The 56,368-nt window shown below is 61.5% G+C and carries 50 protein-coding genes and 1 tRNA gene (2 of these 51 cut by a window edge); 25 read left to right on the plus strand and 26 right to left on the minus strand.

The window, feature by feature from the left end; all coding sequences use genetic code 11:
- The 12 genes from SSARUM2_RS01835 to yedF all read left to right on the plus strand — a co-directional run.
- Positions 1–28, plus strand: a tRNA-Met gene (locus SSARUM2_RS01835); it begins 49 nt to the left of the window's first position.
- Between the two features lie 217 nt (positions 29–245).
- On the plus strand, positions 246–698 hold the full coding sequence (gene rimP, locus SSARUM2_RS01840; RefSeq protein WP_028127574.1) for a ribosome maturation factor RimP: 453 nt from the start codon (positions 246–248) through the stop codon (positions 696–698).
- Between the two features lie 21 nt (positions 699–719).
- A complete protein-coding gene (gene nusA, locus SSARUM2_RS01845; protein ID WP_019453340.1) occupies positions 720–2,228 on the plus strand; it encodes a transcription termination factor NusA in 1,509 nt (502 codons plus the stop codon).
- A gap of 23 nt (positions 2,229–2,251) precedes the next feature.
- On the plus strand, positions 2,252–4,939 hold the full coding sequence (infB, locus tag SSARUM2_RS01850; protein ID WP_033636822.1) for a translation initiation factor IF-2: 2,688 nt from the start codon (positions 2,252–2,254) through the stop codon (positions 4,937–4,939).
- Between the two features lie 69 nt (positions 4,940–5,008).
- The gene (gene rbfA / locus SSARUM2_RS01855) at positions 5,009–5,419 is read left to right on the plus strand and encodes a 30S ribosome-binding factor RbfA (protein ID WP_004933508.1); all 411 of its coding nucleotides are present in this window, start codon (positions 5,009–5,011) and stop codon (positions 5,417–5,419) included.
- Positions 5,419–6,363, plus strand: coding sequence for a tRNA pseudouridine(55) synthase TruB (truB, locus tag SSARUM2_RS01860; protein ID WP_041037608.1), 945 nt, complete (start codon positions 5,419–5,421; stop codon positions 6,361–6,363). The genes rbfA and truB overlap by 1 nt, the downstream gene beginning before the upstream one ends.
- 124 nt (positions 6,364–6,487) lie before the next feature.
- Positions 6,488–6,757, plus strand: coding sequence for a 30S ribosomal protein S15 (gene rpsO / locus SSARUM2_RS01865; protein WP_004933502.1), 270 nt, complete (start codon positions 6,488–6,490; stop codon positions 6,755–6,757).
- Between the two features lie 256 nt (positions 6,758–7,013).
- Positions 7,014–9,131 (plus strand): polyribonucleotide nucleotidyltransferase, encoded by a 2,118-nt coding sequence (pnp, locus tag SSARUM2_RS01870; RefSeq protein WP_033636825.1) that lies wholly within the window; start codon positions 7,014–7,016, stop codon positions 9,129–9,131.
- A gap of 128 nt (positions 9,132–9,259) precedes the next feature.
- Positions 9,260–10,144, plus strand: a complete 885-nt coding sequence (gene nlpI, locus SSARUM2_RS01875; RefSeq protein WP_033636826.1) for a lipoprotein NlpI — start codon at positions 9,260–9,262, stop codon at positions 10,142–10,144.
- A gap of 186 nt (positions 10,145–10,330) precedes the next feature.
- Complete coding sequence (locus SSARUM2_RS01880) at positions 10,331–12,253, plus strand: DEAD/DEAH family ATP-dependent RNA helicase (RefSeq protein WP_033652762.1); 1,923 nt, start codon at positions 10,331–10,333, stop codon at positions 12,251–12,253.
- Between the two features lie 146 nt (positions 12,254–12,399).
- Positions 12,400–13,614 carry a selenium metabolism membrane protein YedE/FdhT gene (gene yedE / locus SSARUM2_RS01885; protein ID WP_016929320.1) on the plus strand — a complete coding sequence of 405 codons (1,215 nt, stop codon included), beginning with the start codon at positions 12,400–12,402 and terminating at the stop codon, positions 13,612–13,614.
- Positions 13,611–13,850: a sulfurtransferase-like selenium metabolism protein YedF gene (gene yedF, locus SSARUM2_RS01890; RefSeq protein WP_004933486.1), complete on the plus strand. Its 240-nt coding sequence runs from the start codon at positions 13,611–13,613 to the stop codon at positions 13,848–13,850. The genes yedE and yedF overlap by 4 nt, the downstream gene beginning before the upstream one ends.
- Before the next feature lie 38 nt (positions 13,851–13,888).
- Here the strand turns inward: yedF and SSARUM2_RS01895 are convergent, their stop codons facing one another.
- Positions 13,889–14,902, minus strand: coding sequence for a luciferase-like monooxygenase (locus tag SSARUM2_RS01895; protein WP_185744073.1), 1,014 nt, complete (start codon positions 14,900–14,902; stop codon positions 13,889–13,891).
- 230 nt (positions 14,903–15,132) lie between these two features.
- On the opposite strand from SSARUM2_RS01895, the gene SSARUM2_RS01900 reads away from it, so the two are divergent.
- Genes SSARUM2_RS01900 through SSARUM2_RS01910 form a run of 3 tightly spaced genes read left to right on the plus strand, consistent with a single transcriptional unit; the run spans position 15,133 to position 18,376 of the window.
- Positions 15,133–16,104: an efflux RND transporter periplasmic adaptor subunit gene (locus tag SSARUM2_RS01900; RefSeq protein ID WP_060452835.1), complete on the plus strand. Its 972-nt coding sequence runs from the start codon at positions 15,133–15,135 to the stop codon at positions 16,102–16,104.
- On the plus strand, positions 16,086–17,240 hold the full coding sequence (locus tag SSARUM2_RS01905; protein ID WP_033636832.1) for an ABC transporter permease: 1,155 nt from the start codon (positions 16,086–16,088) through the stop codon (positions 17,238–17,240). The genes SSARUM2_RS01900 and SSARUM2_RS01905 overlap by 19 nt, the downstream gene beginning before the upstream one ends.
- Positions 17,237–18,376: an ABC transporter permease gene (locus SSARUM2_RS01910; RefSeq protein WP_033648660.1), complete on the plus strand. Its 1,140-nt coding sequence runs from the start codon at positions 17,237–17,239 to the stop codon at positions 18,374–18,376. Before SSARUM2_RS01905 ends, SSARUM2_RS01910 begins: the two co-directional genes overlap by 4 nt.
- A gap of 691 nt (positions 18,377–19,067) precedes the next feature.
- Here the strand turns inward: SSARUM2_RS01910 and SSARUM2_RS01915 are convergent.
- A complete protein-coding gene (locus SSARUM2_RS01915; RefSeq protein WP_060430738.1) occupies positions 19,068–19,946 on the minus strand; it encodes a U32 family peptidase in 879 nt (292 codons plus the stop codon).
- An 11-nt stretch (positions 19,947–19,957) separates the two neighbouring features.
- Complete coding sequence (locus tag SSARUM2_RS01920) at positions 19,958–20,953, minus strand: peptidase U32 family protein (RefSeq protein WP_015376422.1); 996 nt, start codon at positions 20,951–20,953, stop codon at positions 19,958–19,960.
- Positions 20,954–21,205: 252 nt separating this feature from the next.
- Between SSARUM2_RS01920 and SSARUM2_RS01925 the strand changes: the two genes are divergently transcribed.
- A complete protein-coding gene (locus tag SSARUM2_RS01925) occupies positions 21,206–21,733 on the plus strand; it encodes an SCP2 domain-containing protein (RefSeq protein WP_185744074.1) in 528 nt (175 codons plus the stop codon).
- Positions 21,727–22,230, plus strand: a complete 504-nt coding sequence (locus SSARUM2_RS01930; RefSeq protein ID WP_060452834.1) for an N-acetyltransferase — start codon at positions 21,727–21,729, stop codon at positions 22,228–22,230. The genes SSARUM2_RS01925 and SSARUM2_RS01930 overlap by 7 nt, the downstream gene beginning before the upstream one ends.
- Here SSARUM2_RS01930 and SSARUM2_RS01935 read toward each other — a convergent pair.
- From SSARUM2_RS01935 to speFL, 4 genes are all read right to left on the minus strand, one after another.
- Complete coding sequence (locus tag SSARUM2_RS01935; RefSeq protein WP_147419254.1) at positions 22,217–22,522, minus strand: GIY-YIG nuclease family protein; 306 nt, start codon at positions 22,520–22,522, stop codon at positions 22,217–22,219. The genes SSARUM2_RS01930 and SSARUM2_RS01935 overlap by 14 nt on opposite strands.
- Positions 22,523–22,608: 86 nt before the next feature.
- The gene (gene potE, locus SSARUM2_RS01940; protein ID WP_025305085.1) at positions 22,609–23,925 is read right to left on the minus strand and encodes a putrescine-ornithine antiporter; all 1,317 of its coding nucleotides are present in this window, start codon (positions 23,923–23,925) and stop codon (positions 22,609–22,611) included.
- 62 nt (positions 23,926–23,987) lie between these two features.
- Positions 23,988–26,150: an ornithine decarboxylase SpeF gene (gene speF, locus SSARUM2_RS01945; RefSeq protein ID WP_120150907.1), complete on the minus strand. Its 2,163-nt coding sequence runs from the start codon at positions 26,148–26,150 to the stop codon at positions 23,988–23,990.
- Positions 26,151–26,424: 274 nt separating this feature from the next.
- Complete coding sequence (speFL, locus tag SSARUM2_RS01950; protein WP_004933443.1) at positions 26,425–26,529, minus strand: leader peptide SpeFL; 105 nt, start codon at positions 26,527–26,529, stop codon at positions 26,425–26,427.
- Between the two features lie 434 nt (positions 26,530–26,963).
- Here speFL and SSARUM2_RS01955 point away from each other — a divergent pair, with 434 nt between their 5' ends.
- Together SSARUM2_RS01955 and SSARUM2_RS01960 are read left to right on the plus strand one after the other, a co-directional pair.
- Complete coding sequence (locus SSARUM2_RS01955; protein ID WP_048321242.1) at positions 26,964–27,404, plus strand: YhbP family protein; 441 nt, start codon at positions 26,964–26,966, stop codon at positions 27,402–27,404.
- Positions 27,405–27,434: 30 nt separating this feature from the next.
- The gene (locus SSARUM2_RS01960; RefSeq protein ID WP_060439166.1) at positions 27,435–28,067 is read left to right on the plus strand and encodes an NAD(P)H-binding protein; all 633 of its coding nucleotides are present in this window, start codon (positions 27,435–27,437) and stop codon (positions 28,065–28,067) included.
- Here the strand turns inward: SSARUM2_RS01960 and phnP are convergent.
- The 11 genes from phnP to phnF are packed head-to-tail and all read right to left on the minus strand — an operon-like array spanning position 28,024 to position 36,327.
- On the minus strand, positions 28,024–28,806 hold the full coding sequence (gene phnP / locus SSARUM2_RS01965) for a phosphonate metabolism protein PhnP (RefSeq protein ID WP_282488602.1): 783 nt from the start codon (positions 28,804–28,806) through the stop codon (positions 28,024–28,026). The two genes, SSARUM2_RS01960 and phnP, sit on opposite strands and share 44 nt — an antisense overlap.
- A 12-nt stretch (positions 28,807–28,818) precedes the next feature.
- A complete protein-coding gene (locus SSARUM2_RS01970) occupies positions 28,819–29,421 on the minus strand; it encodes a DapH/DapD/GlmU-related protein (RefSeq protein ID WP_060431055.1) in 603 nt (200 codons plus the stop codon).
- Positions 29,418–29,987 carry a ribose 1,5-bisphosphokinase gene (gene phnN / locus SSARUM2_RS01975; RefSeq protein ID WP_060452831.1) on the minus strand — a complete coding sequence of 190 codons (570 nt, stop codon included), beginning with the start codon at positions 29,985–29,987 and terminating at the stop codon, positions 29,418–29,420. Before phnN ends, SSARUM2_RS01970 begins: the two co-directional genes overlap by 4 nt.
- The gene (gene phnM, locus SSARUM2_RS01980; RefSeq protein ID WP_060452830.1) at positions 29,987–31,123 is read right to left on the minus strand and encodes an alpha-D-ribose 1-methylphosphonate 5-triphosphate diphosphatase; all 1,137 of its coding nucleotides are present in this window, start codon (positions 31,121–31,123) and stop codon (positions 29,987–29,989) included. The genes phnN and phnM overlap by 1 nt, the downstream gene beginning before the upstream one ends.
- On the minus strand, positions 31,123–31,827 hold the full coding sequence (gene phnL / locus SSARUM2_RS01985) for a phosphonate C-P lyase system protein PhnL (RefSeq protein ID WP_049232449.1): 705 nt from the start codon (positions 31,825–31,827) through the stop codon (positions 31,123–31,125). The genes phnM and phnL overlap by 1 nt, the downstream gene beginning before the upstream one ends.
- Positions 31,828–31,843: 16 nt before the next feature.
- Positions 31,844–32,632: a phosphonate C-P lyase system protein PhnK gene (gene phnK, locus SSARUM2_RS01990; RefSeq protein ID WP_038879071.1), complete on the minus strand. Its 789-nt coding sequence runs from the start codon at positions 32,630–32,632 to the stop codon at positions 31,844–31,846.
- The gene (locus SSARUM2_RS01995; protein WP_060452829.1) at positions 32,632–33,492 is read right to left on the minus strand and encodes an alpha-D-ribose 1-methylphosphonate 5-phosphate C-P-lyase PhnJ; all 861 of its coding nucleotides are present in this window, start codon (positions 33,490–33,492) and stop codon (positions 32,632–32,634) included. The genes phnK and SSARUM2_RS01995 overlap by 1 nt, the downstream gene beginning before the upstream one ends.
- On the minus strand, positions 33,485–34,570 hold the full coding sequence (locus SSARUM2_RS02000; RefSeq protein WP_033648646.1) for a carbon-phosphorus lyase complex subunit PhnI: 1,086 nt from the start codon (positions 34,568–34,570) through the stop codon (positions 33,485–33,487). The genes SSARUM2_RS01995 and SSARUM2_RS02000 overlap by 8 nt, the downstream gene beginning before the upstream one ends.
- A complete protein-coding gene (phnH, locus tag SSARUM2_RS02005) occupies positions 34,570–35,151 on the minus strand; it encodes a phosphonate C-P lyase system protein PhnH (protein WP_060452828.1) in 582 nt (193 codons plus the stop codon). Before phnH ends, SSARUM2_RS02000 begins: the two co-directional genes overlap by 1 nt.
- Before the next feature lie 3 nt (positions 35,152–35,154).
- Entirely contained in the window at positions 35,155–35,598 is a 444-nt protein-coding gene (gene phnG / locus SSARUM2_RS02010; protein ID WP_019453314.1) for a phosphonate C-P lyase system protein PhnG, read from the minus strand.
- Positions 35,599–36,327, minus strand: a complete 729-nt coding sequence (phnF, locus tag SSARUM2_RS02015) for a phosphonate metabolism transcriptional regulator PhnF (protein ID WP_015376439.1) — start codon at positions 36,325–36,327, stop codon at positions 35,599–35,601.
- 227 nt (positions 36,328–36,554) lie between these two features.
- Here phnF and SSARUM2_RS02020 point away from each other — a divergent pair, with 227 nt between their 5' ends.
- The 3 genes from SSARUM2_RS02020 to SSARUM2_RS02030 all read left to right on the plus strand — a co-directional run bounded on the left by SSARUM2_RS02020 (position 36,555) and on the right by SSARUM2_RS02030 (position 38,287).
- Positions 36,555–37,610 (plus strand): permease, encoded by a 1,056-nt coding sequence (locus tag SSARUM2_RS02020; RefSeq protein ID WP_060452827.1) that lies wholly within the window; start codon positions 36,555–36,557, stop codon positions 37,608–37,610.
- Positions 37,611–37,715: 105 nt separating this feature from the next.
- A complete protein-coding gene (locus SSARUM2_RS02025; RefSeq protein WP_039567725.1) occupies positions 37,716–38,003 on the plus strand; it encodes a type II toxin-antitoxin system RelB/DinJ family antitoxin in 288 nt (95 codons plus the stop codon).
- A gap of 8 nt (positions 38,004–38,011) precedes the next feature.
- Positions 38,012–38,287 carry a type II toxin-antitoxin system mRNA interferase toxin, RelE/StbE family gene (locus tag SSARUM2_RS02030; protein ID WP_038879053.1) on the plus strand — a complete coding sequence of 92 codons (276 nt, stop codon included), beginning with the start codon at positions 38,012–38,014 and terminating at the stop codon, positions 38,285–38,287.
- A gap of 5 nt (positions 38,288–38,292) precedes the next feature.
- On the opposite strand, the gene nrdG is transcribed toward SSARUM2_RS02030, so the two are convergent.
- The 3 genes from nrdG to SSARUM2_RS02045 form a co-directional block, all read right to left on the minus strand.
- Entirely contained in the window at positions 38,293–38,757 is a 465-nt protein-coding gene (gene nrdG, locus SSARUM2_RS02035; RefSeq protein WP_039567952.1) for an anaerobic ribonucleoside-triphosphate reductase-activating protein, read from the minus strand.
- A gap of 168 nt (positions 38,758–38,925) precedes the next feature.
- Complete coding sequence (gene nrdD, locus SSARUM2_RS02040; RefSeq protein ID WP_039567719.1) at positions 38,926–41,064, minus strand: anaerobic ribonucleoside-triphosphate reductase; 2,139 nt, start codon at positions 41,062–41,064, stop codon at positions 38,926–38,928.
- 244 nt (positions 41,065–41,308) lie between these two features.
- Positions 41,309–42,223, minus strand: coding sequence for a LysR family transcriptional regulator (locus tag SSARUM2_RS02045; protein ID WP_033648638.1), 915 nt, complete (start codon positions 42,221–42,223; stop codon positions 41,309–41,311).
- A 106-nt stretch (positions 42,224–42,329) separates the two neighbouring features.
- Between SSARUM2_RS02045 and SSARUM2_RS02050 the strand changes: the two genes are divergently transcribed.
- The gene (locus SSARUM2_RS02050) at positions 42,330–42,854 is read left to right on the plus strand and encodes an NAD(P)H-dependent oxidoreductase (RefSeq protein WP_060452847.1); all 525 of its coding nucleotides are present in this window, start codon (positions 42,330–42,332) and stop codon (positions 42,852–42,854) included.
- 29 nt (positions 42,855–42,883) lie between these two features.
- Here the strand turns inward: SSARUM2_RS02050 and treC are convergent, their stop codons facing one another.
- From treC to treR, 3 genes are all read right to left on the minus strand, one after another.
- Positions 42,884–44,548 (minus strand): alpha,alpha-phosphotrehalase, encoded by a 1,665-nt coding sequence (treC, locus tag SSARUM2_RS02055; protein ID WP_125460811.1) that lies wholly within the window; start codon positions 44,546–44,548, stop codon positions 42,884–42,886.
- A gap of 269 nt (positions 44,549–44,817) precedes the next feature.
- Positions 44,818–46,233, minus strand: a complete 1,416-nt coding sequence (treB, locus tag SSARUM2_RS02060; protein WP_060452825.1) for a PTS trehalose transporter subunit IIBC — start codon at positions 46,231–46,233, stop codon at positions 44,818–44,820.
- A 129-nt stretch (positions 46,234–46,362) separates the two neighbouring features.
- Positions 46,363–47,310 (minus strand): trehalose operon repressor TreR, encoded by a 948-nt coding sequence (gene treR, locus SSARUM2_RS02065; RefSeq protein ID WP_033652784.1) that lies wholly within the window; start codon positions 47,308–47,310, stop codon positions 46,363–46,365.
- Between the two features lie 423 nt (positions 47,311–47,733).
- On the opposite strand from treR, the gene mgtA reads away from it, so the two are divergent.
- Both mgtA and SSARUM2_RS02075 read left to right on the plus strand, forming a co-directional pair.
- Positions 47,734–50,442 (plus strand): magnesium-translocating P-type ATPase, encoded by a 2,709-nt coding sequence (mgtA, locus tag SSARUM2_RS02070; protein WP_060452824.1) that lies wholly within the window; start codon positions 47,734–47,736, stop codon positions 50,440–50,442.
- Between the two features lie 211 nt (positions 50,443–50,653).
- Complete coding sequence (locus SSARUM2_RS02075; RefSeq protein WP_060452846.1) at positions 50,654–53,044, plus strand: family 20 glycosylhydrolase; 2,391 nt, start codon at positions 50,654–50,656, stop codon at positions 53,042–53,044.
- A gap of 36 nt (positions 53,045–53,080) precedes the next feature.
- Here SSARUM2_RS02075 and SSARUM2_RS02080 read toward each other — a convergent pair whose 3' ends face one another.
- The gene (locus tag SSARUM2_RS02080; protein WP_060452823.1) at positions 53,081–56,068 is read right to left on the minus strand and encodes a non-ribosomal peptide synthetase; all 2,988 of its coding nucleotides are present in this window, start codon (positions 56,066–56,068) and stop codon (positions 53,081–53,083) included.
- A 204-nt stretch (positions 56,069–56,272) separates the two neighbouring features.
- Positions 56,273–56,368, minus strand: partial view of a 2-iminobutanoate/2-iminopropanoate deaminase gene (ridA, locus tag SSARUM2_RS02085; protein WP_033636862.1) — the final stretch only. It continues 291 nt past the right edge of the window; only the last 96 of its 387 coding nucleotides appear in the window; its start codon lies off the right edge, out of view — the gene reads right to left on this strand; it ends in the stop codon at positions 56,273–56,275.

Consider the following 56,368-nt stretch of genomic DNA (forward strand, 5'->3'; position numbering starts at 1 on the left):
GTCGGTTCAAATCCGGCCCCCGCAACCACTTTCCTTTAAGTGTTTATTTTCAAATACACTTTTCGATTGAAATCCGCTTTTCTCGATCAACATTTGAAAATGACACTTGCTCGAAAGTTGTACCGAGGCCGCCTAGCGGCAAACAGGGTCCAGTTGCATAAAGCCCCGATTTTTCGGGGTTTTTTGTTATTTGGCAACAGAATCACTGGGCTATTTAGCCCTTTTTTTATGTCTTGGGGGTGGGCTTGTCCACATTAGAGCAACAGTTAACAGAGATGCTTTCGGCACCCGTAGAAGCGTTGGGCTTTGAGCTTGTAGGCATCGAATTCATTCGTGCGCGCCAATCGACGCTCCGCATCTATATTGATAGTGATAACGGCATCAATGTTGATGATTGCGCTGATGTCAGCCACCAGGTCAGCGCTGTATTGGACGTCGAAGATCCAATCACGGTCGCTTACAACTTGGAAGTCTCCTCTCCTGGCCTTGATCGCCCGATGTTCACCGCAGAGCACTATACGCGTTTCCTCGGTGAAGAAGTCAGCCTGGTCCTGCGCATGGCGGTACAGAACCGTCGCAAGTGGCAGGGTATTATCAAGTCTGTCGAAGGCGAGATGATCACGGTTACTGTGGAAGGGAAAGATGAAGTGTTCGCGCTGAGCAACATCCAGAAAGCGAACCTGGTACCCCACTTTTAAAGTTTGGAAGAGGCAACTAGGATGAACAAAGAGATTCTGGCTGTTGTTGAAGCAGTTTCCAATGAAAAATCCCTTCCGCGCGAGAAGATTTTCGAAGCGCTGGAAACTGCATTAGCCACCGCAACCAAGAAAAAATACGAGCAGGAAATCGACGTGCGCGTCAGCATTGACCGCAGAACCGGCGATTTCGATACCTTCCGCCGTTGGGTCGCCGTAGACGAAGTGACGCAGCCAACGCGTGAAATCACGCTGGAAGCCGCTCAGTTTGAGGATCCGAGCATCGAGCTCGGCGGCTACGTCGAAGATCAGATCGAATCCGTGACCTTCGACCGCATCACCACCCAAACCGCCAAGCAGGTTATCGTGCAGAAAGTGCGCGAAGCCGAGCGTGCGATGGTGGTTGACGCTTTCCGTGAACACGAAGGTGAGATCGTCACCGGCGTGGTGAAGAAAGTGAACCGTGACAGCATCGCACTGGATCTGGGCAACAACGCCGAAGCGGTGATTGGCCGTGAAGACATGCTGCCGCGCGAAAACTTCCGTCCGGGCGACCGCATTCGCGGCGTACTGTACGCCGTGCGTCCTGAAGCTCGCGGCGCGCAGCTGTTCGTCAGCCGTTCCAGCTCGGAAATGCTGAAAGAACTGTTCCGCATCGAAGTGCCGGAAATCGGCGAAGAAGTGATTGAAATTAAAGCGGCAGCCCGCGATCCAGGCTCCCGCGCGAAAATTGCAGTGAAAACCAACGACAAGCGCATCGACCCGGTCGGCGCCTGCGTAGGCATGCGCGGTGCGCGCGTTCAGGCCGTGTCGAGCGAGCTCGGCGGCGAACGCATCGACATCATCCTGTGGGATGATAACCCAGCGCAATTCGTCATCAACGCCATGGCGCCGGCCGACGTCGCGTCGATCGTGGTAGACGAAGATAACTGCACCATGGATATCGCCGTTGAAGCCAGCAACCTGGCGCAGGCGATCGGCCGTAACGGCCAAAACGTGCGTTTGGCTTCCCAGCTGCTGAAACAACACCGCGGCGACGATCGTTGGGAACTGAACGTGATGACGGCGGACGACCTGCAGGCCAAGCACCAGGCCGAGGCTCATGCCGCTATTGATACCTTCACCAAGTATCTTGATATCGACGAAGATTTCGCCACCGTACTGGTTGAAGAAGGCTTCTCCACGCTGGAAGAACTGGCCTACGTGCCGATCAAAGAGCTGTTGGAAATCGACGGTCTGGATGAAGATACGGTTGAAGCATTGCGCGAACGCGCCAAAGCTGCATTGACCACGCTGGCCTTGGCTCAAGAAGAAAGCCTGGGCGACAACAAACCGGCCGACGATTTGCTCAACCTGCCGGGTCTTGAGCGCAGCATGGCCTTTAAACTGGCCGCGCGTGGGGTTTGTACGCTGGAAGATCTTGCCGAGCAGGGTGTTGACGATCTGGCTGATATTGAAGGGCTTAGCGATGAGCAAGCCGGTGAGCTGATCATGGCTGCACGCAATATCTGTTGGTTTGGCGACAACGCGTAATAACTGTAGCAGGAAGGAACAGCATGACGACAGATGTAACCGTAAAATCGCTGGCAGCAGAGATTCAGACTCCGGTTGATCGCCTGGTACAGCAGTTTGCTGATGCAGGGATCAACAAGTCCGAGTCGGACTCTGTTACCCAGCAAGAAAAAGAAACATTGCTGGCGCACCTGAACCGTGAACACGGCAGCGCGCCAGGTAAACTCACTTTGCAGCGCAAAACGCGCAGCACCTTGAATATCCCGAGCACCGGCGGTAAAAGTAAATCGGTGCAAATTGAGGTCCGCAAGAAACGCACTTATGTAAATCGCGATACGCAGGAAGCCCAGTTGGCTGAAGCGGCAGAGCAGGCACAGCGTGAAGCGGAAGAGCAGGCACGGCGCGAAGCGGAAGAGCTCGCAAAACGCGAAGCGGAAGCGAAGCGCGCAGCCGAAGAGCAAGCCAAACGTGAGGCCGCGGAGATTGCTAAGCGTAATTCAGCGGAAAAAGAAAAAGTGACCAATCAACATACCGACGAAATGACCAAGCCAGCTCAGGCGGAAAAAGCACGCCGTGAAGCCGAAGCCGCTGAACTGAAACGCAAAGCGGAAGAGGAAGTGCGCCGCAAGGTTGAAGAGGAAGCCAAGCGCGTGGCGGAAGAAGCCCGTCGCATGGCCGAAGAGAACGGCGAGAAGTGGGCCCAGGCAGACGCGGCAAGCGCCGCGGTTGAAAGCGCCGACTATCACGTGACCACCTCTCAGCACGCCCGCGCCGCGGAAGACGAAAACGACGCCAAAGTTGAAGGCGATCGTCGCAGCCGCACCCGCGGCGGCAAAGCCACCAAGCAGAAGAAAGGCAACAAGCTGTCCGAATCCAAAGCGGATCGCGAAGAAGCGCGTGCCGTTACCCGTGGCGGCAAAGGCAAACGCAAGCCTAGCGCTCTGCAGCAGGGCTTCAACAAGCCGGCGCAGGTGGTTAACCGTGACGTGGTGATCGGCGAAACCATCACCGTGGCCGAGCTGGCCAACAAGATGGCGGTAAAAGGTTCTCAGGTCATCAAAGTGATGATGAAGCTGGGCGCCATGGCCACCATCAACCAGGTTATCGACCAGGAAACCGCACAGCTGGTTGCCGAAGAGATGGGCCACAAAGTTATCCTGCGTCGTGAAAACGAGCTGGAAGAAGCGCTGATGAGCGACCGTGATACGGGCGCTGCGGCCGAGCCGCGCGCGCCGGTCGTGACCATCATGGGCCACGTTGACCACGGTAAAACCTCTCTGCTGGACTACATCCGCTCCACCAAAGTGGCGGCGGGCGAAGCCGGCGGCATTACCCAGCACATCGGTGCCTACCACGTAGAAACCGAGAACGGCATGATCACCTTCCTGGATACCCCGGGCCACGCCGCGTTTACCTCGATGCGTGCTCGCGGTGCTCAGGCGACTGACATCGTGGTGCTGGTAGTGGCGGCCGACGACGGCGTGATGCCACAGACCATCGAAGCTATCCAGCACGCGAAAGCGGCGCAGGTGCCGTTGGTGGTTGCGGTGAACAAAATCGACAAGCCGGAAGCCGATCCGGACCGCGTTAAGCAGGAGCTGTCTCAGTACGGCGTTATGCCGGAAGAGTGGGGCGGCGAAGCGCAGTTCGTCCATGTGTCCGCGAAAGCCGGTACCGGTATCGACGAACTGCTGCAGGCTATCCTGCTGCAGGCCGAAGTTCTGGAACTGAAAGCGGTTCGCAGCGGCATGGCGAGCGGCGTGGTGATCGAGTCCTTCCTGGATAAAGGCCGTGGCCCTGTGGCTACCGTGCTGGTTCAGGAAGGTACGCTGAACAAGGGCGATATCGTCCTGTGCGGCTTCGAATACGGCCGTGTGCGTGCGATGCGTGACGAGCTGGGCCGTGACGTGACCTCCGCCGGTCCGTCTATCCCTGTGGAAATCCTGGGTCTGTCCAGCGTGCCTGCAGCGGGTGACGAAGCGACCGTGGTGCGTGACGAGAAGAAAGCGCGTGAAGTGGCGCTGTACCGTCAGGGCAAGTTCCGAGAAGTCAAACTGGCGCGTCAGCAGAAGTCCAAGCTGGAAAACATGTTCGCCAACATGACCGACGGCGAAGTGTCCGAGCTGAACATCGTACTGAAGTCCGACGTACAGGGTTCTTGCGAAGCGATCAGCGACTCGCTGCTGAAACTCTCCACCGACGAAGTGAAGGTGAAGATTGTCGGCTCCGGCGTAGGTGGTATCACCGAAACCGACGCGACGCTGGCTGCGGCTTCCAACGCCATCATCCTGGGCTTCAACGTGCGTGCCGACGCTTCTGCGCGCCGCGTGATCGAAGCGGAAAGCCTGGATCTGCGTTACTACTCCGTGATCTATAACCTGATCGACGAAGTGAAGCAGGCGATGAGCGGTATGCTGGCGCCGGAATACAAGCAGCAGATCATCGGCCTGGCCGAAGTGCGTGACGTGTTCAAATCGCCTAAGTTCGGCGCTATCGCCGGCTGTATGGTTACCGAAGGGACCATCAAGCGTCACAACCCAATCCGCGTACTGCGCGACAACGTGGTTATCTATGAAGGCGAGCTGGAATCCCTGCGCCGCTTCAAGGATGACGTTAACGAAGTCCGTAACGGCATGGAATGTGGTATCGGCGTTAAGAACTATAACGACGTGCGCGTCGGCGACATGATCGAAGTGTTCGAAATCATTGAGATCCAACGCTCCATCGCTTAACGATTGCACATCTGCTTATATCTGTTTACGGGGGGCCTTGTGCCCCCCGATTTGTCTGGAGAATCCAAAATGGCAAAAGAATTCAGCCGCGGCCAACGCGTGGCGCAAGAGATGCAGAAAGAGATTGCGATCATTCTGCAGCGTGAAGTGAAAGATCCGCGCGTCGGCATGGCGACCGTTTCCGGCGTAGAAGTGTCCCGTGACCTGGCGTATGCCAAGGTTTACGTCACCTTTCTGAACGTACTGACCGAGAACCACGATCCGGATCTGGTCACCAATGGCATTAAAGCGTTGCAGGACGCTTCCGGTTACATCCGCACCCTGCTGGGCAAAGCGATGCGCCTGCGCGTGGTGCCGGAGCTGACCTTCGCTTACGACAACTCCCTGGTGGAAGGCATGCGCATGTCCAACCTGGTGACCAACGTGGTGAAGAACGACGCCGAGCGCCGTTCCGCCTCAGGCGATGACAAGGAGGATTAATGAGTCGCCCTCGTCGCCGCGGCCGTGATATCCACGGCGTGCTGTTGCTGGACAAGCCGCAGGGTTTGTCGTCCAACGATGCGCTGCAAAAAGTAAAACGCCTGTACAACGCCAACCGGGCGGGCCATACCGGCGCGCTCGATCCGCTGGCGACCGGCATGCTGCCTATCTGCCTGGGCGAAGCGACCAAGTTTTCGCAATATCTGCTCGATTCCGACAAGCGCTATCGGGTGATCGCCAAGCTGGGACAGCGTACCGATACCTCCGACGCCGACGGCCAGATCGTGCAGGAGCGCCCGGTGAACTTCACCCAGGCGCAGCTCGACGCGGCGCTGGACACCTTCCGCGGCGATATCCAGCAGGTGCCGTCGATGTATTCGGCGCTGAAATACCAGGGCAAGAAACTCTACGAGTATGCGCGCCAGGGCATTGAAGTGCCGCGCGAAGCGCGCAGCATCACGGTGTACGAGCTGCAGTTTATCCGCTGGGAAGGGGATGAGCTGGAGCTGGAGATTCACTGCTCGAAAGGCACCTACATCCGCACCATCACCGACGATCTCGGCGAGCTGCTGGGCTGCGGCGCGCACGTGATCTATCTGCGCCGCCTGCAGGTGGCGACTTACCCGATCGCGCGCATGGTGACGCTGGAACAGCTGAACGCCCTACTGGAGCAAGCGCAGGAACAAGCGATCGCGCCCGGCGAGCTGCTCGATCCGCTGCTGATGCCGATGGACAGCCCGGTTGAGAACTATCCGGAAGTGAATTTGCTGCCGGTGGTGGCGGGCTACGTCAAGCAGGGGCAACCGGTGCAAGTGGCCGGTGCGCCGGCTTCCGGCCTGGTGCGCATCACCGAGGGTGACGAGCGAAAATTCATCGGCGTTGGCGACATCGCCGAGGACGGTCGCGTGGCGCCGCGCCGCCTGGTGGTCGAGCATTTCGACTGACGGCGGGGCTCTGCGTCGCCTTGCGATCGCACTGCGCTAAGAGTAGAATGGCGCAGCTTATGCATTGGGTTGCTGAATTAGAGATCGGCGCCTGTTTTTATTATCTATAATCTGGAGTATTACAATGTCTCTAAGTGTTGAAGCTAAAGCTCAAATCGTAGCTGATTTCGGTCGTGGTACTAACGACAGCGGTTCTACCGAAGTTCAGGTTGCCCTGCTGACTGCGCAGATCAACCATCTGCAAGGCCACTTCTCCGAGCACAAAAAAGATCACCACAGCCGTCGTGGTCTGCTGCGTATGGTTTCTCAGCGTCGTAAGCTGCTGGACTACCTGAAGCGTAAAGATGTAGCACGTTACACCAGCCTGATCGAGCGTCTGGGTCTGCGTCGCTAATCTAGCAAGTTTCAGTGGAAAGGGGCCTATTTTGGCCCCTTTCTTCTAGGAAGCATAAGCAAATCAGGTTAATGTATTACTGATGTTTCCAAACAGGTTCTTCCGTTACAGAGGTTCGCGCGGCTAATGAGAGGCTTTATCTCCCGCCTGAGATAAGGATTGTCATTAGTCGCGAGGATGTAGTGAGAAGGCAAATCGAGTCACAGGCGTGTCGAGTCGTCAATGCGATTGCGCGCCGCTAATCAAGGATATAATTTTGCTGACACCGATCATTCGCAAATTCCAGTATGGCCAGCATACCGTCACCATCGAAACCGGTATGATGGCGCGTCAGGCCACCGCCGCCGTTATGGTGAGCATGGATGACACCGCCGTATTCGTTACCGTCGTTGGCCAGAAAAAAGCCAAGCCGGGCCAGAGCTTCTTCCCGCTGACCGTTAACTACCAAGAGCGTACCTACGCCGCCGGCCGCATCCCGGGCAGTTTCTTCCGTCGCGAAGGCCGTCCGAGCGAAGGCGAAACCCTGACTTCCCGTCTGATCGACCGTCCGATCCGTCCACTGTTCCCGGACAACTTCCTGAACGAAGTTCAGGTGATCGCGACCGTGGTTTCCGTTAACCCGCAGGTGAACCCGGACATCGTTGCGATGATCGGTGCTTCCGCCGCCCTGAGCCTGTCCGGTATTCCGTTCAACGGCCCAATCGGCGCCGCGCGCGTGGGTTACATCAACGATCAGTACGTACTGAACCCGACGACCGATGAGCTGAAAGAAAGCCGTCTGGATCTGGTGGTTGCCGGTACCGCCGGCGCGGTGCTGATGGTGGAATCCGAAGCGGACGTGCTGAGCGAAGATCAGATGCTGGGCGCCGTGGTGTTCGGCCACGACCAGCAGCAAGTGGTTATCGAAAACATTAACGCGCTGGTTGCCGAAGCCGGCAAACCGAAGTGGGATTGGCAGGCGCCTGCGGTCAACGAAGCGCTGCAAGCGCGCGTGGCTGAATTGGCCGAAGCTCGTCTGGGCGACGCTTACCACATCACCGAAAAACAAGAGCGTTACGCTCAGGTTGACGCGATCAAAGACAGCGTTGTTGAAACCCTGCTGGCGCAGGACGAAACGCTGGACGCCGGCGAAATCCAGGACATCCTGGGTAACCTGGAGAAAAACGTGGTGCGCAGCCGCGTACTGCGTGGCGAGCCGCGTATCGACGGCCGTGAAAAAGACATGATCCGTGGCCTGGACGTGCGCACCGGCGTACTGCCGCGCACCCACGGTTCCGCGCTGTTCACCCGTGGCGAAACTCAGGCGCTGGTTACCGCGACCCTGGGCACCGCGCGCGATGCGCAGAACCTGGACGAGCTGATGGGCGAGAAGACCGACAGCTTCCTGTTCCACTACAACTTCCCTCCGTACTCCGTGGGCGAAACCGGCATGGTCGGTTCTCCTAAGCGTCGTGAAATCGGTCACGGTCGCCTGGCGAAACGCGGCGTATTGGCTATGATGCCTAAACCGGAAGATTTCCCGTACACCGTTCGCGTGGTGTCTGAAATCACCGAATCCAACGGTTCTTCTTCCATGGCTTCCGTGTGCGGCGCGTCTCTGGCGCTGATGGACGCCGGTGTGCCAATCAAGGCTGCCGTTGCGGGTATCGCGATGGGCCTGGTGAAAGAAGCCGATAACTTTGTGGTTCTGTCCGACATTCTGGGTGACGAAGATCACCTGGGCGACATGGACTTCAAAGTGGCCGGTAGCCGCGACGGTATCACCGCGCTGCAGATGGACATCAAAATCGAAGGCATCACCCGCGAAATCATGCAGGTGGCTCTGAACCAGGCCAAGGGCGCGCGTCTGCACATCCTGGGCGTGATGGAACAGGCTATCAGCACCCCGCGCGGCGATATCTCCGAATTCGCACCGCGTATTCATACTATCCGCATCAACCCGGATAAGATTAAAGACGTGATCGGTAAGGGCGGTTCCGTTATCCGCGCGCTGACCGAAGAGACTGGCACTACCATCGAAATCGAAGATGATGGTACAGTTAAAATCGCTGCGACCGACGGGGAGAAGGCGAAATTCGCTATCCGTCGTATCGAAGAGATCACGGCAGAGATCGAAGTGGGCCGTATCTACCAGGGTAAAGTGACCCGTATCGTTGATTTCGGCGCATTCGTCGCTATCGGCGGTGGTAAAGAAGGTCTGGTACACATTTCTCAGATCGCCGACAAGCGCGTCGAGAAAGTGACCGACTATCTGCAGATGGGTCAGGAAGTGCCGGTTAAGGTACTGGAAGTTGACCGTCAGGGCCGCGTGCGTCTGAGCATCAAAGAAGCGATGGCGCCGGAAGCGGGTTCACCTGCGCCTGAAGCAGAATAACTGTATAGATAGTTTTACAGCTCCCCGCCACGGGGTTGGGAGCTGTTCGTATCGCGCGGGTAGGATGCCCGCGTTTTAGCAAACGGAGGACAGGACGTTCATCCAATGTTTGTCTTCGGGAGTGGGAAATGAAGCCTTTCTTGCGCTGGTGTTACGTTGCGACAGCACTCATGCTGGCAGGATGCAGCAACCATGATTGGCGTAAAGACGAAGTTTTGGCAATCCCGTTGCAGCCAACGTTGCAGCAGGAAGTGATCCTGGCGCGCATGGAACAAATTCTTGCCAGCCGGGCACTGACGGATGACGAACGCGCACAGCTTTTATATGAGCGCGGTGTGCTGTATGATAGCCTCGGGTTACGTGCATTAGCGCGCAATGATTTCTCGCAGGCGCTGGCGATACGTCCCGACATGCCGGAAGTTTTCAACTACCTGGGCATTTACTTAACGCAGGCAGGCAATTTTGATGCTGCCTATGAAGCGTTTGATTCTGTACTAGAGCTTGATCCAACTTACAATTACGCGCGTTTAAACCGGGGCATCGCACTGTATTATGGCGGCCGCTTCCCGTTGGCGCAGGATGATCTGCAGGCGTTTTATCAAGACGACCCAAACGATCCCTTCCGTTCGTTATGGCTGTATCTGGTGGAGCGAGAAATCGATCCCAAGAAGGCCGAGGTAGCGCTTCAGCAGCGCTATGACAAAGCGGACAGAGGGCAATGGGGATGGAATATTGTCGAATTCTACCTGGGCAAGATCAGCGAAAAAACGCTGATGGAACGCCTCAAGGCAGATGCAACGGATAACACTTCGCTCGCTGAGCATCTCAGTGAAACTGACTTCTATTTGGGTAAACACTACCTGAGTCTGGGGGACAAGGACACCGCTTCGGCGCTGTTCAAACTGACGGTGGCTAACAACGTTCACAACTTCGTTGAGCACCGCTATGCATTGTTGGAATTGGCGCTTTTGGGCCAAGAGCAAGACGACCTATCGGAATCGGACCAGCAATAGCTGACGAACACCTATCAGCCTGATGAACATTGGTTTTTAACCAAAGTTATCGCCTTCACGGGCGAGGGCTTTTTTGTTCGTTTTATAATCTAATTTGAGCCGGTTCACACTTTTCAATGAAAATGACTGAAAATTTTCTCGACGAGTTATGTAGACTGGCTGCCATTATTAATGAGGCACGTGTACATGACGACTGAGTTTGAAACCTCTTTTGCTGATCTGGGGCTGTCTGCTCCAATCATTTCCGCCCTGAACGATCTGGGCTATGAAAAACCATCTCCGATCCAGGCTGAGTGTATTCCTCACCTGTTGAACGGCCGCGACGTGCTGGGCATGGCACAGACCGGTAGTGGTAAAACAGCAGCGTTCTCGCTGCCGCTGCTGCACAACCTGCAGGCAGACCTGAAAGCACCTCAGATCCTGGTGCTGGCACCGACCCGCGAACTGGCGGTTCAGGTTGCCGAAGCGATGACCGATTTCTCCAAACACATGAACGGCGTCAACGTGGTAGCCCTGTACGGCGGCCAGCGTTACGACGTGCAGCTGCGCGCTCTGCGCCAGGGCCCGCAAATCGTTGTGGGTACCCCAGGCCGCCTGCTGGACCACCTGAAGCGCGGCACCCTGAACCTCTCCAACCTGAGCGGTCTGGTGCTGGATGAAGCCGACGAAATGCTGCGCATGGGCTTTATCGAAGACGTAGAAACCATCATGGCTGAGATCCCGGCTGAACATCAGACCGCGCTGTTCTCCGCCACCATGCCGGAAGCGATCCGTCGCATCACCCGCCGCTTTATGAAAGAGCCGCAGGAAGTGCGCATCCAGTCCAGCGTGACCACCCGTCCGGACATCAGCCAGAGCTACTGGTCGGTGTACGGCATGCGTAAAAACGAAGCGCTGGTGCGTTTCCTGGAAGCCGAAGACTTTGACGCAGCGATCATCTTCGTGCGCACCAAGAACGCGACCCTGGAAGTGGCCGAAGCGCTGGAGCGCAGCGGTTACAGCAGCGCCGCACTGAACGGCGACATGAACCAGGCGCTGCGTGAGCAGACCCTGGAGCGCCTGAAAGACGGTCGTCTGGATATCCTGATCGCAACCGACGTTGCGGCCCGCGGCCTGGACGTTGAGCGCATCAGCCTGGTTGTCAACTACGACATCCCGATGGACTCCGAGTCTTACGTTCACCGTATCGGCCGTACCGGTCGTGCGGGCCGCGCCGGCCGCGCGCTGCTGTTCGTGGAAAACCGCGAACGCCGCCTGCTGCGCAACATCGAACGCACCATGAAGCTGACCATCCCGGAAGTGGAACTGCCGAACGCAGAACTGCTGGGCGAGCGTCGTCTGGCCAAGTTCGCGGCGAAAGTTCAGCAGCAGCTGGAAAGCAGCGATCTGGATCTGTACCGCGCACTGCTGACCAAACTGCAGCCGGAAGAAGAGCTGGATATGGAAACCCTGGCCGCAGCGCTGCTGAAAATGGCTCAGGGCGAACGTCCGCTGATCCTGCCGCCGGATCCGGTCTTCAAGCCGCGTCAGCGCCGCGAGTTCAACGACCGTGACGATCGTCGCGGTGACCGTGGCGATCGCCGCGACAGCCGTGACGGCGATCGTCCGCGTCGCGAACGTCGTGACGTTGGCGAAATGCAGCTGTATCGCATCGAAGTGGGCCGTGACGATGGCGTAGAAGTCCGTCACATCGTTGGCGCTATCGCTAACGAAGGCGACATCAGCAGCCGTTACATCGGTAACATCAAGCTGTTCGCGTCCCACTCCACCATCGAGCTGCCAAAAGGCATGCCGGGCGAGATCCTGAATCACTTCACTCGCACCCGCATCCTGAACAAGCCGATGAACATGCAGCTGCTGGGCGATGCACAGCCGTTCGAACGCCGCGAGCGTCGTGACGGTGGCAACGGCGGCGAGCGTCGCGGCAACGGTCGTCCGTTCAACGGCGAACGTCGCGAAGGCGGCCCACGTCGTTCCTTCGGTGAACGTCGTGAAGGCGGCAACGGCGGCGAGCGTCGTGGCGGTAACTTCAACCGTGACGGCAAACCGGCCCCACGCCGTGATGACGGCGCACCGGCAGCACCACGCCGTCGTTTCGGCGACGCGTAATCGCTGATTCACCGTTCGCGGTGAAATGCTCTGAAAAACCAGCCTGCGGGCTGGTTTTTTTATGCCTGAAAGTTGCCGTCAAACGTCCCTGAATGGCGTATCATTCATAAGGTTTTTTCTTACGGATGATATGCACGGGAGATGCCATGAGTTGGCAGCAGTTCAAATCTCAATACCTGGTGCGCTTTTGGGCGCCGCTGCCGGCGGTGATCGCCGCCGGAATCCTTTCTACCTACTATTTCGGCATGACCGGCACCTTCTGGGCGGTGACCGGCGAGTTCACCCGCTGGGGCGGCCATGTGCTGCAGTGGTTCGGCCTGCACCCCGAGCAGTGGGGCTATTTCAAGGTTATCGGCCTGCAGGGCACGCCGCTGGAGCGCATCGACGGGCGCATGATCATCGGCATGTTCGCCGGCTGCATCGCCGCCGCGCTGTGGGCCAACAACATCAAGCTGCGCCAGCCGCAGCACCGCATTCGCATCGTACAGGCGCTGCTGGGCGGCATTATCGCCGGCTTCGGCGCGCGCCTGGCGATGGGTTGCAACCTGGCGGCATTCTTCACCGGTATTCCGCAGTTCTCGCTGCACGCCTGGTTCTTCGCGCTGGCGACCGCCGCAGGTTCGTACTTCGGCGCCAAATTCACGCTGCTGCCGATGTTCCGCATTCCGGTTAAATTGCAAAAGGTGAAGGCCGCCGCGCCGCTGACGCAGAAGCCTGAGCAGGCGCGCCGCCGCTTCCGTCTGGGCATGGCGGTTTTCGGCCTGGCGGTGGCCTGGTCGCTGTGGACGCTGTTCGATGCGCCGAAGCTCGGTATCGCCATGCTGTTCGGCATCGGCTTCGGTCTGCTGATCGAACGCGCGCAGATCTGCTTCACCTCGGCGTTCCGCGATCTGTGGATCACCGGCCGCACCCACATGGCGAAAGCCATCATCATCGGCATGGCGGTGAGCGCCATCGGCATCTTCAGCTACGTGCAGCTCGGCGTGGCGCCGAAAATCATGTGGGCCGGCCCGAATGCGGTGCTGGGCGGCCTGCTGTTCGGCTTCGGTATCGTGCTGGCCGGCGGTTGCGAGACCGGCTGGATGTACCGCGCGGTGGAAGGGCAGGTGCACTACTGGTGGGTGGGGCTGGGCAACATCATCGGCGCCACGCTGCTGGCCTATTACTGGGACGATCTGGCGCCGGCGCTGGCGACCGACTACGACAAGATCAACCTGCTCGACACCTTCGGCCCGATCGGCGGCCTGCTGGTGACCTACCTGCTGCTGGCGCTGGCCTTCGCCGCCATGCTGTGGTGGGAGAAACGCTTTTTCCGCGCCCGGCCTGAGGCGCAGGTGGTGAATTTGAGGAGCATGCCATGAAAGAGACGACGATAGTGCCGGACTACCGGCTGGACATGCTGGGCGAGCCTTGCCCGTACCCGGCGGTGGCGACGCTGGAGGCGATGCCGCAGCTGAAGCCGGGGGAAATCCTGGAGGTGATCAGCGATTGCCCGCAGTCGATCAACAACATCCCGCTCGATGCGCGCAACCACGGCTACAAGGTGCTGGATATCCAGCAGGACGGGCCGACCATCCGCTATCTGATCCAGCGTTAACGCCGAGGCGGTGGGGTTCCCCACCGCCTTTTCGCGTTTTATCCCTTCACGACGTCGCCTTTCACTCCGGCAACAATCTCGAACGAACGCAGCCGCGCCTGGTGATCGAAGATCTGGCCGTTGACCATGATCTCGTCGGCATCGGTTTCACGCAGCAGCGTTTGCAGCCCGTGGCGCACGGTTTTTTCATCGCCGACGATCGACATCCGCAGCGCCTGCTCGACGCCGTATTGCTCACCGGCGGTCCACAGCGCGTGGATGTTATCCACCGGCGGCGGCAGCGGGCCGGGCGACCCGCGGCGCAGGTTGATGAATTGTTGCTGAATCGAGCTGAACAGGAAGCGCGCATCGCTATCGCTGTCGGCGGCGATCACGTTGACGCACACCATGGCGTGCGGTTGCGCCAGCTGTTTGGACGGTTTGAAGTTTTCGCGGTACAGCTGCAGCGCCTGGAACAGCATATCCGGGGCGAAGTGCGAGGCGAAGGCGAACGGCAGGCCAAGCTGCGCCGCCAACTGCGCGCTGTAGAGGCTGGAGCCGAGCAGCCAGAGCGGCACGTGCAGCCCCTGGCCCGGCACTGCCTGCACCGGTTGGCCGGGCTGCGCGTCGCAGAAGTAGTTTTGCAGCTCCTGCACGTCGCGCGGGAAGGTATCCACATCGCCGGACAGGTGGCGGCGCAGCGCCATCATGGTGCGCTGATCGGTGCCGGGCGCGCGGCCCAGCCCCAGATCGATGCGGCCGGGATAGAGCGACTCCAGCGTGCCGAACTGCTCGGCGATCACCAGCGGCGCATGGTTCGGCAGCATCACGCCGCCGGAGCCGAGGCGAATGCTCTGGGTGCCGGCGGCCAGATAGCCCAGCAGCACCGAGGTGGCGGCGCTACCGATGCCGGTCATGTTGTGGTGCTCGGCCAGCCAGTAGCGCCGGTAGCCCCAGCGTTCGGCGTGCTGCGCCAAATCCAGCGAACAGTGGAAAGCGTCGCGCGCTTTGGCCCCTTGCGGGATTGGCGATAAATCCAGTACCGACAGCGGTACGGCAGTGTTTTCAGTCATGACATCGTCCATCAGAGAGTGGATCGCTTAAAGGGCGATTGCAGGAGTCTGCATACCAAAAAGCCGAAAATGATGCTTTTTAGTGTTAAAAGCATAATCCAATTTATAGTTATAAAAGAGGAGATATGTGCTTGTGATATCCTCATGAGAGCAATGGTGTTTTTTGGAGCAATTTGAGATATGGAAATGATGATCCCCGCCCGCCGCTTACCGTTCCGGGAGCCGACATAATGAAAAAAAAGACGCTGTTTACCCTGTTGCTGATGATGGTGGCGATCGCATTGGCGATCCTGTTCCGCGCGCATAATCAGGATCTGTTACTGCAGGGTGAAGTGGACGCCCCCGAAGTGATCGTCGCTTCCAAAGCGAAAGGCCGGGTGGTTGAACGCCTGATCGAACGCGGCGACGATGTGAAAAGCGGCCAACTGATTATTCAGCTCGACAGCCCCGAACTGATGGCGCAGCTGCGTTCCGCGCAGGCGACGCGCGACGAGGCCAAGGCGCAGCTCGATCAGTCGCTGCACGGCACCCGTGAAGAGAGCATCCGCAACCTGCGAGCCAACCTGGCGCAGGCCGAGGCGCAGTACCGCAACGCGCAAAACGACTACAACCGCAACCTGAGCGTGTCCGGCAAGGGCTATATCTCGAAGTCCGAGCTGGACGCTTCGCGCCGGGCGCGCGACACCGCCTTCCAGCAGGTGCAGGCGGCCAAGGCCAACCTGGACGAAGGTATCAACGGCGACCGCGTCGAGCTGCGGCAACAATACGCGGCGGCGCTGCGGGCGGCGGAAGAGAACCTGCTGCAGATCCAGGCGCAGAGCGACGATCTGCAGGTGAAAGCGCCGGTGGACGGCGAAGTGGGGCCGATCCCGGCCGAAGTGGGCGAGCTGCTGAACGCCGGCAGCCCGCTGGTGACGCTGATCCGGGTGCCGGACGCCTACTTCGTGTTTAACCTGCGCGAAGACATCCTGGCCCACGTGCGCAAAGGCGACAAGGTCAAGCTGCGGGTGCCGGCGCTGAAGGACAAAATGATCGACACCGAGGTGCGCTACATCGCGCCGCTGGGGGATTACGCCACCAAACGCGCCACCCGCGCCACCGGCGACTTCGACCTGAAAACCTTCGAAGTGCGCCTGTATCCGTCACAGCCGGTGGACGGCCTGCGTCCGGGGATGAGCACCTTATGGCAATGGAAAGAGTAAGGGCCGGCTGGCGCTGCTTCAGTCACGCGTTCGACAAAGAGTGTCGCGTCGCCTTTCGCAGCCCGGTGGTGCACTGGCTGAGCTGGATCTTTCCGCTGATCCTGTTTGGGCTGATCAGCAGCAACTTCTCCGAAGGCACGCTGCTCGATCTGCCGGTCTCGGTGGTGGACAGCGATCACAGCCCGCTGTCCAAATCGCTGACCCGGCGGCTGGACGCCGGGTCGCACGCCCACGTCGAGGCCTACGGCGGCGGGCTGCCGGAGTCGCTGAGCCGCCTGCGCAGCGCGCAGGATTACGCGTTGCTGTACATTCCGCCGGACTTCGAGGCCAACGCGCTGTCGGGCAAACAGCCTAGCGTGGTGATGTACTACAACGCGCTGTTCTACGGCGCCGGGCTGTACTCTACCCAGGACTTCGGCGGCCTGATGAACGAAATCAACGCCAGCACCCGCAGCATCATCGCCACCGAGATGGGCAAATCGCTGCCGCCGCTGGCGGACGTGACGCTCTCTTACGGCAGCCTGTTCAACGCCAGCGGCAGCTATATCTATTACCAGCAGTTCGCCGCCACCATCCATCTGCTGCAGCTGTTCGCGGTGACCTGCATGATCTACGTGCTGGCGCGCAGCAAATCGCTGCTGCAGGCCAAGCCGTTCAGCCTGGCGCTGCTCGGCAAGCTGGCGCCGTACACGCTGTGTTTCACCACCCTGCTGATGGTGGAGATCGCGGCGCTGGTGGGCATCTTTGACGCCCGCGTCAGCGGCAACCCGCTGTTTATGCTGATGATCGGCCTGTTTTACGTGATGGCAGCGCAGAGCATCGGCCTGCTGCTGTACACCTTTACCGGCAGCACCATCACCGCCTACAGCCTGATCGGTATTTTGGTCAGTATCGCGATGACCTTCTCCGGCATGGCGGTGCCTGAGCTGTCGATGCCGCTGCCGGCGCGCATCATTTCCAACATCGAGCCGCTGACCCACGCGCTGTACGCGATGTTCGACGTGTTCCTGCGGCAGGTGCACGCCAGCGCCATTTTCAGCGTGTGTGCGCTGCTGGCGGTCTACCCGCTGGTGGCCGCGCTGCTGGTGCGCAATCGCCTGCCGGCGCGGCTGGCAAAAGAGGGGAACGCCGGATGAAGCTCTATTGGCAAACCTTCGTTAAGGTGCTGCTCGGCATGCTGGAGCGGCCGGTATGGCTGATGCTGATCCTGTCGCTGTGCATCATGAGCATGGTGTACGCCAACCGCACGGTGTGGGATCTGCCGGTGGGGGTGGTCGATCAGGACCACAGCACCGCCAGCCGGCAGCTGATCCGCCAACTGGACGCCACCTCCAAGATAGCGATCGAAACCTACGACAGCCTGGAGCAGGCGCAGCGCGATCTCAGCTGGCGCAAGCTGTTTGCGGTGATCATCATGCCGGTGGATCTGGAGAAGAAGATCCTCAGCGGGCAGAACATCGTGGTGCCGGTGTACGGCGACGCCACCAACCGCCTGGCCAACGGCCAGATCCAACAGGACGTGGTGGCGGCCTACCAGCAGCTGCTGACGGAGTACAACAACGGGCTGCTGCTGCGCAGCGGCTTCAGCGAACGGCAGGCGCAGATACTGCTGACGCCGATACTGGGGCAAACGCTGGACGTGTTTAACCCCGGCATCAGCTTCGCGGCGATCATCTTTCCCGGCCTGCTGGTGATGCTGTTGCAGCACTCGCTGCTGATCGCCTGTATCCGCGTCAACATCGCCATGAAGAGCATGCCCGGCGGCAAGGCGCCGCTGGCGGCGCACCTCGGCGGGCTGACGGCGCTGCTGCCGATCTGGCTGTTCCTGTCGATCGTGCTGTTCGTGTTGTGGCCGTGGGTATTGGGCTACAGGCAGACGGCGAACATCGCCGAACTGCTGCTGCTGACCTTCCCGTTCCTGCTGGCGGTGCTGGGGCTGGGCAAGCTGGTGACCGAGTGCCTGCGCAGCGTCGAAATGATCTACCTGACGCTGGCGTTCATCACCACGCCGATCTTCTACCTGTCCGGCACCATCTGGCCGCTGCAGTCAATGCCGGCCTGGGTGCGCGCCATCTCCTACAGCATTCCCTCCACCTGGGGCACCAAGGCGATCGCCGGTGTCAACCAGATGGGGTTGTCGCTGAATGAAGTGTGGGGCGACGTGATGATGATGCTGGTGCTCGGCGTGGTCTACACCCTGCTGGGCTTCGGCGTCGGCTTCTTGCGCAACAGCGTGGCGCTGCGCGGGATGTTCAGGAAACGGCGGGCGTAGGGAACCAATAAAGGCGCCATATTCGGCGCCTTTATTATGTCGTATTATCGATATGTTTAAGGTTGTTTATTTAGCGGGATGTCTATTGTTATTTTGATTTAATTTCTTATATTGACTTTGGTAATTGTCATTGTCGGCCGGTTTAGGGAACTAATGGTTGACGTTAGTTTTATCTATAACGTGTTATTTAAAGGATGATATAAACATGTCAACAATAAGAGAGCTTACTTCTGATGAGATGAAACTGATTGGCGGTTGCCGGTGGCTTGATGGGGGCGGTCTCTTGCGCCGATAACAGCCCCGCAGGGAATAATAAGAATAACGGTGGTGCCTTGGGGGGCAATAAAAACGCCAATAGCGTTAATGGGCAGTGTCGATGGTGATGAGAACATCGCTTTTACCGTTTCAACAATAGAGGGTGGGTTATGGCCAATAGACGTATTTTAGACCCGCTTTGTAATATGATGGCGCTAACGTTGAGCATGTTACTTGTCTCGTTCTCCTCGCTAAGTGTTATTTCATACGGAGAACATTTGGTAGATGCGGTCATCGCGGTTTTTACTTATTTTGGTATCAGAAGCTGCTGCCTGATGTGTGTAAGTTTATTCCATTGGTTCCACGGCGGAAATAACCGTATTCATCTTGATAAATAAACAATGCCGGCGACAGTGCGCCGCCGGCGCTTACCTCGCTAAGACACCAACTCCAATCCCGCCACGCGGCGCCAGTAGCCGTTGCAGTCGGCGTGATCGGTCAAGGCCAGCGGCTTTTCGCCGCGTTCGTTGGCGCGGAAGGCATCGATTTGCGCCAGCGTCTCGGCGCCCTGCGGCGACAGCCGCACGATGTCCACCAGCCCCTGCATGCTCGGCAGCTCGTTGCCGAGGTTGTAGCAGTAGCCGCTCATGGTCTGAATGCCGTTGAGCACGAACACCTGTTGTTGCTCCTGCGAGCGCATCATGCGGCCCTGCGGATACTTGATGCAGCAGGTTTCGCACTCGTCCTTGCCGCGGTTCTCCGAGCGGGCGGTGAAGCAGCGCGCCGAATAGGCCAGCGGCAGGTGGCCGTAGCTCAGCACCTCCACCTCGAAATCATGGCGGAAGCCCAGCTCGTCGCACTGCGTCAGCAGGTTGGCCAGCCAGTCGCGCGACAGCTCGACCGGCATGCACCAGCGCATCATGCCCTGGCGGCGCAGCAGGCGCAGGGTATAGGCGTTGTAGCAGTTCAGCGCGTGGCCGGCGACGAACGGCAAACCGCGCTCCGCCGCCATGTTCACCGCGCCCAGATCGTTGGCTTCAAACAGGAACTCGCCGTTCTCCACATAGCGTTTCAGCTCATTCAGCTCGGACGGCGCCTGCAGCAGCGCCAGCGTAGAGATCACCACCTGCTTGCCGCTGCGGGCGATTTCGCGCGCCAGCGCCAGCCAATCGCCGACCTTCATCTCGCGCCGCTTGGTGCAGACGCTCTCTCCGAGGTAAATGATGTCGGCGCTGCTCTCTGCCGCCTGCTGATAGAACGCCGCGATGTCGTTTTTCGGCCAGTAGTAGAGCACCGGCCCGAGTGCGTATTTCATGTTTCCTCCGGCTACTGCCATTTGCGGTGATAGGCGCCCAGCGTGGTCTGGGTGCCCTCGGACATCGCGCCCAGCGTCTCCATCCAGGCGGCGTCGGCGCGGTAGGCGGCCGGATCGGCCTGGCAGCGGTCGATCGCCTGGCGCCAGACGCGCGCCACCTGGCTGACGTAAGCCGGGCTGCGCTGGCGGCCTTCGATCTTCACCGAGGCGATGTTGGCGGCCAGCAGCTCCGGCAGCAGCTCCAGCGTATTGAGGCTGGTGGGCTCTTCCAGCGCGTGGTAGCGCACGTCGTCCACCAGATAGCGGCCCTTGCACAGCGTCGGGTAGCCGGCGTTTTCATGGTCCTGGTAGCGGTCGATCAGCACGTCGTTCAGGCGCGACTCCATGCCCTGCGGGGTTTGCTGCCAGCGCACGAACCGCGCCGGCGAACAGGCGCCGACGGTGTTCGGCGATTCGCCGGTCAGGTAGGAGGAGAGATAGCAGCGCCCCTCGGCCATGATGCACAGGCTGCCGAAGGCGAACACTTCCAGCGGCACCGGGCTGGTGCGCGCCAGCTGTTTCACCTGATGCATCGACAGCACGCGTGGTAGCACCACCCGGCCCACCTCGAAGTTGCGCTGGTAGAAACGGATCGCCTCCTCGTTGGTGGCGGAGGCCTGCACCGAAACGTGGCGCTCCAGCTGTGGGTAGCGCTGGGCGGCGTATTCCAGCATCGCCAGGTCCGCCAGAATCAGCGCGTCGGCGCCCAGCTGGGCCGCCATATCCACCGCGCGCTGCCAGCGGGCGTAGCCGTCGGGATGGGCGAAGGTGTTGATGGCGATATGCAGCTTGCGGCCGTGGCGATGCACGTAATCGACCGCTTCCTGCAGCTTTTTCTCGGTGAAGTTGAGGCCGGCGAAGTGGCGCGCGTTGGTATCGTCTTTCAGGCCGATGTAAACGGCGTCGGCGCCGTTATCCACCGCGGCCTTCAGGGCCGGCAGGTTGCCGGCGGGACAAAGCAGCTCCATAGATTTATCCTGGCTTAGCCGTGCGCCCGGACGGGCGCACGCTGTCTTTAAAGGTTGCCGACGGCGGTGTTCCGCCGGCAAACGCGAATCGGGGAGGCCATTTTAGGCAAAGGGGCGCACACAGGTTTTGATTTGGGGCAGCTTATGGCGTATTGATAAACATGGCGGTGAAATGCACTATTTGTTGATATAGACCGCTGAAGCCGCGCGCCAGTGTGGCAAAATAGCGGTAGTCCGTATTGAAAGGAGTGGATGACCGTGTTGGAACAACTACGAGCACGCCTTGTGCGCCAGGGGCCGTCGCTGCTGCGCATCCCGCTGAAATTCACGCCGTTCGCCCTGCAGCGCCAGCTGCTGCAACAGGTGCTGAGCTGGCAGTTCCGCCAGGCGTTGGCGGATGGCGATCTGGAATTTCTCGAATCGCGCTGGCTGAAGATCGAAGTTCGCGATCTGGCGCTACACTGGTTTATGACGGTAGAAAACGACAAACTGGTGGTCAGCCAGCACGCCGAAGCGGACGTCAGTTTCAGCGGCGACGCCAACGATCTGATCCTGATCGCGGCGCGCAAGCAAGATCCGGATACGCTGTTCTTTCAGCGTCGGCTGCAGATTGAAGGGGATACCGAATTGGGCCTGTATGTGAAAAATTTGATGGACGCCATCGAGCTGGAAAGCATGCCTGCGCCGCTGCGCATGGGGCTGTTGCAGTTGGCTGATTTTGTCGAAGCAGGGTTGCAGGAGGGCACGGCGTCGGCTTCCCGTGCGGCGGTATCATGCTGATCCGCGTAGAGATCCCGGTAGACGCGGCGGGCATAGACGCCTTGCTGCGCCGCGCCTTTGGCCGCGACGACGAAGCCGATCTGGTGCAGCAGCTGCGCGAAGATGGCCTGCTGACGCTGGGCGTGGTCGCCACTGACGACGAAGGCGGGGTGGTGGGTTACGCCGCGTTCAGCCCGGTGGACGTGGCCGGCGAAGATCGCCAATGGGTGGCGCTGGCGCCGCTGGCGGTAGACGAAAGCCTGCGCCGCCAGGGGCTGGCTGAAAAGCTGGTGTACGAAGGTTTGGATTCGTTGAACGAATTCAGCTACGCCGCGGTGGTGGTGCTGGGCAATCCGGCCTACTACGGCCGCTTCGGTTTTAAACCGGCCGCTGCCTATGGCCTGAACTGCCGCTGGCCGGACACGGAAAGTGCGTTCCAGGTGTATCCGCTGGCGGAAGACGCCCTGAATGGCGTCAGCGGCGAAGTGGCTTTTTCGGCGCCGTTTAATCGCTTTTAACGACCGGCAATAGATACTCCAACGACAGCGGCGGGTGATTCACCAGCCGCTCTTTTTGTATTTTGCTCAGCTGTTTGACGCGGTATTCCAGCTTCAGCGCCGTTGAGCGATCCCCCACCTGGCAGTGAAACGCCAGCGTCAGTTCCCCTTTTCCGCGCAGCGCCTTGGCGCCTTTGCCGGCTTGATGCTGCGCCAGGCGGCGCGCCACGTCGGTGGTGATGCCGGTATACAGCATGCCGCTCGGTAAACGCAGCATGTAGAGGTGCCAGAGAGTGGGGGAGGTGTCGGTCATCGTACGCCGTTTCGGTGGCCAGGGTCGGCGTATGATGGCATGTTCGCCATCACAATCCCATCCCCGGCCGCCGGTGCCCTACCGCTTTACCCCTTTTTTCCCGCCAGTTCGAAGCGCGGCGAAACGATGCCGTACAGCGTCCAGCCGAGGAAGGTGGCGATGGCGCCCCACATCATCGCTTCCTCACCGGAGCTGTAGAGCGCGTAGAAGCTGTACAGCGCGCCGATGCCGGCGATGATATTGGCGATGCGCGCCTTGTTGTCCGGCACTTTCGCCACTTTCTGAATAATGACCAGCGCCGCCATCGACAGGATGTAAGGGATGATGTTGGTCACCACCGCCAGGTTCACCAGCACGTTGAACTGCTTGTTCAGCGACGGGCTGATGGTCATCAGCGACAGGCCGCTCTGGATGACGACGATGGTCAGCATGCCTTTAACCGGCGCGTCGGCCTTGCTCAGCTTGGAGAAGATTTTCGGGAAGAAGCCGCTGTCGGCGGAGGATTTGAACACCTGAGCGATGGTGAACTGCCAGCCGAGCAGCGAGCCGACGCAGGACATCACCATCAACGCCATGATGATCTTGCCGACCGTCGGGTTGAACATGTGGGAGAACGCCAGCCCGAACGGGGCGGTAGAGTTGGCCAGGTCCATGTTCGGCACGATGCCGGCGATCACGTTGGTTGAAATGATATAGATCACCGCCGCGCTGAGGGTGCCGCCCAGTACGGCGATCGGCACGTTGCGCTCCGGGTTTTCCACCACGTCGGTGTTGGCGCAGGCGGATTCCAGCCCCAGGAACGCCCACAGGGTCATTGAGATGGAGGCGCCGATGGCTTCGAAGGTTGGCACCTGATGCGGGTTCCAGGCGGCGACGTAGGCGCTGCCGCTGAACCAGTACCAGCCGATGACCGAGATGCCCACCACCGGAATGATCACGCCCCAGACGGTGATGCCGCTGATTTTGCCGGTGATGCGCGCGCCGCCGAAGTTGGCGACGGTCGCCAGCCACAGCACGCCGATGGTGGCGATACAGATCCCGAGCGGGCTGAGGGTGGTGTCGAACAGCTCGGTGCCGTAGCCGACGGCGGAAATGGCGATGGCGATGTTGGCGATCAACAGCGAAACGCCGTAGGTGTAGTTCGCCATAAAGTTGCCCGATTTGCCGAAGGCGTATTCGGCGTAGCCGCCCATGCCGCCGGATTTACGGCTGAACATGCCGCATTTGGCGAAGGCGTAGGCCAGCGCCATCGAGCCGACGGCGGTCACCAGCCAGGAAACGATCGAAATCGTGCCCACTTCGGCCAGCTTGGTTGGCAGCATAATTATGCCGGAACCCATCATATTCACGGCGGTCAGGATCGTTAATTGCACGACCCCCATTTTATTATTGGACTTACTCATGATCATTTTCTCTTTTAGGATGCGATCCGGGCGGCGAGAATCATCGCCGCCCCGTAAGGTGATTAATTTTTCATGACGTAGCCGTAAGCGCGGTTCCAGCCATCCTCATCCTGTTGGATATAAACGCCCTGCAATTCCGGCGCGAATCCCGGCAATAAGTTGATGCCTTCTTCCAATGCCAGGAAATAACGCTGCGCGGCGCCGCCCCAAATTTCACCGGGCACCACGCACAGCACGCCCGGCGGGTAAGGCAGGGCGCCTTCGGCGGCGATGCGGCCCTCGGCTTTAGCCAGCGAGACCAATTCCACATTGCCGCGCACGAACTCGGTATTGGCGTCCTGCGGATTCATCACCACGCGCGGGAAATAACTTTTGCGGAACATCTCTTTTTGCAGTTCTTTAACGTCGTAGCTGACGTAAAGATCGTGCATTTCCTGGCACAGCTGGCGGATGGTGTAGTTTTTGTAGCGCTGCTGGTGGTTTTTATAGACCGCAGGCAGCACCTCGCTGAGCAGGGAGTTTTGCTCGATGTGCTGCTCGAAGCGGGCGATCAGGGCCACCAGATGCTGCATCTTGGCGATGTCTTCCGCCGGCGTCAGCAGGAACAGGATCGAGTTGAGATCGCATTTTTCCGGCACGATGCCGTTTTCACGCAGGTAGTTGGCCAGAATGGTCGCCGGGATGCCGAACTCGCTGTAGCTGCCGGTGGCGGTATCGATGCCCGGCGTGGTGAGCAGCAGTTTGCACGGATCGACGAAGTACTGCGATTCGGCATAGCCTTCAAAGGCGTGCCATTTCTCGCCGGGCACGAAGTTGAAGAAGCGCAGATCGTTGGCCATCGCCGCGGTGTCATAGGCCTGCCAAGGCTTGCCGTCGATCTGATCCGGTACGAACGGTTTGATCATCGTACAGGTATCCAGCAGCATTTTGCGCGCTTCGATCCCCACGCGCACGCACTCCTGCCACAGGCGCTGGCCGCTTTTGCCCTCGTGCATCTTGGCGTTGACGTCCAGCGCGGCGAACAGCGGGTAGAACGGGCTGGTAGAGGCGTGCAGCATGAAGGCGTTGTTGAAGCGCTTGTGGTTGCAGTAGCGGCTCTGCCCCTTGATGTGCTTGTCTTTTTTGTGGATCTGCGAGGTTTGTGAGAAGCCGGCCTGCTGTTTGTGCACCGACTGGGTGACGATGATGCCGGGATCGTTTTCGTTCAGCTCCAGCAGCAGCGGCGAGCAGTCTTTCATCATCGGAATGAACTGCTCATAGCCCACCCAGGCGGAGTCGAACAGGATGTAGTCGCACAGGTGGCCAATCTTGTCGACCACCTGGCGGGCGTTGTAGATGGTGCCGTCGTAGGTGCCGAGCTGGATGATCGCCAGGCGGAACGGGCGGGCTTCGTTGGCGCGTTCCGGCGCCACTTCGCGGATCTGTTGGCGCAGGTAGCGTTCGTCGAAGCAGTGCGCGTCGATGCCGCCGATAAAGCCGAACGGGTTGCGGGCGGTTTCCAGATAAACCGGCGTGGCGCCGGCCTGGATCAACGCGCCGTGGTGGTTGGATTTATGGTTGTTGCGGTCGAACAGCACCAGATCGCCGCGCGTCAGCAGGGCGTTGGTCGCCACCTTGTTCGAGGCCGAGGTGCCGTTGAGCACGAAGTAGGTCTTGTCGGCATTGAACACCTTGGCGGCGTGCTGCTGCGCGGCGCAAGGCGCGCCTTCGTGGATCAACAGGTCGCCCAGTTTGACGTCGGCGTTGCACATATCGGAGCGGAAAAGCGTTTCGCCGTAGAAGTCGAAGAACTGGCGGCCCGCCGGATGTTTACGGAAGAACTCGCCGCCCTGGTGGCCGGGGCAGGCGAAGGTGGCGTTGCCCATTTCCACGTACTGCGTCAGCGTGTTGAAGAACGGCGGCAGCAGCTCGCTCTCATATTTGGCGGCGGCGGCCTCCAGCTGTTTGCCGTAGAACTGGGTATTCTTGCCGCACAGCTCAAACACGCCATGTAGCGCCGGCAATACGGCGTTATCCAGCTCTTCTTCGCAGCAGACGGCGACGAACAGCGGAATGTTCAGGCCGTGCTCTTCAATGCGCGCCACCATGCCGTGCGTGACGTCGTCTACCGACAGCACGATGGCGGCGACGTCATTGAAATCGCTGTGATGCACATCGACGATGTCGCGTTCAGTTTCAAAGCAGACGAGGGTTTGGGTGTTGGCGGCAATTTTTAATTTTTTCATTTTTCTCATTCTTCAGGCAAAGGCAGTCCGTCGGCAAATAATTCCATTTGCCGCTAACGCCTTCACGAAAATAAAGGTGTGCGAGAACCCAGCGATGCCGAAAGGCATTAACTGTGTTCGTTGTTTTATTTATCTTGGATGCGCTTGGCCGAAATTAAGAATGAATTGCGTGTCCTTCCCGGTTAGCGAGAAAGCGATATTATCACCGGTGTACGGAGAATAAATAAAAACGCAATGACACTCTTATCAACGGCGTAAGAGCGAGGGGAGAGGGTTATCTGTAGTTGAAGAATGCGAAGCTAAAGCAGCTGCGATGAGCCATCATCATAATATGGGTTGTGCGCCTGATATGCGCCATTTTGCGGTTATTGTTTTCCATTTTCTAATCCACCTTGCTGAGTGAAAAGATGGCGCTATTTTAACGCAAGGTTGGCTAAAAATCGTGATGAAGGTCACATAAATGCCGGTGTTTATAAATAACTATTCACCTGTTATGCAATGAGTTGCATAAACAGCGTTCAGGTGAGCCAACGGGCTTGTAAACGAATTGCTAATCGACTCCGGGCGGGTGCGCTAAATTTGCGTGTCGTCAGGATGGGAATAAAAGAACCGGTCGAATAAGCGGTTGCATAATGATCAAATAAATCCGTCTTGTATTTTTTATGTTATAAATCTTTTTCTGGCCTAAGTTAATAAAAATGCAGTTATTGTGTTTTTATATTCACTTTGGGTTTTTTGATGATTATCGTTATTTGTGACTCGCCTCAACAACGCAGGGTAAGATGAAGTGAGTGAACAGGGAGGCGAGCAACCTTGAATACCCCAGAACAACGGCAGCAGATTGCGGATTTCATCGGCAAACAACACGTCTTGACGCTGTGCGCCGGCGACGGTCTCGACATGTGGTGCGCCAACTGTTTTTACGTGTTCGACGCCGCGACGATGGCGCTGTGGCTGATGACCGAACCGCACACCCGCCACGGCGGGCTGATGCTGAACAACGGCCGGGTGGTTGGCACCATCGCGCCGAAGCCGAAAAGCATCGCGCTGATCCGCGGCGTGCAGTACCGCGCCGAGGCGGTGCTGCTGAGCGGCGAAGAAGCCGAGGCGGCGCGCGCGCGTTACTGCAAGCGCTTCCCGATCGCCAGGGCGATGAAGGCCGCGGTTTGGCGGCTGGATCTGCACGAGGTGAAGATGACCGATAACACCCTCGGCTTCGGCAAGAAGCTGCACTGGGCGCGGTCTATACTTTAAGTCGACGTATTGATTACAACGGGAGATTGCATGGCGCGAGCACTGTTAGTCGGCGCAACCGGGCTGGTGGGGCGCGAGTTGCTGCAGCTGTTGCAAAGCGATCCGCAGGTAACGGCCATCGTGGCGCCGACGCGCACGCCGCTGCCGCCGCACGGCAAGCTGACCAACCCGGTTGGCGATGCGTTGTTCGAGCTGCTGAGTAGCCTGCAGCAGCCGGTCGATCTGGTGTTCTGCTGCCTGGGCACCACCCGCCGGGCGGCGGGCAGCGCCGATGCCTTCCGCTACGTCGATTATCAACTGGTGGTGGAGAGCGCGCTGACCGGCCGCCGCTTGGGGGCGCAGCACTGTCTGGTGGTGAGCGCGCTGGGCGCCAACGCGGATTCCACCTTCCTGTATAACCGCACCAAAGGCGAGATGGAGCAGGCGCTGCGCGAACAGCACTGGCCGCGCCTGACGCTGGTGCGGCCTTCTATGCTGGTGGGGGATCGCCCTGCGCCGCGCCTGATGGAGCGCCTCACGCTGCCGCTGTTCAGGCTGCTGCCCGGCAAATGGCGCGCCGTCTCCGCCAAAGACGTGGCGCAAACGCTGCTGCAGCAGGCGTTCACGCCGGGCGAAGGGGTCAGGGTGCTGGAGTCGGATCGGCTGCACTGCTACCGAGGCTGACGCTGAGGTGATCGAACGCCAGCTCCAGCCCGGCGGGCAGTTCGTTGTCCAACAGCCACAGCTCGAGATGATGGCTGATGTGCGTCAGCAGCGTGCGTTTGGGCTGCAGCAACCGCTGCGTCTCCTGCGCGCGGGTCAGATCGTTGTGGTTGCGCGGCGCCTGCGGCTGCGGCGGCAGGCTGCAATCGAGCACCAGCAGATCCAGTGCCACGTTTTGCAGATAGTCGGCGGTGGCCGGCGGCAGGCCGACGGTGTCGGTCAGGTAGGCCAGCGCAGCGCCCGCCGCCTGGATCAGATAGCCGTGGGTCAGCTTGGAGTGTTGCAGCGGCAGCGGGGTGATGCGCATGCCGCCCAGTTCGACAGTGGCGAAGGGCGCCAGCGGCGGCTGAAACGCCAGAATGCCGGGGTGTTTGAACAGGTCGTCGCAGCCCTGTTCATCCGGCGGGCCATATACCGGAATGGAATTTCCGCACCCCCAACGCAAAGGAAATAACCCCTGAACGTGATCCATGTGGTAATGTGTCAGTAAAAAACGTTGAATTTGCCCCACCGAAAATCGCCGCTCCAAAGCCGGCAATCCCGCATCCAATAAGGTCGTTTCCCCCTGATAGTTAAGCATGGCGCTGCATGCTCGCCGCCGAAATGCCGGCTCGCGCCGCGCCCGTTGGCAGATAGGGCAGTCGCAGCCGAACACCGGCACCTGCTGCGCGCCGCCGGTGCCGAGAAAGGTCAGTTGCATCGCTCCCCTCCGTTAAAGGTACTTCTGGGCAAAGTGGTTGATGTCGCGAAAATCCGCCAGCCGCGCCTGCAGCGTGGCGTGATCCCAGTGCCACCACTGGCTGCGTTCGATGCGTTCTATCAGCGCGTCGTCAAAGCGCATGCCGATCTTCTTGGCCGCCACGCCGGCGACGATGCTGTAAGGCTCCACGTCCTTGGTGACCACCGCCGCGCTGCCGATCACCGCGCCGTTGCCGACGCTGACGCCCGGCATCAGGATGGCGTTATGGCCGATCCACACGTCGTGGCCGACGGTGACGTGGTGCTCGCGCCGCCAGTCGAAGAACGCCGCGTCGTCTTCCCCCAGCCCGTATTCGGAGGCGCGGTAGGTAAAGTGGTGCTGCGCGATACGCTGGTAGGTCGGGTGGTTGCCGGGATTGATGCGCGCATAGGAGGCGATGGAGACGAACTTGCCGATAGTGGCGTAAAAAATCTGGTTGTGCCCGGCGGTGTAGGAGTAGTCCCCCATCTCCACCTCTTCCAGGATCGCATCGTCGGCCAGATGCACATATTGGCCGAGCCGGGTGCGATTAAGGGTCACGTTGTCGCCGATTTTCGGCTGGGCAAAGTCGTTCATGGCGTCGCGTCCTGAGCTTGTCGGGTGGCGGTAGGCAGCAGCGCCAGCAGCGCCGCCAGGGTGTCGTCGAGTGGGCCGTCGTTGTGCAGCACCCGGCAGCCGGCGGGCAGACTCTGCTGATATTCCGCCGCCCGCGCCAGCCGCTGCTCGATCTGTTCGGCGCTTTCCCGCCCGCGATCCTGCAGGCGCCGGCGCAGGATCGCGGCGCTGACCTGCAGGCACACCGGCAGCAGCTGCGCGCCATAGCGCTGCTGCGCCTGCGGCAGGTGGGCGCGCGAACCGTTGACCGCCACGTCGATCCCCTGCAGCAGCCAAAGATCCACTTCGATCCCGAACGCGTAGCGCTGCTGGTGGGCCTGCCAGTCGAGCGCGAACAGCCCCTTGGCGCGGCGGCGCAGAAATTCCGGTTCGCTCAGCGCGATGTGATTCTCGCAGCCGGCGTCCGCCGGCCGGGTGATGTAACGGTGCGCCACCAGCGGTGCGCGGTCGGCGCCGGCTCGCAGCGCGGCCAGCAGGCTGTCCTTGCCTGCGCCGGAAGGCCCCATCAGGTAGATGAGCCGCGCCATCAGAACACCTGCCTGCCCTGGCGCCACACGTTCTGCACGTAAACGTGTTCGCCGTGCGGCCGTGCCAGCACCAGATCCGCCCGTAGCCCTTCGGCGAGGGTGCCGCGATCCTGCAGATCCAGCGCCCGCGCCGGGTTGCGGGTGATCATGCGCACCGCCAGGGGCAGATCGTAGGCGTTGCGTTCGTCCGCCGCGAGGCGAAACGCCGCGTCCAGCAGGCTGGCCGGGTAATAATCGGAAGAGAGGATATCCAGCACCCCCAGCGCCGCCAGGTGGTGCGCCGCCACGTTGCCGGAGTGGGAGCCGCCGCGCACGATGTTCGGCGCACCCATCAGCACCTGCAGGCCCTGCTGGTGCGAGGCACGGGCGGCCGCCTCGGTGGTGGGGAACTCGGCGATGGCGCTGCCCAGCGCGCAGGATTCGGCGACGTGCGCGGCGGTGGCGTCGTCATGGCTGGCCAGCGAGATGCGGCGCGCGCGGCAGTGGGCGGCGATCGCCTCGCGGTTCGGCGCGGCCCAGCGGGCGGACAGGGCGACCTGCTGCTCCTCGTACTCGCTCATCTGTTGATCGTTGAGGTGGTATTTGCCCTGATAGTATTCGCGGTACTTTTCGCGCGAGGCGAACTGGCGCTGGCCCGGCGAGTGATCCATCAGCGACACCAGCGACACGCCCGGCTTGTCCATCAGCTGTTCGAACAGCGGCAGCGTGCTCTCGTGCGGCAGCTCGCAGCGCAGGTGCAGCCGGTGCTCGGCGCGGTTCACCCCGGCGCGCTGGCTGTGGATCACCGCGTCGATCATCTTCTGCAGGTTTTCCAGCCGGTGGCCGCCGTCGCGCACGTCGCCGATCGCTACCGCGTCCAGTACCGTGGTGATGCCGTTGGCCACCATCAGCGCGTCGTGGCTGCTCATCGCCGAATGGGCCGGCCAGTCAACGTTCGGGCGCGGGGTAAAGAACTTGTCCAGGTTGTCGGTATGCAGCTCGATCAGCCCCGGCAGCAGCCAGCCGCCGTCGCCGTCCAGCGCCTGCGGCAGCCGGCTCGGGCCGTCGGCGAAGCTGCGGATCACGCCGTCCTGCATCTCCAGCGAGCCTTGCACCACCTGGTCATCCAGCACCAGCTTAACGTTATTGACGATCATCAGAGGGCCTCCAGCGCCTGCGGCGCCTGCATGTCATAAAGCCGGTCGGCGACCTGTCGGCGGACGCCTTCATCGTGAAAAATGCCGACGATCGCCGCGCCGCGCGCCTTGGCGCGTTCGATAAGCTGCACCACCGCCGCGCTGTTGCGGCTGTCGAGCGAGGCGGTCGGTTCGTCCAGCAACAGGATGGGGTAATCGACGATAAAGCCGCGCGCGATGTTCACCCGCTGCTGCTCGCCGCCGGAGAAGGTGGACGGCGCCAGCGGCCACAGGCGCTGCGGCACGTTGAGCGCAGCGAGCAGCGCTTCGGCGCGTTCTCGGCACTCGGCGCGTTCGACGCCCTGTTCCAGCAGCGGCTGCATCACCACCTCCAGCGCGCTGATGCGCGGGATCACCCGCAGGAACTGGCTGACCCAGCCCAGCGTATGGCGGCGCACCGCCAGAATCTGGCGCGCATCGGCGCTGACCATGTCCAGCCAGTCGCCCTGGTGGTTGATCCAGATATGGCCGCTGTCCGGCAGGTAGTTGGCGTACAGCGAGCGCAGCAGGGTGGATTTGCCGCTGCCGGAGTGGCCGTGCAGCACCACGCATTCGCCGCTGCCGACCGTCAGGTTGGCGTCGTGCAGCACCGGCAGCCGGGTGCCGTACTGCTGGTGCAGCACAAAGGTTTTACTGAGATGTTCAACTCGGATTTGCATAGTCATCTGTTATCGCCTTGGGTTACGACAGCACCGAAGAAACCAGCAGCTGGGTGTAAGGATGGTGCGGATCGTCCAGCACCCGGTCGGTCAGGCCGCTCTCCACCACTTCGCCCTGTTTCATCACCAGCAGGCGGTGGGCCAGCAGCCGCGCCACGCCGAGATCGTGGGTGACGATCACCGCCGCCAGCTGCATTTCCACCACCAGGTTGCGCAGCAGATCGAGCAGGCGCGCCTGCACCGACACGTCTAGCCCGCCGGTCGGCTCATCCATAAACACCAGCTTGGGGTGAGTGACCAGGTTGCGGGCGATCTGCAGCCGCTGCTGCATGCCGCCGGAGAAGGTGGTCGGCAGATCGTCGAGGCGCGACAGCGGAATTTCGACGTCTTCCAGCCACTGGCCGGCCTGGCGGCGAATGTCGCCATAGTGGCGCTGGCCGATGGCCATCAGCCGCTCGCCGATGTTGCCGCCGGCGGAGACCTGCGGCCGCAGGCCGTCGAGCGGGTGCTGGTGCACCACGCCCCAGTCGGTGCGCAGCAGGCGGCGGCGATCGCTCTCCGCCATGGCGTACAGATCCTGTTCCTGGCCCGCCTGTGGGCGGTAAAGGATCTGCCCGCGCTGCGGCGCCAGCCGCGCCGAGATCGATTTCAGCAGCGTGGTTTTGCCGGAGCCGGATTCGCCGACGATGCCCAGCACTTCACCGGGGTAGATGTCGAACGACACGTCGCTGAAGCCCTTGCCGGGGGCGTACAGGTGGGTGAGCCGGTTCACCGACAGCAGCGGAGTGGTGCTCAAAGGGGTGGAAGTCATCAGTGCTGCGCCTCTTGCGAAGATTGCGCCAACTGCTGCCGGCAGTAGTCGGTGTCCGAACAGACGAACATGCGGTTGCCCCGATCGTCGAGCACCACCTCGTCCAGGTAGCTGTGGCGCGAACCGCACAGCGCGCAGGGTTCGTCCCACTGCTGCACGCTGAACGGGTGGTCGTCGAAGTCCAGGCTCTCCACCTTGGTGAACGGCGGCAGGGCGTAGATGCGTTTCTCGCGCCCGGCGCCGAACAGCTGCAGCGCCGGCATCATGTGCATTTTCGGGTTGTCGAATTTCGGGATCGGCGAAGGATCCATCACGTAGCGATCGTTAACCTTCACCGGGTAGGCGTAGGTGGTGGCGATATGGCCGTAGCGCGCGATGTCTTCATACAGCTTCACCTGCATCACGCCGTACTCCTCCAGCGCGTGCATCTTGCGGGTCTCGGTTTCGCGCGGTTCGATAAAGCGCAGCGGCTCCGGGATCGGCACCTGATAGATCAGGATCTGGTCTTCGCGCAGCGCCGTTTCCGGAATGCGGTGACGGGTCTGGATCAGCGTGGCCTCCGGCGTGCGTTCGGTGGTTCCCACCCCGGCGACGCGCTGGAAGAAGCGGCGGATCGACACCGCGTTGGTGGTGTCGTCGGCGCCCTGGTCGATCACCTTCAGCACGTCGGCGCGGCCGATGACGCTGGCGGTGAGCTGAATGCCGCCGGTGCCCCAGCCGTAGGGCATCGGCATCTCGCGGCCGCCGAACGGCACCTGATAGCCGGGGATCGCCACCGCCTTGAGTATGGCGCGGCGGATCATGCGCTTGGTCTGCTCGTCCAGATAGCCGAGGTTATAGCCGGTCAATACTTCACTCATTGCGGGCCTCCTGACGCTCGCTGTATTCCTGTCGCAGCCGCTTGAGCAGCTCCAGTTCGGCCTGGAAGTCGACGTAGTGCGGCAGCTTGAGATGGGAGACGAAGCCGGCGGCCTCGACGTTGTCGGCGTGGGCCAGCACGAACTCTTCGTCCTGCGCCGGGCCGGCGACGCCTTCGCCGTAGTCGGGGCTTTGCAATGCGCGATCTACCAGCGCCATCGCCATCGCCTTGCGTTCGGCGCGGCCGAACACCAGCCCGTAACCGCGGGTGAAGTGCGGCGGATGGTCCTTTGGATCGACGAAGCCGTTGACCATTTCGCACTCGGTTAGCAGGATTTCGCCGATATCGATGGCGAAACCGAGCTCTTCAGGCACGATCTCCACCGAAACGTGGCCGGTGCGGATCTCGCCGGCGAACGGGTGGTTGCGGCCGTAGCCGCGCTGGGTGGCGTAGCCGAGCGCCAGCAGAAAACCTTCGTCGCCGCGCACCAGCTGCTGCAGGCGCGCCGAGCGCGAGCAGGGGTAAACCGGCGGGTTGCGGGTGATGTCGTCCGGCGTGCTGCCGTCGTCCTGTTCCTCCCGCGCCAGCTGCTGGCGACACAACAGATCGAACACGTGGCTGCAGTTATCCGGCAGCGGTTCGTCGGCCTGCGGTGCATGCGGCGCCTCGCCTTCCGCCAGCAGCGCGAAGTCCAGCAGCCGGTGGGTGTAGTCGTAGGTTGGCCCCAGCACCTGCCCGCCGGGCAAGTCCTTGTAAACCGCCGAGATGCGCCGCTCCAGCCGCATGTTTTCGCTGGCCAGCGGCTCGCTGACCGCGAGGCGCGGCAGGGTGGTGCGATAGGCGCGCAGCAGGAAGATCGCCTCCACCAGATCGCCGCTGGCCTGTTTGATGGCCAGCGCCGCCAGCTCGCGATCGTAGATGCCGCCTTCGGTCATCACCCGATCCACCGCCAGCCCCAGCTGCTGTTCGATTTGTTCCGCGCCGAGCGCCGGCAGCGCGTCGTCGCCGCGCCGCAGCTGTTCCTGCAGCTGATGGGCGGCCTCAATGGCTTTTTCGCCCCCTTTTACCGCTACGTACATCAGCACACCTCCACGCGGGTGGTCCGCGGGATCGCCAGCAGGCGATCGCCGCAGGTCAGCAAAATATCCAGCCCCAGCGGGAAGCGCTGCGGGCGGTTGACCAGGTAATCCAGCAGCGCCGGCGGCAGGCGCGGCGCTATCAGGCGATGATTCTCGATGCCGGGGCCGGTCAGGCGCAGCGCGGCGCCGTTCTCCAGTTCGCCGAGCTGCACGATGACCGTGGCACCGAACTCCGGCGAGATTTCCGTGCCGTGCGGCAACGCCTGCAGATCGGCGGCCTGCAGCTGCTCATCGAACAGGGCAAAACAGACCTCTTGCGCCGTGGCGGCCAGCGGCGCGCCGCTGTGAAAACGGATGTTTGTTAGCACTTGCTCACTTTTTAGCGCCGAACACAGCTGCAGCGGCGTTTCCTGATCGGCCAGCGTCAGCAGCGCGGCGGTGCTGGCGGCGTTCAGCGGCGCCCAGGCCGGGCCGTTCGGCAGCGTCACCCGATGCCCCGGTTCGCTTAACGCTTTAAGAATCAAACGGAAAGCGTGCTGCGATTGGTCTATCGGTTGTTCAAAACCGGTCAATAAACTCATGGCTTAATCCCCTCGCACCAGCGTAAAGAAATCCACCCGGCTGGCGGCGATCGCCCGGGCGCGCAGCTGGCGCTGCTCGTGCTGCAGTGCGGCCAGCGGCGCGATCAGCTGTTGTTGCAGGCGTTCGCCGTGTTCCGGCTGTTGCAGCAGCGCATCGGCCAGCGCGCACAGCTCGGCGTGCGCCTTGTCGCGCCCGGCGATATAGCTGTAGCCGTAGCCGCCGTTGTCCAGCTGCACCACCGCGCGGGTGACCGTCATGTCCCCCAGCACGAAGCGGCGGCCGGTGGCGCCCATGCGCCCCTGCAACTGGGCCAGGCCGATCTCCGGCGCGCGGATGCTGCGGTAACCCGGGCTGAGGTTCAGCGCCTGCCAGTGGCTGCGCAGCTGCTCGGGCCGGCTGTGCGCCAGCACCGACATCCAGCGTTGTCTCGACTCTAAGGCTTGCATTCAGTGCTCCATCGTCAGTTCAATCATGTCGGCGCGGGCCAGGCTGACGGAGTATTCCGCCACGTCTTCGCCGCCGCTGCGGACGTTAAGGGTGCGCACGCACAGCAGCGGCGCGTGGGTGGCGATCTCCAGCAGCCGGCTCTCTTTGGCCTGCGCGCGGCGCGCGCTGATGCGCGTCTGGCGGCGGGTCAGCGGCTGCTGCAGGTGCTGTTCGATAAACTGGTGCAGCGAACCGCTGTGGAACTGCTGCAGCGCCGGCCACCAGTCCAGATCGGGCAGATAGTGGTCGATGACGCTCATCGGCACGCCGTTGACCCGGCGCAGGGTGCGCAGGTGGATCACCATTTCGCCTTCTTCACGCGAGAGTGCGCTGGCAACATGCCCATTGCACGGGCGCAAGACAGCGAGTAAGCGCTCACTGGTGGGATGGCTGCCCTGCTCGAACAGGTTCTGGCTGAAGCGGGTATTGGCGTGCAGCGGGTAGTCGTAAGGCCGCATCAGCACCAGAATGCCGACGCCGTGGCGGCGCTGCAGCCAGCCGCGCTCCACCAGCTGATCCACCGCGCGGCGCAGGGTGTGGCGATTGACCTGATAACGCTCGGCCAGCTGCTGTTCCGAAGGCAGGTAGTCGCCGCAGCGGTATTGCGTGCGCAGCTCCTGTTCCAGCTGTGCGGCGATCTGCTGATAGCGCGTGGGGTAAGTGGTCGGATGTCTAGATAACTCCATCATAATAAAAACCTCGTCATACCGATGGCTGTGCGATGAAGGCGGAAGCGGTGCGTTTCATCGTGCGTCTACCCTGTGGTTTTCAAGTTGGCATCATGGTGCCGGGCGCAGATGACAATCGCGTTACGCATCGGTGGCGAACAGATGAACTATTTAGGACAGCCCGGGCGTGCACGGGCGGCGACGGCGCGCTATGCTGGCGCCTCTGTTGACTGACTCTGGCCGCTACTATGCCGCAACCTCTGAACGCCCCTGAACCCGCCCCACGCGCCTGGCCGCTGTGGAAACCGATCCTGTTTCTGTTGGTGGTGGCCGTCGGCCTCTACTACGTCAAATGGCAGCCTTACTACGGCAAGGCGTTCGTGGCGGCGGACAGCCACTCGATCGGCAAGTCGATCTTGGCCGACGGCGCCGCGAGCCCCTGGCTGGCGGCCTGGCAGTACGCGCTGGTCTACTTCACCGCGGTATGGAAGGCGGCGCTGCTCGGGGTGCTGTTAGGTTCGCTGGTGCAGGTGCTGATCCCGCGCGACTGGCTGGCGCGCACGCTCGGCCACCGGCGTTTTTCCGGCACCGTGCTGGGCGCGCTGATCGCGCTGCCGGGCATGATGTGCACCTGCTGCGCCGCGCCGGTTGCCGCCGGCATGCGCCGCCAGTCGGTGTCCAGCGGCGCTGCGCTGGCCTTTTGGCTCGCCAACCCGGTATTGAACCCGGCGACGCTGGTGTTCATGGGGTTTGTGCTCGGTTGGCCGTTCGCCGCCATCCGCCTGGTGGCGGGCGTGGTGATGGTGCTGGGCATCGCCTGGCTGGTGCAGCGCGTGACCGCCAACGACCCGCAGCCCGTCGCGCCGCAGCCTTTGGTGCTGACGGCGCAGAGCGAGGAACAGCCGTTCCTTGCGCGCTGGGGCAAAGCGCTGTGGGCGCTGTTTTGGTCGACCATTCCGATCTACGTGCTGGCGGTGCTGGCGCTGGGGGCAGCGCGGGTCTGGCTGTTCCCGCACGCTGACGGCGCCGTCGACAATAGCCTGCTGTGGATCATCGGCCTGGCGATCGTCGGCTGCCTGTTTGTTATCCCCACCGCGGCGGAGATCCCGATCGTGCAGACCATGATGCTGGCGGGCATGGGCGCCGGCCCGGCGCTGGCGCTGCTGATGACCCTGCCGGCGGTCAGCCTGCCTTCGCTGCTGATGCTCAACAAAGCCTTCTCCGCCCGGGCGCTGTGCCTGACGGCGGCGCTGGTGGCGCTGTGCGGCGCACTGACCGGCGTGGTGGGGATGGGGTTGGTGTAAAATGTTCAAAAATCGACCTTTCATCTCGATGTTGTTGTCACAAATGTGCTAACGTGTCTGTTCAAGATTTAGTGTCGCCATCGTGCGATTGCAGGAGGAGCAAAGATGGAAAGTCGCATCCAGTTTCGCATCGAAAATGAAACCAAGCGTTTGGCGCAAAAGGCCGCCGAGGCTAAAGGAACGACATTAAGTGAAGCCTGTCGCCGCTTGGCGGAGCAAATGGCTGATGAGCAACGGGCCGCAGAGGAACACGAAAACTGGTTGAAAGATAAGGTAGATGCAGCTTTTTCCCGTCTGCATGAGGGTAATGCTGTTTACCTTAGCCAACAAGAAGTAGAAGAAAGCATGGATGCCTTTAAGGCAAAAATTAGAGCGAAATACGACCGAAAATAGGGATCGTTATGCGTATCGAATGGGATAATGCAGCGCTACGGGACAGGGAACGTATTTTTGAGTTTCTTTATATTTTCAATCCACAGGCGGCAGTGCAGGCTGATAACGAGATAGATAAAGCGGTAAAGCGCCTGCTGGATCATCCTGAGTTAGGTAAGCCTTGGTATGGGAAGGCACGTAAGCTGCTCATTAACAAGGCCTCCCTGTTGCTGGTGTATATCATCGTCGATGATGTTATTAAGGTTTTCTCGATTGCCCACCAGCGTGAGAAATTTCCAAATTAGCGTTGTCATCGCAACCTATGCACCACCTGGTTGCTGCTGCCGCGCCAAATCAGCGCCGGGTCTTTCAAATCCTGCACGAACTTGCCGTCGATCAGTACGTTGATCCTGTCCACCACCTGCATTTGCTGCGCGTCCAGCTCCGCCAGCCGGTAGCCGGTCCACAGCCAGATATCCTTGCCGGGGCATTCGGCGCGCACCCGTTTCACCAGCTTTAAGATGCTCGGCACGTTGGCCGGGTGCAGCGGATCGCCGCCGGAGAGCGACAGCCCCTGGCGCGGCACGCGCGTATCGTTCAGATCGGCGATGATGCGGTCTTCCAGCGCCGGGGTGAACGGCTGGCCGGAGTTGAGCCGCCAGGTGCTTTTGTTGTAGCAGCCGGGGCACTGGTGCACGCAGCCGGCGACAAACAGCGTGCAGCGGGTGCCGGGGCCGTTGACGACGTCAATCGGGTAGTACTGGTGATAATTCATGTGAGGCCTGCCCATCAGGCTATTTTACTGGCCATTTTGCCTCCGGGCAGTGCTGCCAATCCTCACGTACTGCGTGTACGCTCCGGTTTGTGCGCGCTGGTCGAAGGCAAACTGGCTGCGACAATCACGCCTGATGAACAGGCTTCTGCATAGGCTGCGCGGCGTTTTTCAGCCGAGCTGCCCGTTGCCGAGGTGTTTCACCCGGCGTTTCACCTCTTCCTGCTTGCCGGCGTTGAACGGCCGGGCATCGGGGCTGCCGAGATAGCCGCACACCCGGCGGGTGACCGAGACCTTGGCCGAGTCGTGGTTGCCGCATTTCGGGCAGGTGAAGCCTTTGCTGGTGCAGGAGAATTCACCGGTGAAGCCGCATTCGTAGCACTCGTCGATCGGCGTGTTGGTGCCGTAGTAAGGCACCCGGCTGTAGCTGTAGTCCCACACGTCTTCCAGCGCCTTCAGGTTGTGCTGCAGGTTCGGGTATTCGCCGTAGCAGATGAAGCCGCCGCTGGCCAACGGCGGGTAGGGCGCTTCGAAGTCCAGCTTGTCGTACGGATTGACCTTCTTCTCCACGTCAAGGTGGAAGCTGTTGGTGTAATAGCCCTTATCGGTGACGCCCGGCACCACGCCGAAATCGGCGGTGTCCAGCCGGCAGAAGCGATCGCACAGGTTCTCGCTCGGCGTGCTGTAGAGGCTGAAGCCGTAGCCGGTCTCGTCCTTCCAGGCGTCGACGGCGGCGCGCAGGCGCGCGACGATCGCCACCGCTTTGGCGCGCAGCGCTTCGTCGTCATACACGTGGTTTTCGCCGCCGAACAGCGCGTTGATGGTCTCGTGCAGGCCGATATAGCCCAGCGAGATTGAGGCGCGGCCGTTCTTGAAGATGTCGGCGATGTTATCGTCGGCCTTGAGCCGCACGCCGCAGGCGCCTTCCATGTACAAGATTGGCGCCACCCGCGCCTTGATGCCTTCCAGCCGGGCGATGCGCGTCATCAGCGCCTTTTTCGCCAGCTGTAGGCGCTGATCCAGCAGCGCCCAGAAGCGCGACTCATCGCCCATCGCCTCCAGCGCGATGCGCGGCAGGTTGAGGCTGATGACGCCGATGTTGTTGCGGCCGTCGTGCACCAGCTCGCCGTCCTGCTCGTAGGTGCCGAGGAAGCTGCGGCAGCCCATCGGCGTTTTGAACGAGCCGGTGACCTTCACCACCTGATCGTAGTTGAGGATGTCCGGGTACATGCGCTTGCTGGCGCACTCCAGCGCCAGCTGCTTGATGTCGTAGTTCGGATCGCCGTACTGGTGGTTGAGGCCGTCGCGGATGGCGAACACCAGTTTGGGGAACACGGCGGTCTTGCGGTTTTTGCCCAGCCCGGCGATGCGGTTTTTCAGGATCGAGCGCTGGATCAGGCGCGACTCCCAGCTGGTGCCGAGGCCGAAGCCGAAGGTGACGAACGGCGTCTGGCCGTTGGCGGTGTGCAGGGTGTTGACCTCGTACTCCAGCGACTGGAAGGCGTCGTAACACTCTTTCTCGGTGCGCGCCATGGCATAGCCTTTGGCGTCCGGGATCTGCCACTCTTCCGCCACCTGCAGGTGTTTGCGGAAGCTCTCGTCGACGAACGGCGCCAGAATTTCATCGATGCGGTTGATGGTGGTGCCGCCATAGATATGGCTGGCGACCTGGGCGATGATCTGCGCGGTCACGGCGGTGGCGGTAGAGATCGACTTCGGCGGTTCAATCTCGGCGTTGCCCATCTTGAAGCCGTTGGTCAGCATGCCTTTCAGATCGATCAGCATGCAGTTGAACATCGGGAAGAACGGCGAGTAGTCGAGATCGTGGTAGTGAATTTCGCCGCGTTCATGGGCCAGCACCACGTCGCGCGGCAGGATGTGCTGCTTGGCGTAGTGTTTGGCGACGATGCCCGCCAGCAGGTCGCGCTGGGTGGGGATCACCTTGCTGTCCTTGTTGGCGTTTTCGTTCAGCAGCGCGCGGTTGCTCTGCTCGACCAGGCCGCGAATCTCCTGGTTCAGGCGGCCGCGCAGCTCGCGCGCCACGTCGCGATCGTGGCGGTATTCGATATAGGCGCGCGCCAGCTGTTTGTACTCGCCGGCCATCAGCTGGTTTTCCACCGCCTGCTGGATCTCGTGGATATCGACGCGCGGCTGCGGCTCCATGCGCTGAGCGACCACGCGGGCGACGGTGGCGCAGTAGTCGGCGTCGACCACGCCCACCGCCAGCGCGGCGCGCTCGATGGCCTGCGCGATGCGCGCTTCGTCAAAAGGTACCTGGCAACCGTCCCGCTTAATCACTACTGGTTTCACGTTGTACTCCTTGTTCCCCGAGGGAGCGTTCATACCCGCCTGGCGTGGCGAGCAACCGTCAAATTTCGCTTATCCACAGGGCAAAGCCGCAGCGCGTAAGGGCTGTGGCGGCGTGTGGATGATTTTGTGGATAACTACTATATATAGGTGTTCGTAATTCTTAATGCACTATATATAGATATTGGCGCGATTCTTTTGATGTAGAACAAGGAAAACGGAAGAGCGTGCGCAAGCTGAACAGTCGTCAATCGCCGGTTGGCCGATCGCGGAAATGTTCCAGCAGAAAATCGACCCAGACGCGCACCCGCGGCGGCAGATCCGCCGAGGCGTAATAGAGCCACAGCTGCACCGGGCGCGGCCAGCACTCCGCCAGCACCGGCCGCAGCGTGCCCTGCTCAAAGTGCTTGTCGAGGTACCAGCGCGCCAGGTTGACGATGCCGAGCCCGGCCAGCGCCGCATCCAGCAGCATCTCCGGGCGGCTCACCACCAATCGGCCGTTCAGATCCAGCGCCAGCGTTTCGCCCTGATGGCGCAGCTGCCATTTGACGTGGCGGCCGTTGCTGGGGTTGCGGTGCAGCAGGCAGTCGTGCCGCAGCAGGTCGTGCGGCGTTTGCGGTTCACCGCGCCGCGCCAGATAGTCGGGCGACGCCGCCAGCACCATATGCATCGGGTAGAGCGGGCGCGCCACCAGCCGGCTGTCGGGATCGACCCGGCTGCCGATGCCGACGTCGAAGCCTTCGCCCACCAGATTCACCACCCGGGCATCCAGCGACAGATCGAGATCGATCTGCGGGTAGCGCGCCAGAAATTGCGGGATCAACGGCATCAGCATCTGGCGGCCAAAGCCTGGGATCATCGTGACGCGCACCACCCCGGCCGGTGCCTGCCGTTCGCCGCCGGCGCTTTCCAGCGTCGCCGCCAACGCCTGCCACAGCGGCGCCACCTGCGCCAGCAGCGCTTTGCCCTCGTCGGTCAGCAGCACGTTGTGGGTGTTGCGCTGAAACAGCCGCAGCGCCAGCTTCTCTTCCAGCGCGCGGATATTTTTGCTGACCGCCGCCGGCGTGACGCCCAGCTGGCGGGCGGCGGCGGAGAAATTTTGCGCCTGCGCGGCGGCGAGGAAGGCCGGCAGCAGGCGGTGCACGTCAAAGGGCAGCGACATAGTGGTTGATACTTTCGGTTGAAATTGAAGTGACCTTGAACAGCCTACACCCGAAGCGGCAGAAATGGAAAAATGCCTCATCTTCTTTACGTTCAAGGAATCATTTATGTCACGCATTTTAGTGTTAACCGCCCACCGCACCCCCGACGAGTCGCGCATCAACCAGGCGCTGATCGAGGCCGTGCGCCCGCTGCCTAACGTGACCATGCACGAACTGATCCGCACTTACCCGGATTACCGCATCGACGTGGCGCGCGAACAGGCACTGCTGGAAAGCCACGATGCGGTGGTGATGATGTTCCCGTTTTTCTGGTATAGCTCGCCGGCGATCCTACGCGAATGGCAGGACGCGGTATTAACCTATGGTTTCGCCTACGGCAGCGAGGGCACCAAACTGCACGGCAAGCCGCTGCAGCTGGTGGTGAGCACCGGCGGCAACGCGCAGGCTTATACGGCGGAAGGATACAACCGTTATCCGGTGCAGGATCTGCTGCTGCCGTTCCACGCGCTGGCTAACCTGACCGGCATGGATTATCTGCCGCCGCATCTGGTGCAGGGCGTGAGCGACATGAGCGATGAGCAGTTGGCGCAAGAGGCCGCCGGGGTGGTGGCGCTGATGGGGACATTGTAGGGCGCAGTTCATCGCTGCGCCCTGCGGGGTCAGTCTTCGAGCAGCCACCACACCGCTTCGAACGGCCGCAGCGTCAGCGCCTGCGGCTGGTCCGCCGAGTCGCTGTAGTTGCTCATCAGCGGGCGCCACTGAGCGGAGGCTTCCACGCCTTCCGCCGCCCAGGCCAGCGGTTCGCGGCTCAGGTTGGCTACCACCAGCAGGCGCTGGCCGTTCCAGCTGCGCTGATAGCACCACAGCGCCGGGTGATCCGGCGCCAGATCCTGATAGTCGCCGTGGGTCAGCAGCGGATACTGCTTGCGCAGGGTGATCAGCTGGCGGTAGGCGTAAAACACCGAGTCGAGGTCGGCCAGCGCCGCGTCGGCGTTGATCTGCAGGTAGTTCTCGGCGCAGCCGATCCACGGCGTGCCGGTGGTGAAACCGGCGTGCGGCGCGGCGCTCCACTGCATCGGCGTGCGGCCGTTGTCGCGCGATTTGTCCGCCAGGATCGCCAGCAGTTCGGCGTCGCCGCGGCCCTGGGCGCTCAGCTCGGCGTACATGTTCAGGCTTTCCACGTCGCGATACTGCTCGATGGCGCGGAAGCCGGGGTTGGTCATGCCGATCTCTTCACCCTGGTAGATATAAGGCGTGCCCTGCATGCCGTGCAGCACCATCGCCAGCATTTTGGCGGCCGGCACCCGCAGTGCGCCTTCATCGCCGAAGCGCGATACGATGCGCGGCTGATCGTGGTTGCACCAGAACAGCGCGTTCCAGGCGCGGTTATGCATCCCCTGCTGCCAGTGGCGGAAGATCTGCTTCAGTTCCACATAATCCGGCGCCGCCCGCGTCCATTTTTCACCGCCGGCGTAGTCTACCTTCAGGTGGTGGAAGTTGAAGGTCATCGACAGCTCTTCGCCGCTCTGCGCCGCGTATTGCTGGCAATGCTCGAGCGTGGTGGAAGACATCTCGCCCACCGTCATCAGGCCGCGCGGCTGGAACACGTCGCGGCTCATCTCCTGCAGGAACTCGTGAATGCGCGGGCCGTCGGTGTAGAAGCGGCGGCCGTCGCCCTGGCTGTCGGACGGGAAGTCCTGCTGTTTGGACACCAGGTTGATCACGTCGAGGCGCAGGCCGTCGACGCCTTTGTCCGCCCAGAACTGACACACTTTCTTCAGCTCTTCGCGCACCGGCGGGTGTTCCCAGTTGAGATCCGCCTGCTCGACGGCGAACAGGTGCAGATAGTACTGGCCACTGTCGGCGTGCCACTGCCAGGCGTTGCCGCCGAATTTGGAGCGCCAATTGTTCGGCGGCATATCCCCTTTGCCGTCGCGCCAGACGTAAAACTGGCGATACGGGCTGTGGCGATCCTGCGCGGCCTTGAACCACGGGTGCTCGGTCGAAGTGTGGTTGAACACCATGTCCATCACGATGCGGATGCCGCGCCGGTGGGCGGCGGCGACCAACTGCTCGAAGTCCGCCATGGTGCCGTAAGCCGGATCGATGGCGCAGTAGTCCGCCACGTCATAGCCGTTGTCCACCTGCGGCGACACGTAGACCGGCGTCAGCCAGATGGCGTCGACGCCCAGCTCCTGCAGATAGTCCAGCCGCCGGGTCACGCCGGCCAAATCGCCGTAGCCGTTGCCGGTGCTGTCCTGAAAACTCTTCGGATAAATTTGGTAGATGACGCCGTTCTGCCACCAGGGGGTTGGGTTGCTCATAGCTGTATACCTTTGAATCGTGACAACGGGCCTGTACCCTTCATCTTTCAAACTGCAGCGTTGTTGGCTGCCGGCGCTGCACCCCAGTCACTTACCTGAGTAAGCTCCTGGGGATTACGAGCCTCGTCCTGAGGCTCGCCCTTTGGGCCAGCGCAGGCGCTGTTCAAATCGGTTCCCGACCGATTTGTGACACCCTTGCCGCCTAGCTGCAGCTCGAAAGCTATAGGGTATTTCCAGCCCCTACATTCATGTTGCGTATTTTGCGTCAATCAATCCGGCAGCTCGCCGCGGGCGGCCTTGCGTTTGTAGACCATGATGGTCAGCACCAGCGGGATGACGATCGCCACCAGAATCGCCAGCGAGTAAATCAGCCAGAACTGCGGTTTGATAGACAGGATGCCCGGCAGGCCGCCGACGCCGATGCCGTTGGCCATCACGCCGTCCAGGCCGCAGATCAGGCCCGCGATCGCGGAGCCGATCATCGCGCACAGCATCGGGAAACGGTATTTGAGGTTGATGCCGTACATCGCCGGTTCGGTCACGCCGAGGTAGGCGGAGATCGCCGCCGGCACCGAGATTTCACGCTCGTTGGCCTTGCGGCTGATGATGATGATGCCGAGCACCGCCGAGGCCTGCGCGATGTTGGACAGCGCAATCAGCGGCCACACCGGGGTGCCGCCCATGCTCTGGATCATCTGCATGTCGATGGCCAGCGTGGTCTGGTGCACGCCGGTGATCACCAGCGGTGCATACAGGAAGCCGAACAGCGCGGCGCCCACCGGGGCGAAGCTGCCGGTCATCACCGCTTTCACCGCCCAGGCAACCCCGTCGCCGATCATGCGGCCGAACGGCCCGATCAGCGCGTGCGCCAGGAACACCGCCAGCAGCAGCGAAACTACCGGCACCACCACCAGATAGAGGTAGTCGGGGACGATCTTTTTCAGCCGGGTTTCGATCCAGCCCAGCGCCATGCCCGCCAGGATCGACGGGATCACCTGCGCCTGATAGCCGACTTTCTGGATCACGAACCAGCCGAAGTTCCACACTTCCGGCGTTTGCTGGCCGAGCAGGTAGGAGTTCATCAGCTGCGGCGACACCAGGGTGACGCCCAGCACGATGCCGAGCACCGGGGTGCCGCCCATCTTTTTCACCGTCGACCAGCAGATGGCCACCGGCAGGAACATGAAGATCGCTTCACCGAGCAGCCACAGGAAGTCGTAAATGGTTTTCCACGCCGGGTGCATCTGCGCCAGCGTTTGGCCGCCGGACATCGGGATGTCGCCAATCACGTTGCGGAAGCCGAGGATCAGACCGCCGCTGATCAGCGCCGGCAGCAGCGGGAAGAAGATTTCGGCGAAGTGGGAGATGGTGCGCTCGGTCCAGGTCATGTTCTGGCGCGCGGCCACCTTGGCCTGTTCTTTGTCGGCCTCGTTGACGCCGGTGCTGGCGATCAGCGCCTGATAGTAGTCGCCGACGTCGGTGCCGATCACCACCTGGAACTGCCCGGCGTTGGTGAAGCAGCCTTTGACCATCGGCAGCTCTTCGATTTCCTTGGGGCTGGCCTTGCTGGGGTCGTTGAGGACGAAACGCAACCGGGTAATGCAATGGCTGACGGTGGCGATGTTTTCGCGGCCGCCGACCAAAACAATCAGGCGATCAATATCCTGCTGTTTTACTTTGCTCATTATGGGATACCTGCAGAGGTGTTGGCTGAGTAATGATCAAAGCTTAGTCACTCGGATTTTTTTATGGAATGGGAACGTTCCCGGTTTGGGGCGAGGATCACAAAATGACAAAAAATGGTCGTCTTTTAATCAGGAAAGTTTGCTGGGCACCACCAGGCGGCGGATCCCCTGTTCACCGTTGAGCTGCGCCAGCAGCTGTTGCGCCGCCAGCAGGCCGGCGCTGCCGTAGCCGAACTCCACCGACAGGGTGTCGGGGAACAGGAAGCTGAGCAGCGGGGTGTTGCCGATGGCGCACACCTGGATGGCGTGCGTCGGCTGCTGCTGCAGGTATTTGATCGCCCCCAGGGCGATGCTGTCGGAGGCGCAGATCAGCGCGCTGGTGTGCGGGTCGATCACCTCGGCGGCGTGTTGGAAACCGCTCTGGTAGCTCAGCTCGCCCAGCGTGGCGCGCGGCGTGAGCTTGAGGCGCTCGCAGGCGTCGAGATAGGCCTGGTAGCGGCGCTGGCCGGTGGTGGCGTCGCTGAGCTGCACCCCCAGATAGCCGATGTGCCGGTGCCCTTGCCGATACAGGCGATCCATCAGCAGGTTCACCGCGCCGGCGTCGTCGTAGCAGACGGACGAAAAGCCGTCGTATTCGCGCACCATCACCACCATTTTTTCCTGCCACGGTTTGAGCATCGCCGCGGTCAGCCCGGTAAAGCCGAACAGGATCACGCCGTCGACGTTGCGTTGGCGCAGCACGTGCAGGTGCTCCTGCACCAGGCGGGTTTCGAACTGGCTCTCCATCACGATAGGATCGAAACCCTGCTGATACAGCAGCGGCAGCATGGTGCGCACCGCCTGGTTTTCCGACGGCGAATCGAGACGGGAAACGATGATGCCCACCACTTTGTCGCTCTGGCCGCGCATGGCGCGCGCCGACTTGGAGGGGGTAAACCCTTGCTGACGGATCACCGCTTCCACCCGTTCGCGGGTCTGCGGGCTCACGCTGCCTTCGTTGTTCAGCACCCGTGAGACGGTGGATTTGCCTACGCCGCTCAGGCGTGCGATGTCCTTGATGGTCAGCCGGTTTTGCATGGTTTACTTTTCGTTGAGGTGGACAGGCGTAACATAATGGCCTGTAAAACAATGCCCGTCAGCATAGCTCATTTTCCCACGCGGATCTTGAGGCAATACGGGATTGTTGTACTGCGCTGAACGGCCGCTCCTGCCGCTCTGTTTTTCCCTTTACCGGAGGTGATTCCCCATATGGACCCCGACCCGACCGCTTTAGACACTCACTCGGTTCACCGGTAAAACCTTTCCGCCTGGCGCTGCTGTTTTACCGGTGAAGTACATCACGGTAACCGGTGGCGCGCGCTTCGTCGTTCGCTCCTGCTGCTGAAAAAAGAATAAGGATCTGCGTTGGCAGAGGCTTTTTGGCGCACCCGCCATCCGCCCGGCCGATGACGATCCCCGTTTACCCGCTGCCGTGAGGCACCGGGCGACGAGGTGCGAACCATGAAACTGAAAAAACTCCCCCGTCAGCTGCTGGGCCTGTTCGCCCGCGGCCTTCCGCGCCGTTTGGTGCGCCGCGACAGCCTGCTGGACGGCGTCGGCGGCGCTGCGCACGATATGCCGGCCGGCCTGGCGCAACAGCGGCTGGAATGCGCCGCCGCAGAGACGATGCAGCTGTTTGAGCGTTTTCACAGCCACCCGGAAGGCATCACCGCCCATGAGGCGGAGCAGGTGCGCCGGCGCTGCGGCGAGAACGTCATCGACGATCAGCAGAAAGAGGCCTGGTGGCAACACCTCTGGCACTGCTACCGCAACCCGTTCAACCTGCTGCTGACCGCGCTCGGCATGATCTCGTACGCCACCGAGGATCTCACCGGCGCGCTGGTGATCGCGCTGATGGTGCTGATCTCCACGCTGCTGAACTTCATCCAGGAGGCGCGCTCCAACCGGGCGGCCGATGCGCTGAAAGCGATGGTGAGCAACACCGCCACGGTGATCCGCAGCGATGCGCTCACCGGCAAGAGCGAACACGTGGAGCTGCCGATCGCGCAATTGGTGCCGGGCGATATCGTCAAGCTGGCGGCCGGCGACATGATCCCGGCGGATCTGCGCCTGCTGTCGGCCAAGGATCTGTTTATCAGCCAGGCTGCGCTGACCGGCGAATCGCTGCCGGTGGAAAAATCCGCGGCGCCGCAGTTGCCGGCGGCCGATCCGCTCGACTGCCAGAACCTGTGCTTCATGGGCACCAACGTGGTCAGCGGCACCGCGCTGGCGATGGTGATCGGCACCGGCGGCGGCACCTATTTCGGCCAGCTGGCGCAGCGCGTCACCAGCCAGGAGCAGCAGCCGAACGCCTTCCAGAGCGGCATCAGCAAGGTCAGCTGGCTGCTGATCCGCTTTATGCTGGTGATGACGCCGATCGTGCTGCTGATCAACGGCTACACCAAGGGCGACTGGTGGGAAGCGGCGCTGTTCGCGCTGTCGGTGGCGGTCGGGCTGACGCCGGAAATGCTGCCGATGATCGTCACCTCGACGCTGGCCAAAGGGGCGGTGAAGCTGTCGCGCCAGAAGGTGATCGTCAAACGCCTGGACGCCATCCAGAACTTCGGCGCCATGGACATTCTGTGCACCGACAAGACCGGCACCCTGACCCAGGACAAGATCGTGCTGGAGCGCCACACCGATGCGTTCGGCGCCGGCAGCGAGCGGGTGCTGCGCTACGCCTGGCTGAACAGCTTCTACCAGACCGGGCTGAAAAACCTGCTCGACGTGGCGGTGCTGAGCTGCGCGGAGCAGAATCGGCAGCCGGCGGCGTTGCAAAACTACCGCAAGGTGGATGAGATCCCGTTCGATTTCGTGCGCCGCCGCATGTCGGTGGTGGTGGCCAAGGACAATGAGTATCACGAGCTGGTGTGCAAGGGCGCGCTGGAAGAGATGCTGGCGATTTGCAGCCACGTGCGCCACGAAGACGAGGTGATCCCACTGAGCGAGGCGCTGTTGGCGCGCATTCGCCGCATCACCGACGATCTCAACCAGCAGGGGCTGCGGGTGGTGGCGGTGGCCAACAAGATCCTGCCGGCGCAAACCCATGAATACGGCGTGGCGGATGAGTCGGATCTGATCCTCGAGGGCTACGTCGCCTTCCTCGATCCGCCGAAGGAGAGCACCGCACCGGCGCTGGCGGCGCTGAAACAGAACGGCGTCACGGTGAAGATCCTCACCGGCGACAACGAGCTGGTGGCCGCCAAAGTGTGCCGGGACGTCGGGCTGGAGGCCGATCGCCTGCTGCGCGGCAGCGAGATCGAACAGATGGACGACGAGCAGCTGGCGCAGGCGGCGGCGCGCACCACGGTGTTCGCCAAGCTGACGCCGCTGCACAAAGAGCGCATCGTCAAACTGCTGCGCCGCCAGGGGCACGTGGTGGGCTTTATGGGCGACGGCATCAACGACGCGCCGGCGCTGCGCGCGGCCGATATCGGCATCTCCGTCGATTCAGCGGTGGACATAGCCAAGGAAGCGGCGGACATCATTCTGCTGGAAAAAAGCCTGATGGTGCTGGAGCAGGGGGTGATCGAAGGGCGCCGTACCTTCGCCAACATGCTGAAATACATCAAGATGACCGCCAGCTCCAACTTCGGTAACGTGTTCAGCGTGCTGATCGCCAGCGCCTTCCTGCCGTTTCTGCCGATGCTGCCGCTGCACCTGCTGATTCAGAACCTGATGTACGACATCTCGCAGATCGCTATCCCGTTCGATAACGTCGACGACGATCAGATCACCCAGCCGCAGCGCTGGAACTCCGCCGATCTGGGGCGGTTTATGGTGTTCTTCGGGCCGATCAGCTCGATCTTCGACGTGCTGACCTTCAGCCTGATGTGGTGGGTATTCAAGGCCAACACGCCGGAAATGCAGACGCTGTTCCAGTCCGGCTGGTTCGTGGAAGGGCTGCTGTCGCAAACGCTGATCGTCCACATGATCCGCACGCGCAAAATTCCGTTTATCCAGAGCCGCCCGTCCTGGCCGCTGTGCATCATGACGCTGGCGGTGATCGCCACCGGCATCGGCCTGGTGTTCTCGCCGCTGGCCGGCTTCCTGCAGCTGCAGGCGCTGCCGCTCGGTTACTTCCCGTGGCTGGTGCTGATCCTCGCCGGTTACATGGTGCTGACCCAGTGCGTGAAAGGCTGGTTCGTGCGCCGCTACGGCTGGCAATAACCCGCTCGCCCCCTCCGGCCGGGAGGGGGCAACTGTGATCCCGTCCGCTTTTTCACCGCAACGGTTGGACATCTGTTCTGGGCTGAGTCTTTATCTACAGCGTTGGCTGTTTTCCCCTGCGCCTTTCAAGCCACCGCGTTGTTGTTTATCGCCTGGCGGTGGTTTGAAATTCATTGGGGATATTTTGTTTTTTTCCTCTGAGGAATTTCCGATGCACAGACCTTTCCGTTATACGCTACTGGCTTCATCGTTATGGTTTTCCTGCGGCGCGCTGGCGCAGCCGGCCGGCGATCTGCCGCTGATGCCCTGGCCGCAGCAGGTGGAAGTGACGCAACCGGCGGGCAAGCTGGTGCTGGATCACCGTTTGTCTCTGACGTTGCAGGGCGACGATCTGGGCGACGCGCTGCCGCGCTGGCGCCAGCGCATCGAACTGCAGACCGGCTGGACGCTGGCGCCGATGGAAGAAGCGAACGGCGCGGCGATCAAGGTGGTGATCAAGGACCGGGTGGCGGCGCAGCCGCTGCCGGGCAGCGATGAGAGTTACCGGCTGGCGGTCACGCCGCAGGGCGCCACGCTGAGCGCCAACACCCGCTTCGGCGCGCTGCGCGGCATGGAGACCCTACTGCAGCTGCTGCAGACCGACGGGCAAAATACCTTCCTGCCGCTGGTGGATATCCGCGACGTGCCGCGTTTTCCGTGGCGCGGCGTTTTGTTGGATTCGGCGCGTCATTTCCTGCCGCTGCCGGACATTCTGCGCCAGCTCGACGGCATGTCGGCGGCCAAGCTTAACGTGTTCCACTGGCACCTGACCGACGATCAGGGCTGGCGCTTTGCCTCCGAGCATTATCCCAAGCTGCAACAGCAGGCCAGCGACGGCCAGTTCTACACCCGCGAGCAGATGCGGCAGGTGGTGGCTTACGCCACGGCGCGCGGCATTCGCGTGGTGCCGGAGATCGACATGCCGGGGCATGCCTCCAGCATTGCGGTGGCCTATCCCGACCTGATGAGCGCGCCGGGGCCGTATCGGATGGAGCGCGAATGGGGCGTGCATAAGCCGACGCTCGATCCGACCCGCGACGAGGTGTATCAGTTTGTCGACACGATCGTCGGCGAGCTGGCGGCGATCTTCCCCGATCCTTATCTGCACATCGGCGGCGACGAGGTGGACGCCAGCCAGTGGCGGGCGTCGCCGTCGATTCAGGCGTTTATGCAGAAGAACGGGCTGGCGGATACCCATGCGCTGCAGGCCTACTTCAACCAGAAGCTGGAAAAGATCCTCGAGAAGCACCAGCGGCAGATGGTCGGCTGGGACGAGATCTATCATCCGTCGCTGCCGCGCTCGATCGTCATTCAGTCCTGGCAGGGGCAAGACTCGCTGGGCGCCAGCGCGCAGGACGGCTATCAGGGCATCCTCTCCACCGGTTTCTACCTCGATCAGCCGCAAAGCACCGCCTATCACTACCGCAATGAAATTCTGCCGCAGCCGCTGGGGATCGAGACGGCGGTGCAACCTGGCGAGCAGGCGCAAAGCTGGGGCTTCAGCATGCCGCGCCTGAAGGGCAGCGCGGTGGAGGGCAGCTTCACGCTGATCGAGGGCAAGCAGGGCTGGCGCGGCTTTATCGATTTCAACGGCAAATCGCGCCGCGCGGCGCACGACATTGTCTGGCGCACGCCGCAGCAGGTGACGTTCCGCGTCGATACCTGGATGGGTGACACGCGGCCGGTGTTCACGCTGCAGCAGGACAAGCTCAGCGGCTATACGTTGGTCGGCAACGTGCGTTACCCCACCAGCGGCGACAAGCTGGCGGCGGTGCCGGCGGGCAAGATGCCGGTGGTGCCGGACGAGAAGGGGCAGGCCAACATTCTCGGCGGTGAAGCGGCGCTGTGGGCGGAAAACGTGCGCGCGCCGCTTCTCGATCTCAAGCTGTGGCCGCGCGCCTTCGCGGTGGCGGAGCGGCTGTGGTCGGCGCAGGACGTCACCGACGAAAACAACATGTACCGGCGGCTGGCGGCGATCGACGCCTGGTCGGTGGTGTCGGTCGGCCTGCAGCAGCACGCGGAAACGGCGCGCGAATTCACCCGATTAAGCAACAGCGTGCAGATCGTGCCGCTGCAGATCCTGGCCGAGGCGGTGGAGCCGGCGCAGTATTACACCCGCCAGCACCTGAAGTTCCAGGCCGGCAACTATCACCAGTTCGAACCGCTGAACCGCTTTGCCGATGCGCTGCCGCCGGAGAGCGGCGCGGTGCGCGACATGCAGGCACAGGTCGCGGCCTTGTTGAAGGATAAGCGCGATAAGGCGGCGGCGCAGGCGCTGCGCGAACGGCTGCAACGCTGGCAGGCGAACGGCGCGGCGCTGCAGACGGCGATCGCGGGCAACCGCACGCTGCGCGATCTGGCGCCGGTGGCGCAGGACGTCGATGCTTTGGCCACGCTGGGCTTAACGCTGCTGGATCGCCATCAGCAGGACAAACCGCTGAGCCGGGCCGAGGCCGAACAAGCGCAGCGCCAGCTGGATGCGGCGGCGCAGACGCGCGACGAGGTGGTGATTGCGGCGGTGTACCCGCTGGAGGCGCTGCTGCGGGGGCTTAAAATGGAGTGAGGGTGACGGGGCTCGGCCAGCTGAGCCCCGGTTTTGTTACGCCCGAAGCGACAGCGGCGCATACCCGATGGCGTGCTGCAGGTAATTCAGCAGCAGCTGGCGGGTGAAGCGCGGCTCATCGATGCCGCTGCCCTGCAGGAAGCGTTGCAGGTTGCGGCAGTCCCACCGATAGGTGTCTTGATAGAGCTCCACCGTCGATAGCTCGTCCACCATAGGATCCTTGAACAGGCTGAGCAGCGGGTACAGCGGCGCGTCGCTGTCGTTTTCCCATTGGGCCCGCCACTGTGCGAAGGGCAGAGGATGAAAGCGATAACCGAACTCGCGCTCCAGCAGGCTGAAAAACTCACGCAGCGTCAGATTATTGTCACCTTGATGGATCAGGTTGAATTTCTGCCCCAGCGCCTGCGGGTTGCGAGAGACGTGGGCGATGGCCCGGGTCATGTAATCCACCGTGGTCAACCCTTCGCGCAGATCCCGTAAATCCGGCACCGTGCCGCTGCTGATGCAGGTTCTCACCAGCCGCGCCCACCATTGGTAATCGGCGTTGACGCCGGTGCGGCTGTGGCAGGTGGCGTAGCCCAGGCGGAACGTCATCAGCGGCAGGCCTTGCTTCGCCGCCAGATCGGCGATTTTCTCCATCACCCATTTGCTGCGCACGTAGCCGATATCGCGGCTGACCGCCGGCAGGTTTTGATCGATATCGTCGCTTTCCCGCATCACCCGCTTACCGGTGTGCAGATGCCCCCAGCTGTAAACGGAGATGGTCGACAGCAGCATCAGCGGCTTGGTGCGGCTATGCGCCGCGAAACGAATGATTTCCCGCAGGCCCTGTACGTTGTCGCGCTTCATGTAGGCGTAAGGCTGGATAAAATTCACCGCGCTGGCCGAATGGTAAATCAGATCGATATCCTGACTTAACACCCGGTAAGCCGCCGGGGCCAGCGAGAAATGGTGTTCCGCCACGTCGCCGGGCAGGATATGGAGGCGTGCGCGCTGCCCGGCGCTCAACGCGATCCGGTAGCGCTGCAGCACCGCCTCCAGCCGCTGTCTCGGCGGCAGTTTGGCGCCGTCGCGCACCAGACAGTACAGCTCGGCGTCGGTGGTGCGCAGCAGATCGGCCAACAGGTGCGCGCCGACGAAGCCGGTGGCGCCGGTCAGCAAAATGGCGCGCGGCGCGCTGATTTGCCGCGCATCGAACGTCGGATCGATGACGAGATCCGACGGCAAATACACGTCATCCAGCAAGGCGCGTGCCGGCTCGCCGTCTTGAGGTTCAGGCGTTTGTTCTTGTCCCTGGCGTTGCTTCATCGCCTGCGCCAGCGTCGTCAGGTTCGGGTATGCATAGATATCACGCACATAGGTTTTGACCGCGAACGCTTTACCCAGTTGGTTTGCCAGGTTTGCCGCCAGCAGCGAATGCCCGCCCAGCGCGAAGAAATCATCGTCGGCGCGGATATGATCGATTTTCAGCAGCCTGCGCCACAGATCGGCGACGATCCGCTGGTGGCCGTCGAGCGGTTCAGCAGGGGCCGGCTGAGCCTCGGGCGCCAGGGCCAACAGCGCCGCCTGGTCGATTTTACCGTTGGCGTTGATCGGCAACCGATCCAGATGCCGGTACTCGGCGGGCAGAGAGTAGGCGGGCAGCTGATCCTGAAGCTGCCGTTTAACCCGTGCAATGAGATCGCCGCCGGGATCTTCACCGGTCAAAAACGCCAGGATCCGCTTGTCGCTCGGATTGTCCGTTTGATTGACGAGGGCGATGGCGGTTTTTACGCCGGAGACCTGCGTCATCAGGCTGCCGATTTCACCGAGTTCCACGCGATTGCCGCGGATTTTGACCTGGGCGTCGAGGCGCCCCAGGTACTGAATGCGGCCGTCAGGCAAGCGGCGCGCCCGATCGCCGCTGCGGTACAAGCGCTGGCCGCCGACGTGCGGCGAAGTGACAAAACGCTCGGCGGTCAGCTGCGGGGCGTTCAGGTAGCCGCGCGCCAGGCAGAGGCCGCTGATGCAGAGCTCGCCAGATTCGCCGTCGGTTACCGGCCGCAGGCGCTCGTCGAGGATGAATACCTGCGTATCGGCGATGGGCCGGCCAATCGTGGACGGCGGGTTTTGCGTCGCGCAGCGCACGCGGTTGCAGGTGGCAAAGATGGTGGCCTCCGTCGGGCCGTAGTAATCCACCACTGCATAGCCGATGCCGCGCAGCTCGAGCGGATTCAGCTTTTCACCGGCGGTGAACAGGTATTTCAGCGCCAGCCCGGCGGGCTGCGGCGCGCCGATGACCTCCGGCACCAATACCGTAGGGACAAAGGCGTGGGTGAGGCGATGCCGGGCGAAGAAGGCCAGCAATGCGTCCGGCTGCAGGCGGGTCTCCTCGTGCGGCAGATACAGGGTGCCGCCGCAGATCAGCGGTGCCCAGATTTCCCATTGCGCCACGTCAAAACCGACGCCGGCAATCAGCGTGGAACGGCTGTGTTCATCCATCGCGAAACGTTGGTTATGCCAGAGGAGCAGGTTTAACAGCGAACGGTGTTCGATCATGACGCCTTTGGGCGCGCCGGTGGTGCCGGAGGTGAAAATAATATAGGCAAGCGCATCGGAGGGCAGAGGGGAAAATACAGTTATGGAAACTTTAGTCAGGGAAATATTATCAATGGAAAGGACTTTGCGCGAGAGGTTGTCGATATTTACACGGGCATCATGGTTGCTGAAGAGGATTATCGGCGAGCCACTTTGTTCGATAATATTGCGAATGCGCCGTTCGGGATAGCGGGCGTCAATGGGAATATAGCAGGCTCCGGCCTTGGCGATCGCCATCATGCCGATCGGTAATTCCACCGTGCGCTGCGCGACCAGCGGCACGGCATCGCCGGGCCGAACCCCTTCCTGTTTCAGGCGCGTGCACAGTGCGCTGCTGGCTTCATCCAATTGACGGTAGGTCAGATGTTTATTATCGCCGACGACGGCGGTTTTTTCCGGATAACGGGAAGCTTGTTGGATAAAATAATCCAATACGCTAGGTGCCATGGTTATCTCCTGTCATTATTCACGGAGTGAACGAAATGAAACAGCAATGACCCGGCCGGGTGAGAAATAATTATAGGCGTATTTTTATTGTGGGATTGTAAATGTGAGCGGTATTACGCTATCGCTATAAATTAATTGGATTAATAAAATTCTTACCAATAAAAACGGCCAGCCGAAGCTGACCGTCATTCGCGTGCGTGTCGATTAACGACGCACGGCGATGGCTTCGATTTCGATCTTCACGTCTTTCGGCAGACGCGCCACTTCCACGCAGGAGCGGGCCGGGAACGGCGCGCTGTG

The sequence above is a fragment of the Serratia sp. K-E0102 genome (assembly GCF_029962625.1).
In the GTDB taxonomy this organism is placed as follows: Bacteria; Pseudomonadota; Gammaproteobacteria; order Enterobacterales; family Enterobacteriaceae; genus Serratia; species Serratia sarumanii.

What these genes read in the sequence shown, in the direction of transcription:
- SSARUM2_RS02000 (WP_033648646.1), bottom strand. Translation starts at nt 34,570, where the DNA reads ATGTACGTAGCGGTAAAAGGGGGCGAAAAAGCCATTGAGGCCGCCCAT.
- SSARUM2_RS01900 (WP_060452835.1), top strand. Translation starts at nt 15,133, where the DNA reads ATGAAAAAAAAGACGCTGTTTACCCTGTTGCTGATGATGGTGGCGATC.
- yedE (WP_016929320.1), top strand. Translation starts at nt 12,400, where the DNA reads ATGAGTTGGCAGCAGTTCAAATCTCAATACCTGGTGCGCTTTTGGGCG.
- SSARUM2_RS02020 (WP_060452827.1), top strand. Translation starts at nt 36,555, where the DNA reads ATGCCGCAACCTCTGAACGCCCCTGAACCCGCCCCACGCGCCTGGCCG.
- SSARUM2_RS01925 (WP_185744074.1), top strand. Translation starts at nt 21,206, where the DNA reads ATGACCGTGTTGGAACAACTACGAGCACGCCTTGTGCGCCAGGGGCCG.
- yedF (WP_004933486.1), top strand. Translation starts at nt 13,611, where the DNA reads ATGAAAGAGACGACGATAGTGCCGGACTACCGGCTGGACATGCTGGGC.
- phnG (WP_019453314.1), bottom strand. Translation starts at nt 35,598, where the DNA reads ATGCAAGCCTTAGAGTCGAGACAACGCTGGATGTCGGTGCTGGCGCAC.
- phnF (WP_015376439.1), bottom strand. Translation starts at nt 36,327, where the DNA reads ATGATGGAGTTATCTAGACATCCGACCACTTACCCCACGCGCTATCAG.
- SSARUM2_RS01910 (WP_033648660.1), top strand. Translation starts at nt 17,237, where the DNA reads ATGAAGCTCTATTGGCAAACCTTCGTTAAGGTGCTGCTCGGCATGCTG.
- nrdG (WP_039567952.1), bottom strand. Translation starts at nt 38,757, where the DNA reads ATGAATTATCACCAGTACTACCCGATTGACGTCGTCAACGGCCCCGGC.
- SSARUM2_RS02025 (WP_039567725.1), top strand. Translation starts at nt 37,716, where the DNA reads ATGGAAAGTCGCATCCAGTTTCGCATCGAAAATGAAACCAAGCGTTTG.
- SSARUM2_RS01930 (WP_060452834.1), top strand. Translation starts at nt 21,727, where the DNA reads ATGCTGATCCGCGTAGAGATCCCGGTAGACGCGGCGGGCATAGACGCC.
- speF (WP_120150907.1), bottom strand. Translation starts at nt 26,150, where the DNA reads ATGAAAAAATTAAAAATTGCCGCCAACACCCAAACCCTCGTCTGCTTT.
- SSARUM2_RS01905 (WP_033636832.1), top strand. Translation starts at nt 16,086, where the DNA reads ATGGCAATGGAAAGAGTAAGGGCCGGCTGGCGCTGCTTCAGTCACGCG.
- phnP (WP_282488602.1), bottom strand. Translation starts at nt 28,806, where the DNA reads ATGCAACTGACCTTTCTCGGCACCGGCGGCGCGCAGCAGGTGCCGGTG.
- SSARUM2_RS02050 (WP_060452847.1), top strand. Translation starts at nt 42,330, where the DNA reads ATGTCACGCATTTTAGTGTTAACCGCCCACCGCACCCCCGACGAGTCG.
- truB (WP_041037608.1), top strand. Translation starts at nt 5,419, where the DNA reads ATGAGTCGCCCTCGTCGCCGCGGCCGTGATATCCACGGCGTGCTGTTG.
- SSARUM2_RS01960 (WP_060439166.1), top strand. Translation starts at nt 27,435, where the DNA reads ATGGCGCGAGCACTGTTAGTCGGCGCAACCGGGCTGGTGGGGCGCGAG.
- SSARUM2_RS01880 (WP_033652762.1), top strand. Translation starts at nt 10,331, where the DNA reads ATGACGACTGAGTTTGAAACCTCTTTTGCTGATCTGGGGCTGTCTGCT.
- SSARUM2_RS02045 (WP_033648638.1), bottom strand. Translation starts at nt 42,223, where the DNA reads ATGTCGCTGCCCTTTGACGTGCACCGCCTGCTGCCGGCCTTCCTCGCC.
- SSARUM2_RS02075 (WP_060452846.1), top strand. Translation starts at nt 50,654, where the DNA reads ATGCACAGACCTTTCCGTTATACGCTACTGGCTTCATCGTTATGGTTT.
- phnK (WP_038879071.1), bottom strand. Translation starts at nt 32,632, where the DNA reads ATGACTTCCACCCCTTTGAGCACCACTCCGCTGCTGTCGGTGAACCGG.
- nusA (WP_019453340.1), top strand. Translation starts at nt 720, where the DNA reads ATGAACAAAGAGATTCTGGCTGTTGTTGAAGCAGTTTCCAATGAAAAA.
- SSARUM2_RS01935 (WP_147419254.1), bottom strand. Translation starts at nt 22,522, where the DNA reads ATGACCGACACCTCCCCCACTCTCTGGCACCTCTACATGCTGCGTTTA.
- SSARUM2_RS01895 (WP_185744073.1), bottom strand. Translation starts at nt 14,902, where the DNA reads ATGACTGAAAACACTGCCGTACCGCTGTCGGTACTGGATTTATCGCCA.
- phnH (WP_060452828.1), bottom strand. Translation starts at nt 35,151, where the DNA reads ATGAGTTTATTGACCGGTTTTGAACAACCGATAGACCAATCGCAGCAC.
- mgtA (WP_060452824.1), top strand. Translation starts at nt 47,734, where the DNA reads ATGAAACTGAAAAAACTCCCCCGTCAGCTGCTGGGCCTGTTCGCCCGC.
- nlpI (WP_033636826.1), top strand. Translation starts at nt 9,260, where the DNA reads ATGAAGCCTTTCTTGCGCTGGTGTTACGTTGCGACAGCACTCATGCTG.
- treC (WP_125460811.1), bottom strand. Translation starts at nt 44,548, where the DNA reads ATGAGCAACCCAACCCCCTGGTGGCAGAACGGCGTCATCTACCAAATT.
- SSARUM2_RS01915 (WP_060430738.1), bottom strand. Translation starts at nt 19,946, where the DNA reads ATGAAATACGCACTCGGGCCGGTGCTCTACTACTGGCCGAAAAACGAC.
- rbfA (WP_004933508.1), top strand. Translation starts at nt 5,009, where the DNA reads ATGGCAAAAGAATTCAGCCGCGGCCAACGCGTGGCGCAAGAGATGCAG.
- infB (WP_033636822.1), top strand. Translation starts at nt 2,252, where the DNA reads ATGACGACAGATGTAACCGTAAAATCGCTGGCAGCAGAGATTCAGACT.
- SSARUM2_RS02030 (WP_038879053.1), top strand. Translation starts at nt 38,012, where the DNA reads ATGCGTATCGAATGGGATAATGCAGCGCTACGGGACAGGGAACGTATT.
- SSARUM2_RS02080 (WP_060452823.1), bottom strand. Translation starts at nt 56,068, where the DNA reads ATGGCACCTAGCGTATTGGATTATTTTATCCAACAAGCTTCCCGTTAT.
- rpsO (WP_004933502.1), top strand. Translation starts at nt 6,488, where the DNA reads ATGTCTCTAAGTGTTGAAGCTAAAGCTCAAATCGTAGCTGATTTCGGT.
- SSARUM2_RS01970 (WP_060431055.1), bottom strand. Translation starts at nt 29,421, where the DNA reads ATGAACGACTTTGCCCAGCCGAAAATCGGCGACAACGTGACCCTTAAT.
- phnN (WP_060452831.1), bottom strand. Translation starts at nt 29,987, where the DNA reads ATGGCGCGGCTCATCTACCTGATGGGGCCTTCCGGCGCAGGCAAGGAC.
- treB (WP_060452825.1), bottom strand. Translation starts at nt 46,233, where the DNA reads ATGAGCAAAGTAAAACAGCAGGATATTGATCGCCTGATTGTTTTGGTC.
- potE (WP_025305085.1), bottom strand. Translation starts at nt 23,925, where the DNA reads ATGAGTAAGTCCAATAATAAAATGGGGGTCGTGCAATTAACGATCCTG.
- treR (WP_033652784.1), bottom strand. Translation starts at nt 47,310, where the DNA reads ATGCAAAACCGGCTGACCATCAAGGACATCGCACGCCTGAGCGGCGTA.
- phnM (WP_060452830.1), bottom strand. Translation starts at nt 31,123, where the DNA reads ATGATCGTCAATAACGTTAAGCTGGTGCTGGATGACCAGGTGGTGCAA.
- SSARUM2_RS01995 (WP_060452829.1), bottom strand. Translation starts at nt 33,492, where the DNA reads ATGAGTGAAGTATTGACCGGCTATAACCTCGGCTATCTGGACGAGCAG.
- SSARUM2_RS01920 (WP_015376422.1), bottom strand. Translation starts at nt 20,953, where the DNA reads ATGGAGCTGCTTTGTCCCGCCGGCAACCTGCCGGCCCTGAAGGCCGCG.
- speFL (WP_004933443.1), bottom strand. Translation starts at nt 26,529, where the DNA reads ATGGAAAACAATAACCGCAAAATGGCGCATATCAGGCGCACAACCCAT.
- phnL (WP_049232449.1), bottom strand. Translation starts at nt 31,827, where the DNA reads ATGACTATGCAAATCCGAGTTGAACATCTCAGTAAAACCTTTGTGCTG.